Annotated in this window: 49 protein-coding genes and 1 pseudogene (2 of these 50 cut by a window edge); 24 read left to right on the forward strand and 26 right to left on the reverse strand. The window is 71.6% G+C overall.

What is annotated here, in order from left to right:
• Both OV090_RS44805 and OV090_RS44810 read left to right on the forward strand, forming a co-directional pair.
• Nucleotides 1-393: the final stretch of a hypothetical protein gene (locus OV090_RS44805; RefSeq protein ID WP_267711100.1), read on the forward strand. Its footprint begins 747 nt before the window's first position; only the last 393 of its 1,140 coding nucleotides appear in the window; its start codon lies off the left edge, out of view; its stop codon occupies nt 391-393.
• 90 nt (nt 394-483) lie between these two features.
• Nucleotides 484-1,539: a HEAT repeat domain-containing protein gene (locus OV090_RS44810; RefSeq protein ID WP_267711101.1), complete on the forward strand. Its 1,056-nt coding sequence runs from the start codon at nt 484-486 to the stop codon at nt 1,537-1,539.
• Between the two features lies 1 nt (nt 1,540).
• Here OV090_RS44810 and OV090_RS44815 read toward each other — a convergent pair whose 3' ends face one another.
• Together OV090_RS44815 and OV090_RS44820 are read right to left on the reverse strand one after the other, a co-directional pair.
• Nucleotides 1,541-2,155 (reverse strand): methyltransferase domain-containing protein, encoded by a 615-nt coding sequence (locus OV090_RS44815; protein WP_267711103.1) that lies wholly within the window; start codon nt 2,153-2,155, stop codon nt 1,541-1,543.
• Nucleotides 2,152-3,276, reverse strand: coding sequence for a DUF3419 family protein (locus OV090_RS44820; protein ID WP_267711104.1), 1,125 nt, complete (start codon nt 3,274-3,276; stop codon nt 2,152-2,154). The genes OV090_RS44815 and OV090_RS44820 overlap by 4 nt, the downstream gene beginning before the upstream one ends.
• 169 nt (nt 3,277-3,445) lie before the next feature.
• Between OV090_RS44820 and OV090_RS44825 the strand changes: the two genes are divergently transcribed.
• The 3 genes from OV090_RS44825 (at nt 3,446) to OV090_RS44835 (ending at nt 6,539) form a co-directional block, all read left to right on the forward strand.
• Entirely contained in the window at nt 3,446-4,663 is a 1,218-nt protein-coding gene (locus tag OV090_RS44825; RefSeq protein ID WP_267711105.1) for a glycosyltransferase, read from the forward strand.
• Nucleotides 4,660-5,976, forward strand: coding sequence for a hypothetical protein (locus OV090_RS44830; RefSeq protein WP_267711106.1), 1,317 nt, complete (start codon nt 4,660-4,662; stop codon nt 5,974-5,976). Before OV090_RS44825 ends, OV090_RS44830 begins: the two co-directional genes overlap by 4 nt.
• 74 nt (nt 5,977-6,050) lie before the next feature.
• Complete coding sequence (locus tag OV090_RS44835) at nt 6,051-6,539, forward strand: YbhB/YbcL family Raf kinase inhibitor-like protein (RefSeq protein WP_267711107.1); 489 nt, start codon at nt 6,051-6,053, stop codon at nt 6,537-6,539.
• A 7-nt stretch (nt 6,540-6,546) separates the two neighbouring features.
• On the opposite strand, the gene OV090_RS44840 is transcribed toward OV090_RS44835, so the two are convergent.
• The 3 genes from OV090_RS44840 to tssI all read right to left on the reverse strand — a co-directional run bounded on the left by OV090_RS44840 (nt 6,547) and on the right by tssI (nt 10,768).
• Nucleotides 6,547-8,124 carry a PQQ-binding-like beta-propeller repeat protein gene (locus OV090_RS44840; protein WP_267711108.1) on the reverse strand — a complete coding sequence of 526 codons (1,578 nt, stop codon included), beginning with the start codon at nt 8,122-8,124 and terminating at the stop codon, nt 6,547-6,549.
• 213 nt (nt 8,125-8,337) lie between these two features.
• Complete coding sequence (locus OV090_RS44845; RefSeq protein WP_267711109.1) at nt 8,338-8,613, reverse strand: PAAR domain-containing protein; 276 nt, start codon at nt 8,611-8,613, stop codon at nt 8,338-8,340.
• Between the two features lie 16 nt (nt 8,614-8,629).
• Nucleotides 8,630-10,768 carry a type VI secretion system tip protein VgrG gene (gene tssI / locus OV090_RS44850; RefSeq protein WP_267711110.1) on the reverse strand — a complete coding sequence of 713 codons (2,139 nt, stop codon included), beginning with the start codon at nt 10,766-10,768 and terminating at the stop codon, nt 8,630-8,632.
• Between the two features lie 317 nt (nt 10,769-11,085).
• Here tssI and OV090_RS44855 point away from each other — a divergent pair, with 317 nt between their 5' ends.
• On the forward strand, nt 11,086-12,417 hold the full coding sequence (locus tag OV090_RS44855) for an AAA family ATPase (RefSeq protein WP_267711112.1): 1,332 nt from the start codon (nt 11,086-11,088) through the stop codon (nt 12,415-12,417).
• A 128-nt stretch (nt 12,418-12,545) separates the two neighbouring features.
• Nucleotides 12,546-13,667, forward strand: a complete 1,122-nt coding sequence (locus OV090_RS44860) for a hypothetical protein (protein ID WP_267711114.1) — start codon at nt 12,546-12,548, stop codon at nt 13,665-13,667.
• 76 nt (nt 13,668-13,743) lie between these two features.
• Here the strand turns inward: OV090_RS44860 and OV090_RS44865 are convergent, their stop codons facing one another.
• Nucleotides 13,744-14,556 (reverse strand): AraC family transcriptional regulator, encoded by an 813-nt coding sequence (locus tag OV090_RS44865; protein ID WP_267711116.1) that lies wholly within the window; start codon nt 14,554-14,556, stop codon nt 13,744-13,746.
• A 107-nt stretch (nt 14,557-14,663) separates the two neighbouring features.
• Here OV090_RS44865 and OV090_RS44870 point away from each other — a divergent pair, with 107 nt between their 5' ends.
• The 7 genes from OV090_RS44870 to OV090_RS44900 all read left to right on the forward strand — a co-directional run bounded on the left by OV090_RS44870 (nt 14,664) and on the right by OV090_RS44900 (nt 22,920).
• Complete coding sequence (locus tag OV090_RS44870; protein WP_267711117.1) at nt 14,664-15,416, forward strand: SDR family oxidoreductase; 753 nt, start codon at nt 14,664-14,666, stop codon at nt 15,414-15,416.
• Nucleotides 15,417-15,665: 249 nt separating this feature from the next.
• Nucleotides 15,666-17,513 carry an ammonia-forming cytochrome c nitrite reductase subunit c552 gene (locus OV090_RS51315; RefSeq protein WP_267711118.1) on the forward strand — a complete coding sequence of 616 codons (1,848 nt, stop codon included), beginning with the start codon at nt 15,666-15,668 and terminating at the stop codon, nt 17,511-17,513.
• Between the two features lie 49 nt (nt 17,514-17,562).
• Nucleotides 17,563-18,003 (forward strand): hypothetical protein, encoded by a 441-nt coding sequence (locus OV090_RS44880; protein ID WP_267711119.1) that lies wholly within the window; start codon nt 17,563-17,565, stop codon nt 18,001-18,003.
• A gap of 26 nt (nt 18,004-18,029) precedes the next feature.
• Nucleotides 18,030-18,734: a Uma2 family endonuclease gene (locus OV090_RS44885; protein ID WP_267711120.1), complete on the forward strand. Its 705-nt coding sequence runs from the start codon at nt 18,030-18,032 to the stop codon at nt 18,732-18,734.
• Nucleotides 18,703-19,281, forward strand: a complete 579-nt coding sequence (locus tag OV090_RS44890) for a Uma2 family endonuclease (protein ID WP_267711121.1) — start codon at nt 18,703-18,705, stop codon at nt 19,279-19,281. The genes OV090_RS44885 and OV090_RS44890 overlap by 32 nt, the downstream gene beginning before the upstream one ends.
• A gap of 33 nt (nt 19,282-19,314) precedes the next feature.
• Nucleotides 19,315-20,526, forward strand: coding sequence for a cysteine desulfurase-like protein (locus OV090_RS44895; RefSeq protein ID WP_267711123.1), 1,212 nt, complete (start codon nt 19,315-19,317; stop codon nt 20,524-20,526).
• A 147-nt stretch (nt 20,527-20,673) separates the two neighbouring features.
• Nucleotides 20,674-22,920, forward strand: a complete 2,247-nt coding sequence (locus tag OV090_RS44900) for a polysaccharide biosynthesis tyrosine autokinase (RefSeq protein ID WP_267711124.1) — start codon at nt 20,674-20,676, stop codon at nt 22,918-22,920.
• A 139-nt stretch (nt 22,921-23,059) separates the two neighbouring features.
• Here OV090_RS44900 and OV090_RS44905 read toward each other — a convergent pair whose 3' ends face one another.
• Complete coding sequence (locus OV090_RS44905) at nt 23,060-23,728, reverse strand: DUF3592 domain-containing protein (RefSeq protein WP_267711125.1); 669 nt, start codon at nt 23,726-23,728, stop codon at nt 23,060-23,062.
• Nucleotides 23,729-24,043: 315 nt separating this feature from the next.
• On the opposite strand from OV090_RS44905, the gene OV090_RS44910 reads away from it, so the two are divergent.
• Nucleotides 24,044-25,081, forward strand: a complete 1,038-nt coding sequence (locus OV090_RS44910) for an endo alpha-1,4 polygalactosaminidase (RefSeq protein WP_267711126.1) — start codon at nt 24,044-24,046, stop codon at nt 25,079-25,081.
• 26 nt (nt 25,082-25,107) lie between these two features.
• On the opposite strand, the gene OV090_RS44915 is transcribed toward OV090_RS44910, so the two are convergent.
• Nucleotides 25,108-26,940, reverse strand: a complete 1,833-nt coding sequence (locus OV090_RS44915) for a hypothetical protein (protein ID WP_267711127.1) — start codon at nt 26,938-26,940, stop codon at nt 25,108-25,110.
• Nucleotides 26,941-27,523: 583 nt separating this feature from the next.
• On the opposite strand from OV090_RS44915, the gene OV090_RS44920 reads away from it, so the two are divergent.
• Nucleotides 27,524-29,911 (forward strand): hypothetical protein, encoded by a 2,388-nt coding sequence (locus OV090_RS44920; RefSeq protein WP_267711128.1) that lies wholly within the window; start codon nt 27,524-27,526, stop codon nt 29,909-29,911.
• A 154-nt stretch (nt 29,912-30,065) separates the two neighbouring features.
• Here OV090_RS44920 and fusA read toward each other — a convergent pair whose 3' ends face one another.
• The 11 genes from fusA to coaD form a co-directional block, all read right to left on the reverse strand.
• Nucleotides 30,066-32,165, reverse strand: a complete 2,100-nt coding sequence (gene fusA / locus OV090_RS44925) for an elongation factor G (protein ID WP_267711129.1) — start codon at nt 32,163-32,165, stop codon at nt 30,066-30,068.
• Between the two features lie 302 nt (nt 32,166-32,467).
• A complete protein-coding gene (tkt, locus tag OV090_RS44930; protein ID WP_267711130.1) occupies nt 32,468-34,486 on the reverse strand; it encodes a transketolase in 2,019 nt (672 codons plus the stop codon).
• Between the two features lie 255 nt (nt 34,487-34,741).
• On the reverse strand, nt 34,742-35,221 hold the full coding sequence (locus OV090_RS44935) for a hypothetical protein (RefSeq protein ID WP_267711131.1): 480 nt from the start codon (nt 35,219-35,221) through the stop codon (nt 34,742-34,744).
• 863 nt (nt 35,222-36,084) lie between these two features.
• Nucleotides 36,085-37,425: an adenosylhomocysteinase gene (gene ahcY / locus OV090_RS44940; protein WP_267711132.1), complete on the reverse strand. Its 1,341-nt coding sequence runs from the start codon at nt 37,423-37,425 to the stop codon at nt 36,085-36,087.
• 43 nt (nt 37,426-37,468) lie between these two features.
• Nucleotides 37,469-37,921 carry a cupin domain-containing protein gene (locus OV090_RS44945; RefSeq protein WP_267711133.1) on the reverse strand — a complete coding sequence of 151 codons (453 nt, stop codon included), beginning with the start codon at nt 37,919-37,921 and terminating at the stop codon, nt 37,469-37,471.
• A gap of 19 nt (nt 37,922-37,940) precedes the next feature.
• Nucleotides 37,941-38,621: a methylthioribulose 1-phosphate dehydratase gene (gene mtnB, locus OV090_RS44950; RefSeq protein WP_267711135.1), complete on the reverse strand. Its 681-nt coding sequence runs from the start codon at nt 38,619-38,621 to the stop codon at nt 37,941-37,943.
• Between the two features lie 874 nt (nt 38,622-39,495).
• Complete coding sequence (locus tag OV090_RS44955) at nt 39,496-40,683, reverse strand: hypothetical protein (protein WP_267711136.1); 1,188 nt, start codon at nt 40,681-40,683, stop codon at nt 39,496-39,498.
• A 52-nt stretch (nt 40,684-40,735) separates the two neighbouring features.
• The gene (locus OV090_RS44960; RefSeq protein WP_267711137.1) at nt 40,736-41,998 is read right to left on the reverse strand and encodes a hypothetical protein; all 1,263 of its coding nucleotides are present in this window, start codon (nt 41,996-41,998) and stop codon (nt 40,736-40,738) included.
• 10 nt (nt 41,999-42,008) lie between these two features.
• The gene (locus tag OV090_RS44965; RefSeq protein WP_267711138.1) at nt 42,009-42,209 is read right to left on the reverse strand and encodes a hypothetical protein; all 201 of its coding nucleotides are present in this window, start codon (nt 42,207-42,209) and stop codon (nt 42,009-42,011) included.
• Nucleotides 42,206-42,829 (reverse strand): hypothetical protein, encoded by a 624-nt coding sequence (locus OV090_RS44970; protein ID WP_267711139.1) that lies wholly within the window; start codon nt 42,827-42,829, stop codon nt 42,206-42,208. Before OV090_RS44970 ends, OV090_RS44965 begins: the two co-directional genes overlap by 4 nt.
• A 16-nt stretch (nt 42,830-42,845) precedes the next feature.
• Entirely contained in the window at nt 42,846-43,370 is a 525-nt protein-coding gene (coaD, locus tag OV090_RS44975) for a pantetheine-phosphate adenylyltransferase (protein ID WP_267711140.1), read from the reverse strand.
• A gap of 21 nt (nt 43,371-43,391) precedes the next feature.
• Between coaD and OV090_RS44980 the strand changes: the two genes are divergently transcribed.
• Nucleotides 43,392-44,246, forward strand: coding sequence for a hypothetical protein (locus OV090_RS44980; protein WP_267711141.1), 855 nt, complete (start codon nt 43,392-43,394; stop codon nt 44,244-44,246).
• 84 nt (nt 44,247-44,330) lie between these two features.
• Nucleotides 44,331-47,573, forward strand: coding sequence for a serine/threonine protein kinase (locus OV090_RS44985; RefSeq protein WP_267711142.1), 3,243 nt, complete (start codon nt 44,331-44,333; stop codon nt 47,571-47,573).
• Here the strand turns inward: OV090_RS44985 and OV090_RS44990 are convergent.
• From OV090_RS44990 to OV090_RS45020, 7 genes and pseudogenes are all read right to left on the reverse strand, one after another.
• Nucleotides 47,570-48,163 carry a nucleotidyl transferase AbiEii/AbiGii toxin family protein gene (locus tag OV090_RS44990; protein WP_346660442.1) on the reverse strand — a complete coding sequence of 198 codons (594 nt, stop codon included), beginning with the start codon at nt 48,161-48,163 and terminating at the stop codon, nt 47,570-47,572. The two genes, OV090_RS44985 and OV090_RS44990, sit on opposite strands and share 4 nt — an antisense overlap.
• Nucleotides 48,087-48,389, reverse strand: a complete 303-nt coding sequence (locus OV090_RS44995) for a nucleotidyl transferase AbiEii/AbiGii toxin family protein (RefSeq protein WP_267711143.1) — start codon at nt 48,387-48,389, stop codon at nt 48,087-48,089. Before OV090_RS44995 ends, OV090_RS44990 begins: the two co-directional genes overlap by 77 nt.
• Nucleotides 48,386-48,775, reverse strand: a complete 390-nt coding sequence (locus OV090_RS45000) for a hypothetical protein (RefSeq protein ID WP_267711144.1) — start codon at nt 48,773-48,775, stop codon at nt 48,386-48,388. Before OV090_RS45000 ends, OV090_RS44995 begins: the two co-directional genes overlap by 4 nt.
• 21 nt (nt 48,776-48,796) lie before the next feature.
• A pseudogene (locus OV090_RS51320) lies at nt 48,797-48,925 on the reverse strand (type IV toxin-antitoxin system AbiEi family antitoxin domain-containing protein); the annotation flags it as partial.
• Nucleotides 48,926-48,987: 62 nt separating this feature from the next.
• A complete protein-coding gene (locus tag OV090_RS45010; protein WP_267711145.1) occupies nt 48,988-50,040 on the reverse strand; it encodes an aminoglycoside phosphotransferase family protein in 1,053 nt (350 codons plus the stop codon).
• Nucleotides 50,037-51,770: a peptide MFS transporter gene (locus tag OV090_RS45015; RefSeq protein ID WP_267711146.1), complete on the reverse strand. Its 1,734-nt coding sequence runs from the start codon at nt 51,768-51,770 to the stop codon at nt 50,037-50,039. The genes OV090_RS45010 and OV090_RS45015 overlap by 4 nt, the downstream gene beginning before the upstream one ends.
• Nucleotides 51,771-52,206: 436 nt before the next feature.
• Nucleotides 52,207-52,977 (reverse strand): hypothetical protein, encoded by a 771-nt coding sequence (locus OV090_RS45020; RefSeq protein WP_267711147.1) that lies wholly within the window; start codon nt 52,975-52,977, stop codon nt 52,207-52,209.
• Between the two features lie 30 nt (nt 52,978-53,007).
• Between OV090_RS45020 and OV090_RS45025 the strand changes: the two genes are divergently transcribed.
• The 6 genes from OV090_RS45025 to OV090_RS45050 form a co-directional block, all read left to right on the forward strand.
• Nucleotides 53,008-53,748 (forward strand): hypothetical protein, encoded by a 741-nt coding sequence (locus tag OV090_RS45025; RefSeq protein WP_267711148.1) that lies wholly within the window; start codon nt 53,008-53,010, stop codon nt 53,746-53,748.
• A gap of 143 nt (nt 53,749-53,891) precedes the next feature.
• A complete protein-coding gene (locus tag OV090_RS45030) occupies nt 53,892-54,032 on the forward strand; it encodes a hypothetical protein (RefSeq protein WP_267711149.1) in 141 nt (46 codons plus the stop codon).
• A 36-nt stretch (nt 54,033-54,068) separates the two neighbouring features.
• Nucleotides 54,069-54,890, forward strand: a complete 822-nt coding sequence (locus OV090_RS45035) for a hypothetical protein (protein ID WP_267711150.1) — start codon at nt 54,069-54,071, stop codon at nt 54,888-54,890.
• Between the two features lie 215 nt (nt 54,891-55,105).
• Nucleotides 55,106-56,227 (forward strand): hypothetical protein, encoded by a 1,122-nt coding sequence (locus OV090_RS45040; protein WP_267711151.1) that lies wholly within the window; start codon nt 55,106-55,108, stop codon nt 56,225-56,227.
• 131 nt (nt 56,228-56,358) lie between these two features.
• Complete coding sequence (locus tag OV090_RS45045) at nt 56,359-57,018, forward strand: hypothetical protein (protein ID WP_267711153.1); 660 nt, start codon at nt 56,359-56,361, stop codon at nt 57,016-57,018.
• A gap of 144 nt (nt 57,019-57,162) precedes the next feature.
• Nucleotides 57,163-57,671, forward strand: the 5' portion of a protein-coding gene (locus OV090_RS45050) for a hypothetical protein (RefSeq protein WP_267711154.1). It continues 223 nt past the right edge of the window; the window shows 509 of its 732 coding nt (coding positions 1-509); it begins with the start codon at nt 57,163-57,165; the stop codon falls past the right edge of the window.

The following is a 57,671-nucleotide window of genomic DNA, read 5'->3' on the forward strand; positions in this document are numbered from 1 at the left end:
CGCCCGGCCCAGGCCCTGCTGACCGCCCTCGGCCCGCAGACCCAGGCCGGCGGCTGTCACCCCGGCTTCTTGCGCGACGACGCGGTCCTCGTGGTCACCATGATCTCCGACGAGCAGGAGAACGGCTCGCCCGGCACCCCGCAGAGCTGGTATAGCGATTTGCTGGCGCTGAAGGGCGGCAACGAGACCGCGATCGTCATGCTCTCGCTCAACGGCGACGCCGAGACGGCCGGCCAGGAGTGCATCCCCACCGCCAAGATGACCGAGTTCGTCGGCTACTTCGGCGACCGCGGCATCATCGACAGCATCTGCGCCCCCGACTACAGCCCGTTCTTCCAGGAGGCCGTCGGCGTGATCGACTACGCCTGCGACGAGTTCGTCCCGCCCGGCTGAGCCGCGAATTCACGGGATCAGGGCGACATGTCCCCGCGGACATGTCGCCCCGCGCTTTCGCGGCGGACCGCCGTGTGCTACGTCTGCCTGGTGCTGGAGCGCCTCGATACGATCGACTGGACCGCCGTACATCACGCCTACGGTCCGGCCACCGACACGCCCGACGCCCTGCGCGGGCTGCTCGACGACGACGTGGAGCAGCGCCAGCGCGCCGGTCGGCAGCTATGGGGGACCCTCCTCGACGACAGCCTGCGCAATTACGCGACCGCCGCGGCCGCGCCGTTTTTGGTCGAGCTCGTCGTCGACGACCGCACCCCCGACCGCGCGCAGGCGCTCGACCTCCTGACCTGCAGCGTCGCCGGCACCTTCAGCGTCGCCTCGCCGCCGATCCTCGACGACGGCGGCCCCGACGTCCACCCGATCCTCCGCGACATCTACCGCGCCGCCGAGGTCGCGGTCCCGACCTGCTTGCAGTTGGTCGAGTCGACCGACGAGCGGCTGTGCATCGCGGCGATCTACTTCCTCGCGACGATGTGGCGGCGCGCGGACGAGATCGTGCCGGCCCTTCACGCCCGCCTGTCGCACGCGCCGGCGCGGGCGGTGCGAGGCATCCTCGCCTTCGCCCTCGGCCACCTGCGACCCGCCGATCCCGGGCTCTCGCGGCTGCACGCGGACGACCCCGATCTCGCCGTCCGCGTGGTCGCGGCGATCGGCCTGCTCCGCGCCGGCGGCCCTTCGGAGCCGGCCCTGAGCACCCTCATCGCCGCGATCGCCGACCCCGACATCGAGCCCGCGCTTCAGGGGTTCCCGGGCTTCGAGCTGGGCGTCGCCGACCTCGGCCGCGTCCTCTGCGGCCTGCCGCCGAACCTCGGCGCGCGCGCAGTGCCGACGCTGTGCGCCGCCCTGCCCCGCACCGAGGGCTTCGACGTCCTCGGCCTGGTCGAGCCGCTGCTGCACATCACGTTCGCCGGCGAGGCCATGGCCGACGCGCACGTCCTCACGCCCGAGCAGCGGCAGGCGCTCACCGCCATGCTCGACCACCCGGGCCTGTGGCAGATCGGCGACCGCCACTTCCTCCTGCGCGACCATCGACTGCCGACCACGCGCAACGAGCTGGCCGCCCTGCTCGCCGCGCCGCAGTCCTGAGTCACTGCGGCCGGCGCAGCCGCGCGAGCACGTAATAGCGACCTGGCCCCAAGACCATGTCCGCTCCGAGCCCCGCCAGCCAGCCCGGCTCGAGCGGCGTCACGCGGTACAGCTCGAGCCACGCGCGCAGACCCGCGGCGAGCGGGCGCGGCAGACCGCGCAGGTCGGCGAAGTCGACCACGTGCACCTCGCCGCCGGGTGCCACCTGCGAGAGCGCGTGCTGCAACGCCTCCTCGCGCCGCTGCACCATCGACAGGCAATACGAGAAGAAGATCCGCTGCGGCGGCGCCCCGAGCACCGCCGCGTAGTCGGCGTCCTCCGCGAACGCGCGCTGGAAGTGGGCCCACGGGCAGCGCGCCGCGGCTCGCTCGAGCATCGCGTCCGCCGCCTCGATCCCCCCGTACAGCGCCCACGCCCGGCGGCGTTGCAAGATCTCGAGGTTGCGGCCCGTCCCCGGACCCACCTCCACCAGCGACGCCCACGGCGCCGCCAGCAATCCCTCGAGCGCGCGGTCGCGGCCGAACAGGTAGTACTTCCGCGTGACGTCGTAGATCGGCCGCGCCGCCCGGTAATAGCGGTTGAGGAACACGCGGTGTTCGGTCTGTTCCGGGGTCAATGGACGATCCTGTAGTAGTTGACGCCCTGGTACTGACGCGAGCGGTCGAGCCGCGCGGCCGCGGAGCTGCGGGCCGACAGCGGCTGCAGCCGGCGCTCGAGTCCATGGCGAGCGATCAGCGAGTGGGGCTCGACGCTGCGGTACATCACGATCCCGCCGTCGCGGCTGGTGCGGAGGATCTCCGCGAACAGCTTGTGCTGCGCCGGCGCCGGCATCCAGTCGGGCGCGTCGCACAGCGTATAATGCGACCACGTGTTCGTTCCGGCGTCGCGGAGCACGTCGAAGATGTTGCGCCGGTGGAAGCGCGACCGCGTCGGCGCGCCGAACGAGCGCGCGTGGCGATCGCGGCGCAGATACGGCGGCACCGCGTCGGGCTCGTCGTGATTGTAGTGACCGGCGATCGCGGTCCACGCGAACCAGTTGCGGGCCAGGTCGGTGGTCGCCACTCGCTTGACGTGATCGACCAGGAAGTCGACGATCCCGGTGCGCGAGGACTCGAGGATCCGGTCGCGCTGGGCGAAGTTGACGCCGATCGCCACCAGGTTGAGCGGGCTCTGCAGCACCGGCGCGACCAGCGGGTGGCGCAGCACCGGCGTCAGAGTGGCGTCGATCATCGCCCCCCGCTGCTCGACCGGCGTGGTGCACAGCCGCCGCAGCCACGCGCCGTCGATCCCGGCCAGCCGCGTCAGAGTCGTGAACATCCGCGCCGTCAGGCCCTCACGATAGAACGCCCGACGGAACAGCGAGTGCCGCCGCTGCCAGTAGCGCTGCACCCACTCGGGCAGCGTCCCGGTCAGCCAGCGGATCACCGACTCGTGCTCGGGGTGGGCGCCGCGACCGAGCAGGTCATAAAAGAGATCGTAGCTGCGCAGCCGCTGGGCCGCGGCGGTCTTGAGGGCCGCGAGCGCGAGGTGGTGCGGGTTGATGTCGACCGCGTCGATGCTCCGAGGGTGGGCGCTGAGGTGGCCGGCGATCCTGCAACCGGCGCCGGAGATCCCGAGCACCGTGCTGGTCTCGTCGAGCTCGAGGAATTGCTCGTCGACCTCGCTGTCCTCCCACAAGATGTTGTAGACGAACAGCCGCGAGAAGATGTGCTGAAAGGCCAGGTCGCGCAGGTGCATCCGCGGCGCAGGAGACCACCCCCGCGTCACCGCCGGGCCGCATCGCCGCAAAACTTCGGCCCGCGCCGCGTGACGTCCGGGCCACGTGCGCGAGATGTCGACGGCTCGCGACGACCTCGCCGCGCGGCTGTCGATCGCGCGTGACGCCCGTGCGCGAGCGTGCGTCCACGTGGATCTCTCACCTCTCCTTCACGCCTCGGCGCTGGGGTGCGGCGCGGCGCTCGTGTTCACCGCGGTCGCCCACGTCAGCACCCACGCGCTGCTCGGGAGGCGGCCGCGGCCGCCGGGCCCGCGGCCGCCGATCTCGATCCTGCGCCCCGTCCGGGGCCTCGACGACGGCCTGCGCGACAACCTCGCCGCGCTCGCGGCCCAGGACTACCCGCAATTCGAGATCCTCGTCGGCGCCGAGGACCCCGACGATCCGGCGCTGTCGGTCGCCGCGCAGGTCCGGCGCGACTTCCCGCGCACGCCGATCCGCATCGTCGCCGGCGGCCCCGCGATCGGCCACAACCCCAAGGTCAACAACCTCGCGCAGTTGCTGCCGCTGGCGAATCACCCGTACTTCCTCGTCAGCGACTCCAACGTGCGCCCCGACCCGGGCTACCTGGCCGCGCTCGCCGACGAGCTGGCCGACGCGCGCGTCGGCCTGGTCCACAACGTCCTCGTCGGCGCCGGCGAGCGCAGCGTCGGCGCGCTGCTCGAGAACCTGCACCTGGCCAGCTTCGTCGTCGCCGCGGTGTGCACCGCCGAGGCGATCGCCGGCATCCCCGTGGTGATCGGCAAGTCGATGCTGATGCACAGGGACGACCTCGCGCGCGCCGGCGGCCTCGCGGCGGTCAAGGACCTGCTCGCCGAGGACTATCAATTGGCGCGCCGGATCTCCGCGGCCGGCAGGGTCGTCCGCCTCTCCACCTTTCCGCTCACCACGGTCAACGTCCGCTGGGACCTGCGGCGCTTCCTCAGCCGTCACCTGCGGTGGGCGCAGATGCGGCGCCGGCAGCACCTCGGTTATTACGCGCTCGAGCTGCTCGGCCAGCCGACCCCGCTGCTGCTCCTCCTCTTGCTCCTCGCGCTGGCCCGCCCCGAGCTCGCGGTGTACGGCCAATCGCCGGCGGGCCTGGCCCTGGCCGGGCTCGCGCTCAAGTTCGTCGCCGACGCCGCGCTGTGGCAGCGCCTGCGCGGCGAATCGCTGCCCCTTTTCGCCTTCGTGCTCGCGCCGGTCAAGGACCTGCTGATCTTCGCGCTGTGGTGGGTCGGCCTGTGGCGGCGACGCGTCGAGTGGCGCGGCCACTGGATGCGGATCGGCGCCGAATCACGGCTCGAACCGCTGCCCGCTCACGCGACCCTGCCGGCCGCCTCGGCCGCCACTCAGGCGAGGTCGCAGTGACCTACGATCGCCGCCCCGCCGTCGTCGCCATCGACATGGGCTACGGCCACCTGCGGGCCGCCCACGCCCTCGCCGAGCCGCTCGGCGTGCAGGTGTTGCACGTCGACCGCGCCCCGCTGGCCGACCCGCGCGAGCAGGAGCGCTGGGCCCGCTCGCGCACCTTTTATGAGTTGATCTCGCGCGGCTCGCAGGTCCCGGTGGTCGGCCGGCCGCTGCGCACGGTGCTCGACGCATTGACCGCGATCCCGCACCTCTATCCATACCGCGACCTCAGCGCCCCGGACCTGTCGATCCGGGCCCTGCGGCGCATGATCGACCGCGGCCTCGGGGCCGGCCTCGTCGAGGAATTGAAGCGCAGCGGGCGGCCGCTGCTGACCACATTCTACGCCCCCGCCCTGATCGCCGACCACGCCGGCCTCGACCGCATCGATTGCGTCGTCACCGACACCGACATCCACCGGATCTGGGCCCCCATCCTCCCGCGGCGCAGCAAGATCCGCTACCTCGTCCCCAGCCAGCGCGCCATGCGGCGCCTGCGGGTCTACGGCGTGCCTCCGGCGCAGATCGTCGTCACCGGCTTCCCGCTGCCGCCCGGCCTGCTCGGCGGCCCCGACCTCGCCGGCCTGCGCGCCCGCCTGCGCGAGCGCCTGGTCCGCCTCGACCCGACCGGCAGCTTCCGCGCGATGTACCGCGACGAATTGCGGCTGTTCCTCGGAGCTGTCCCCGAGGGCAGGTCGAGCCCGCCGCTGCTAACCTTCGCCGTCGGCGGCGCCGGAGCCCAGGCCGAGATGGTCGAGCTGTTCCTGCCGCGCATGCGCCCGGCGATCGAGGCCGGCCGCCTGCGCCTCGCGCTGGTCGCCGGCGTGCGCAAATCAGTGGCCGAATTTTTTGAAGGGCAGCTCCACCGCGCGGGACTGGAGTCCCACGAAGGCGTACGCGTCGTGCAAGCCGACGATGTCCCGGCTTACTTCACCGCCTTCAACGCCCTGTTGGCCGAGACCGACATCCTCTATACAAAACCGTCGGAGCTGAGCTTCTTCGCGGCGCTGGGGATCCCTCTGGTCTGCGCGCGGCCGGTGGGCCACCACGAGCGGCTCAATCGCCGCTTCTTGCTCGAGGCCGGGGCCGGCTTCAAGCAGTGGGACCCGCTGCACACCGCGCAGTGGATCGACGAATGGCTGCTCGACGGCACGCTCGCGGCCGGGGCGTGGTCGGGCTTCATGCGCCTGCCCAAGACCGGCACTTACCGGATCCTCGAGCTGCTCGGTTACGGCGTCGACGGCGACGGCCGCGCCCGATCGACGAGCGCTTGACCCGCCCGGCCCGCGCACCGCCTGTGATGATTCGCAGTCGGCGCGTCCGCCGATCTGCGTACATTTGCGCCGCCATGCAGCTCCGTTCTCCCGCCTTCGAATCGATGGGACCGATCCCCCGCGCCCACACCTGCGAGGGCGACGACACCTCACCGCCGCTCGAATGGGTCGACGTCCCCGCGGGCACCCTCAGCTTCGCGCTGCTCGTGCAAGACCCCGACGCGCCCGATCCCGCGGCGCCGCGGCGCATTTGGGTCCACTGGATCGTGGTCGACCTGCCGCCCGACCTGCGCGGCTTGCCGGCCGGCGCGGCCACCCGACTGCCGCCCGGCGCGCGCCACGGCAAGAACGACTGGAACCGCGCCGCCTGGGGCGGCCCGTGCCCGCCGATCGGCCGCCATCGCTACTTCTTCGCCCTCTACGCCCTCGACACCCGGCTCGACGCCTTGCACGCGCCGACCCGCGCCGAGTTCGAGGCCGCGGTCGCCGGCCACATCCTCGCCCGCGCCGAGCTGGTCGGCACCTACGAGAAGCAGCTCGCCGCGCCGCGCCGCGTCGGCTGATCCGCGGTCACTCGCGCGCGACGTACTTGCGCAGGCCGCCGACCGGATCGCGCCCGGCCGGGTCGAGGGTGAGGATCTCGTACAGCCCGAGCGCCGTCAGGAACAGCTCGCCGCGCGGCGACAGCACCAGCTCCGTGAGCGACGAGTCCGACGTGCTCTCGCGGTGGAGGATGACCCCGGTCTCCTTGTCGATCACCACCGCCTCGTTGCTCACCGACTTCGGCAGCGTCAACACGCCGGTGGTGACGAGCGGGTCGACCTGGCTGAGCACCCCGTAGATCGCGTCGTCGGTCACGGTCAGCACCGTGGTCATCTGCGCGATCGGCCCGAAGTCGCTGGACCACTTGAGGTCGTAGGTGTCGCCGCGGTCGCGCAGCGCGTAGATCTCCTCGACCCGCTCGGGCCCGGCCGTGAACGCGTAGACCGTCCCGTCGCCGTCGAGCGCGACGGTCCCGAGCAGCCGCCCGCCCGGATGCTGGAACACCCACGCCGGCGCGCAGCCGTCAGGCTCGGGGTCGGCGTCGGTGTTGGCGTCGCAGGCCGGCACGTCGATCATGTGGATGTGGCCGTCGCCGTCGCCGAGCACCGCCCGCTCGCCGTCGCTGCTGGCCACCACCGAGCTCGCGCTGCCGGCCGGCAGCAGCATCGCCCACCTGAACTTCAGGCCAGGTGCGTCCGCGGTCCCGACGATGTCGAGCGCCACCGCGGCGCCGGTGAACTTGTCGGGCCCGCCGCCGACCGTCAGCACCTGCCGCCGCACGGTCGTACACACGGTGTTGTCGGCGAACCCGCCCGAGGCCCCGAGCAGCCCCCCGAGGCCGGCGATCGCCTCGTCGTAGTGCTTGTCGCCGACGAGCAGGCGCAGGCGCGCGAGCACGTAGGCGGGCGTCATCTCGGTCGGCAGCATGGTCGCCTCGGCCGGCACGAACCCGGTCTCGTCGGCGACGGGCAGCTCGGCGAGCAGCTTCCCGTCTGTCCTTCGGACCAGATAAACTGTCCCGTCGGACACCTGGGTCACGAGGTGGCCGTCGATCGTGAACTTGAGGCCGTAGGTCGCCCCGCTGGCGCTGGTGTTGGGCAGCTCGGTGACCCACCGGTCGGCGCCGGTGGCGGGGTCGAGCGCGCGCGCGGTGTTGCCGGCGGTGAGGAACAGATCGCCCTGCTCGTCGACGTCGATCGTCGACGCCAGCGTCCCGAACGGCAGGTCGCAGCGCTTCCACACCACCTCGCCGGTCGCAGTGTCGACCGCGAACGCGTTGCAGCCGTCGTCGCCCGGAGTGGTGGTGAGGTAGGTCGTCTTGCCGTCGGGCGAGAAGGTGTTGGGCTGCGCCGAGGCGTGGGTCTCCAGCACGTGCCACTCGAGGTCGAACGCCCGCGGGCCAGCGCACGGGATCGCGTTGCTGTTCTCGCGCCCGACGTGATTGCTCATGTACGTGCCGGTCGGCGGGTACGGCGCGGGGTTGGCGAGCGTGCAGTGCTCGTGGGCCCACAGCCGCTCCGCTTCGAGGTCGATCTGCGGCTGAGACTCGGCGGCGCAGCCGGCGAGCGCGGCGGCGAGGACGGACGATGACGCGGCGAGTCGCATGAGGCCTCCCGCCCCGCAATAGCGGATCGGCCGCGCGGTTGGAAGCGGACCGCAGACCTCAACGGGCCGCTGCCGGGGCCGCAAGCCCGGCCCGAGCCGACCCCGATCGGGCGCACTCGGCTTCACCGGCCTCGGCGCGGCGTCGCCGGGCCTGCATCGACGGCCTGTCCCCGAGGCCATGTCGCATGTCCTTTCGGACATGGCGCTTCGCCGCTAACCGCCGATGAGGATCTGCGGGTACCCGAGCACGATCGTGCCGCCGTGGGTGGTGAGGTCGCCCATGCGGGCCGCCGGCTTGCCACCGATCATCACTGTCGTCGAACCCGCGGCGATGCTGTCCTGGCCGATCACGCAGACGGCGGGGTCGCCGACCCGCGCGGCCGGCAGGAAGCCGATCAGCACTCTGGGCTCGCCGGCGAGGATCGGGCCGCCGACGTGGAGGGGGATCGGGCAAGTGTGTGGGTCCGTGACGCGGGCTGCCGGCGGCATGGCGTGACTCCTCGTTTCAACCGGTGGGGGCCTGTTCGGCGGGCGTTGGCGCCGTCGGCGAGGTGGGCGTGGTGATCGAGGGCGAGCTCGGCGAGGCCGGCGAGGGCCCGGCGCCGGCCAGCGCCGCACCCCCGCTGTTGAGCTTGACCATGACGCCCTCGATGCTCACGCCGCCGGCGTCGATGGTGACGAAGCCGCCCGGGCCCTGCAGGGTGATGCCGGCGGACGCCTTCAAGATCAGGGTCATGCCCTCGACCACCACGCTGCCCGTCGCAGTCAGACCGGCGCTGCCGCCGACGCTGACTGCGCTGTCGGCCGTGGTGGTGAGGTTATGAGTGCCGACGACCGAGACCCGCTGGGCGCCGATGATCTTGAGGTCGAGGCCGCCGGTGATGCCGACCGTCGCCTTGCCGGAGGTCTCGACGTCGACCGTCGTGGCGAAGGCGGCGCTCGCCGGCCCTGTGACCTTCGTGTGCGCCGCGCCCACGACGTCGGTGTGCGCCTCCCCGCCGATCTTCGTCATCGCGTTGCCGCCGACGGTGCGGTGCTCGTCCTTCACCACCTGCGCCTTGCGGTCGTTCATCACCTTGTGGTGCTCGTCGTGGCCGACGGTCTCGCGCCGGTCGTTGCGCACCGTCAGGTCCATGTCGCGCTGCGCGTGCACGAACACCTGCTCGGCCCCCTTGGCGTCCTCGAAGCGCAGCTCGTTGAAGCCGCCGCCGGTGTACGTCTCGGTCTTGATCGTGCTCTTGGTCTTCTCGTCGGGCAGGGTGTACGGCGTGGCGTTGAGGCCGTGGTACACGCGGCCGGTGATGATCGGGCGGTCGGGGTCGCCCTCGATGAAGTCGACGATCACCTCGTGGCCGACGCGCGGGATGAACATCGCCCCGTAGCCGTTGCCGGCCCACGCCTGGCTGACGCGGACCCAGCACGACGACTTGTCGTCGGACTGGCCGTCGCGGTCCCAGTGGAACTGCACCTTCACGCGGCCCTGCTCGTCGACGTGCACCTCCTCGCCGGCCGGGCCGACCACCGTCGCAGTCTGCACGCCGCGGACCTGCGGCCGCGGCGTCGCGCGCGGGGCCCGGTAGGGCACGTCGCTGGGGATGCACGTGAACTCGCTGCGGTACACCAGCGCCTGCTCGGCGGTGTGGTCGATCGTGCCGGGCTGCTCGCCGAAGTGATGCACGCGCAGCACCCGGTACTCGCCGTCGAGCTCGACGCGCGGGTGGTCGGCCAGCTTGAACCCGAACCCGGGCGTGAGCCGCGGCGAGTCGCTGGTGCCGCGGCCGACCCGTCTCAACGCCTGCGCCGCCTCGAGCTCCGCCTTCGCCAGCCGCTTGCCGAGCCCGACGTCCTGGAACTCGCCGGGGTAGTCGTAGAGCTCGAAGCTCGGCCTGGCCGCCGCGTGGTCGCCCTCGATCAGTTGGTCGGGCCGGTTCAGGTTGAAGTCGCGCAGCGTCACGTGGTCGGGCCGGATCTCCTCGCTCATGCGGAACACCCCGACGTGCTCCTTGTCGCGGATCATGTCGTCGACGCGGAACGGCAGCGTCGGCTCGCCGGAGATGAGCGGCGCTCCGGCGGCGCGGTCGCTGATCACCATCACGTGGCGCGTCGCCGCGTGGTCGAAGTAATAGACGATGCCCTCCTCCTCCATCAGCCGGCTGATGAACTGGAAGTCCGTCTCGCGGTACTGCACGCAGTAGTCGCGCGCGGCGTACGTCCCGGTCAGCTCGAACTGCTGGCGGCGGCGGGCGATCCCGGCCCCGTCGAGCACCTTGCGGATGATGTCGGGCGTCGACAGCTGCTGGAAGATCCGCGAGTTCGTGCGAAACAGCAGCGTGTAGTGCTGCGGCACCAGGGTGATGCGGTACATCGCCCGCGGCCGCATCTCGCCGGTGTACTCGGCCCGCAGCACGATCCCGTGGACCAGCCGCGGCTCGCCGACGCCGACCATCTTGAGCACCGCGTTGCGACCGACCAGCTCGCCGACCTCGATGTGGCGGGCGACGACGTCGAGGTGGAACTCGTACAGCGACGAGATGCCCTCGCTGCCGCTGAAGCGCACGACCCAGAAGTTGTCGGTGAGCCCCTCGATCTCGAACGTACACGAGCGATCTGCTTGACGTGCGACCAGCAGCAGCTCCGACTCCATCGCCGACCTCCAGCCCGCTCTTATCACGCGCGCGAGCGCCGGTGCAACGAGCCAGGGCCGCGCGGGCTGTTCCGCGCGCGCGGCTTGGGCGAGACCGCGCGAGCGCCGGTGCGCGGTCGCCTGAGGCGGCTCCGACATGTCTCTTGAGACATGCTCTTCGAGACATCCACCCGTCGCGCCCGCCGCGCTCGTCGGGCCCTGGCGCTCGCGGCCACGGGCGCCAAGGGCCGCGCGCCCGCGCCGGACCGGCGGTGCGCGGTTCTGGCACGTCCGCGCCCGGATGCGCTAACCTGTGGCGGTCGCCGGGATCCGCCGCCTTGCCCCTCGCGTTCAAAGACCGCAAGCACTACTACAACCGCTGCCAGCCCGACGAGTCGCTGGCCCCGGACGACGCGCGCAACATCGACTTCGACGCGCTGCCGCAGGAGGTCCGCGGCGCCAGCTGGGCGGGCGCCCTGGCCGCGGAGATCGAGCTGTCGAACACGCCGGTGTGCCTGCTGGTCGCCGGCCTGCCGGGCTCGGGCAAGTCGACCGAGCTGCGCCGCCTGGCCCGCCGCCTGGCCAGCGACGAGAGCGCGGGCCTGTTGCCGATCCACCTCGACGCCGAGCGCCTGCTCGACCTGACGAGCCGCATCGACGTCGCCGACGTGGTCGCGGCGATCCTCCACGACGCAGAGCTCGCGGTGCTCGCCGCCGAGGGCAAGGACGTCGCTGCGATGCCGGCCGACGGCTACCTGCAGCGGTTCTGGCGCTGGCTCACCACCACCGACGTCGAGCTCGGCAAGGGCAACTTCGCCGTCGCGCCCGGAGTGTCGCTGGCGGTCGAGCTCAAGACCCGCCCGTCGCTGCGCCAGCGCGTGCGCTCGGTGGTCAGCAACCACCTCAGCCAGTTCTTGGCCGACGCGCGCGCCGAGCTCAAACGCCTCGACGAGCGCGCCACTGCGGCCGGTCACGGCGGCCTGCTGGTGATCTTCGACTCTCTGGAAAAGCTGCGCGGCACCACCAGCGCCTGGTACGACGTCCTCGACAGCGCCGAGATCTTCTTCCGCACCAACGTGCCCAACCTCGAGTTGCCGGTCCACGTGATCTTCACGGTGCCGACGGCCCTGCTGACCCGCATCACGCGGATCCGCGTGCTGCCGATGGTCAAGCTGCACGCCCGCGACGGCAGCCCGCACGCGCCCGGGATCGCCGCGGCGCGCGAGCTGGTGACCCGCCGGGTCCCGCTCGAGGTCTTGGGAGAAGTGCTCGGCCCCGACGCCGAGGCGCGGCTGCGACAGATGATTTTATGGTCGGGCGGCTACCCGCGCGAGCTGGTCCGCCTGCTGCAATCGGCGATCCGCGACGCCTCCGCGGGCCCGCTGTCGGACGAGCAGTTCCAGCGGCTGTTCTCGCAATTGGTGTCGACGTTCCGCGTGCTCGTGACCCGCGACGTGATCCCCTGGCTGGCGCAGGTCGCCGCCCAGCGCTTCATGACGGTGGAGAACGAGCAGCACCGCCTCGACGCCGACCGCATGCTGCAGAACAACGCGATCCTGTACTACGCCAACGGCGAACAGTGGCACGACCTGCACCCGGCCGTGTACGAAAACCCCGACGTCCGCGCGGCCCTCGACGCGCTGCGCGAGGCCAGGGCCGCGGCGACATGATGCACGGCGAGCTGGAGCGCCTCAGCCAGGCCATCGCGCTCGCCGACGGCTTCCAGCTGCTGGTGCTCGAGTGCCACGAGCTCGATGCGTGGGACCTGCACCGCCTGTTCGACGCGGTCCAGACCCGCGTGGCCGAGCTGCGCGGAGTGCCGCCCCTGGTGCTGGTCTACGACCCGCACGTGACCACGCGCGAGTCCGGCAGCCTGCGCGACGAGGCGTGGGTCGAAGGCGTTTTGGGGGCCATCCTGCGCGCGCCGGCGGCCAACACCGAGGAAGCCGCGGTGGTGGCGGTGATCGACGGCACCGACTTCGACGAGACCGACCAGGACAGCCGCGAGCTGCTCAGCTGGGAATTTTTGTTTCATCGCATGAACGAGCAGCGCAACGCGATCGCCCGCACCCTGCACGGAACGCTGGCGCTCGCGCTGCCGCCTGCGCTGGTCCGCGTGTTTTTGGAGGAGGCGCCAGACGTGGCGTCGATCCGCAGCGACGTGCTCAGTTTCGATGCTGCGCAAATACCAAAACACCCCGACCGGCCGCACCTGAGGAGCAGCATGGGCTATTCGCCCGATCTGCTGCGCGAGGCGGCGCAGCGCCGCCTCGCCGCAGATCCACGGCTCGACAGCGAAGCCCGAGAGCACGCGCGACGTTCGCTCGCGGCGCCGCAGGCAATCTCCATCGAAGAGTCGCCGGCGCCATCGCACACAGCGGCAACGCATGCCCTCCGTTCGCTTCTGATGTCGCTGTTCACCGCCGACGAACTGCGGAGCTTCCTCGGCTACTCGTTGGAGCCGCGCGAGCTTACCTCCCTCTCGCACGACTCGTCATTTAACTTCATCGATAAGGCGATCGGGTCCCTGAAAGACCAAGGCCTCATCAACGAGTATTTTTTCTATCGACTCCGCGACGAACGGCCGCGCCGCAAGTCGGAGATCGATCACGTGGCAGCGCTCCACCTGGCGACCTCCACCTCCGCGCGTCCTCAGCTCAAAGCAACCGCGCACTGGACTCCCACGCCCGACGAGCTGATGGACGCATTATTAAAATTGTCGCGCGAGCAGATCGCCCAGGTCGTCCGCCTCGCCGACGACGAAGGCCTCGCCGCGCCGATCACCCGCAGCGGGGCTGCTCACACCAAGATGGTCCACCGCACTCGCATGCCCGTACGCGAGCTCGTGTCTCAGGGCCCGGAGGCAGTGCAGCGCCTCGCCGACGCGCTCGTCACTCTCGGCTACCACCGGCCGGTCTAGCAAAAAGGTCTGCGCTCGCATCATTCACTACGCGCTCGATCGCGTCCGCCGGCGAATCGATCCCCGTCACCGATCTTCAGCGTCTCGTCGCATGCCCCGCGAGCGGCATCGATTCGTCGCCCCGCTCGCCCTCGCCTCGCCCGTAGCGGGCCGGCGTCGTGCCGACGATGCGCCGGAAGTGGCGGGTCAGCTGCGCCTGATCGTAGAACCCGACCAGCGGCGCCACCTCCGAGGCACGTACCCCGCGCGAGAGCAGCTCCTTGGCCCGCGCGACGCGCAATTGAATCAGATACGTATGCGGCGGCATCCCGACCTGGGCGCGAAATGCCCGGCACAGGTGAAACTTGTCGAGCTCCGCGTGCCGGGCCAGGACATCGAGGCGGATCGGCTCGGTCATTCGCTCGCGCAGATACTCCATCGCGCGCCGCACCGGCCGCGTGTGGTCCGTCTTCGCCTTGCTGATCGTTGCGAAAGCGCTGATCGCCTCCGCCAGCACGACCTCGAGCACCAGCGGCTCCGCGCCCGCGCACACCGCATCGAGCAGGCGCCGGAACGGCTCCGCGCGCGCGTCGTCCGCCTCGAGCTGCGGGAACGCCACCGCCTTGCCCGCCTCTCGCGCCCGCGCGACCTCGTTCGCCGGCAGCGCGATCATCGTCCACGTCGTCGCCCCGTCGCGTGCGAGATCGCGGTGCACGTCGCCGGGCTGCTTGATCTGGATGCACCCCGGCGCGCTCCGCCACACCTTGCCGCGACCCCACCACTCGCAGCGCCCGCGCTCGACGCGCCCGACCGCGTAGTAATCCTTCACGCCCGCGTGGAGCGCGTCGCTCGTCCAGCGGACCGCGCGCAGCTCCGGCACCGAGACAGGGAGCTCGACAATCACCGCCATCGCCGCAGTGTAGGGCACGGGGCCGGCCGCGGCTTGTACGTTCTTGGCGGACCGATCGCGCCAAGGATCGACAAGTCCCGCCGACCGTCCGTCCCTACAACGGGCGCATGCATGACAAACGCGTCGCCCTGATCACCGGGGCCAACAAGGGAATCGGTCTTCAAATTGCGAAGGACCTCGCGACGCACGGCTTCACCGTGCTCGTCGGGGCTCGCAACCTCGAGCAGGGCATCGCGGCCGCGAAGACCATCGGGGCCGACGCCCACGCCGTCCAGCTCGACGTCACCAGCGCTTCCTCGATCGACACCGCAGCCGCACGGATCCGCGCCGAATTCGGCCGGCTCGACGTGCTGGTGAACAACGCCGGCATCGCGCACGTGGGCAAGCCCGGCCGCACCGTCGCGGAGGTCGTCCAGGCGAGCCGCCCCAGCGTCGCCTCGCTCGACGAGGTACGAGCCGTGTTCGAGACCAACGTGTTCGGCGTCATCGCCGTCACTCAGGCGATGTTGCCGCTGCTCCGCGAGGCCCCGGCCGGGCGCATCGTCAACGTATCGAGCGGTCTGGGCTCGCTGACCCTCAACGCCGACCCGTCGTTCCCGTACCGCGGGGCGATCAGCGCCGTGTACAGCCCCTCGAAGACCGCGCTCAACGCGATCACCCTCGCCTTCGCGGTGGAGCTCGAGTCGACGCGCATCAAGGTCAACGCCGTGTGCCCCGGCTTCACCGCGACGGACATCAACAACTTCGAGGGCACGCGCACCGTGCAGCAGGCCGCGCGCGAGCCGGTGCGCCTCGCGCTCCTCGACGCGAACGGTCCCACGGGCACCTTTTCGAATGAGGATGGTCCTCTGCCGTGGTGAGCTGCTGGTGAGCCCCTGTCTGAAAAGACATGTCGCAACCAGGCTCGCCGCCGCAGCCGACGGGCGATGAGGTCGAAGGCAAACGTCGCCGAGCGTCACCCGTGACACCCGGCGCGACAGCGAGCCGACCCCGCCGGCCCGGCGAAACCCGGGCCAGCGACTCGTCGCGCCCCTCTGCTGCGTCCGGCGCCGCCGACGCGCCTCCTGACGCTCGCGGCACACGGCGGCCGTTGTGCCATCATGGCCGGCGTGTCCTCCGCCCGGAGCCGCGCCCCGCTGCTCGCCGTGGCCGCGTTCGCGCTCGCGGCCGCGGCCGCGTCGATCGCCGGCCGCGTCGGCACCCAGGGCGAGCGGCGGCGCAGCCACGAAGACCTCGCGCGGCACACCCCCGCGCTCGGTCGCGCCGGCTACGTCGGCTCGGCCGCGTGCGCCCCGTGCCACCCGGCCGCGCACGCCAGCTGGGCGGCCACCTATCACCGCACCATGACCCAGCGCGCCGGCCCGGCCAGCGTCCTCGCCCCCTTCGACGGCCGCGCTCTGGGCGGCCCCGGCGGACCGCATCGCCCGCTGCGTCGCGGCGACGAGTTCTGGGCCGAGCTGCCCGACCCCGAGTACAAGCTCGCCCGCGCCGCCGCTGGCTTGCCTTTGGAACATGTCCCGACGGTCACCCGCCGCATCGTCATGACCACCGGCGCCCACCACATGCAGGTCTACTGGGTCGAGAGCCCGCGCGACCGCCGGCTGCACGCCTTCCCCTCCGCGTGGTTGACCGACGAGCAGAAGTGGGTCCCGGTCGAGAGCACCCTGCTGCGGCCGCCGCAGGGCGACGTCGTCTACACCTGGAACCGCGCCTGCGTCCCGTGCCACGCGGTCGCCGGCCAGCCGCGGATCGACGACGAGCGCGTCGACACCCGCGTCGCCGAGCTCGGGATCGCCTGCGAATCGTGCCACGGCCCCGGTCGCGCCCACGTCGACGCCCGCCGCAGCCCGCTCGCCCGCTACGCCCTGCACCTGTCTTCAGAGCCAGATCCATCGATCGTCCACCCGGCCCGCCTCGACCACCGCCGCAGCGCCGAGCTGTGCGGCCAGTGCCACGGCGTCGCCCGCTTCCCCGACGAGCACACCTGGCTCGCGCGCGGCGACGCCTACCGCCCCGGCGAGCCGCTCGCGCCCCACCGGCAGCTCGTGCGCCACCCCGTGCGCGAGGCCCAGCCGTGGCTCGACGCAGTGCTCGACGAGGACCCCGAGTACCTCGCCGGCCGCATGTGGTCCGACGGCCACGTGCGCGTGACCGGCCGCGAGTACACCGCCCTGCTCGAGACCCCGTGCTTCCAGCGCGGCGAGCTGTCGTGCCTGTCGTGCCACCAGCTCCACGGCGCCGACCCCGACGACCAGCTGGCCGAGTCGGCGCGCGGCGATGCAGCCTGTACTTCGTGCCATGTCCTTCCGGACATTCAGGCACACACCCGCCACCCGGCCGGCAGCGTCTCGTGTTACGACTGCCACATGCCGCGGACCACCTACGGCCTGCTCAAGGCGATCCGCAGCCACGTGGTCGACAGCCCCGACCTCGCGGTCACTCTCGCCACCGGCCGCCCCGACGCCTGCAGCCTGTGCCACGTCGATCGCCCGCTGGCGTGGACCGCGAATCATCTGCGGGCCTGGTACGACCAGCCCGAGCCCGAGCTCGACGGCGATCAGCGGACCGTCGCCGCGGCTGTCCTTTGGACCATCTCGGGCGACGCCGGCCAGCGGGCCCTGGCCGCCGACGCGCTCGGCCGCGGCGAAGTCGTCGGCCCCGACTGGCGGGCGCCGATCCTCGCGCACCTCCTCGCGGACCCGTACGATGCGGTGCGCCAGATCGCCGCTCGCGGCCTGCGGCGGCTGCCCAGCGCCGCCGGCCTCGAGATCGAGCCGCTCGCCCCCGCCGACGCGCGCACCGCTGCGGCGTCCGAGGTGCTGACGCGCTGGCGCGCCGCCCCGCGGCCCGCGCCCGATCCCGCGCGGCTCGTCGACGCCGCCGGCGACCACGACGGTGCAACCCTGCAGGCGCTGGCCGCCCGCCGCGACGATCGCCCCATCGACTTGAAAGAATAGCCACGATGCCGACCGCTCTCGCCGCGCCAGCGATCCCGAGGATCCCTCGATGACCCCCGCCGAGCGCTACTCCGCCCGCCACTTGCTTCGCGGCTGGTCGTGCCTGCTGGTCTTCATCGCTGTCGGCCTCGCGCTCGAGTCGCTGCACGGCCTCAAGGTCGCGGCCTACCTCGACCTCGACCAGGCGGTGCGGCGGCACATGTGGACCCTCGCCCACGCCCACGGCGCCCTGCTCGGCCTGGTCCACCTCGGGCTCGCGGCCACCGTTCGGGCCCACCCGTCCCTTGCGACATGCTCTCAAGGCCATGTCGCATCGGTCAGCCTCGACCTCGCCAGCCTGCTGCTCCCGCTCGGCTTCTTCCTCGGCGGCCTGTGGCACTACGCCGGCGACCCCGGCCTCGGCGTGCTGCTGGTCCCGGTGGGGGGCGCGCTGTTGGTGGTCGCCGCGCTGCTGGTGCTCCTGGGCCTGCGCGCCGCCCCGCAGGCGTGAGCGCGCGATCGTGCTATGGTGCATGGGTGTCGATCGCCCGCAAGCTCGCCACCTACGACGACCTGCTCGCCTACCCCAGCGAAGTCAAGGCCGAGATCTTCGCCGGCGAGATCCACGTGCAGCCGAGCGCCCTCCCCGGGCACAGCCGGGCGCAGCGCTCGCTCAGTCACTTCATCGGCGGCCCCTTCGACGACGACACCCAGGGTCCGGAGGGCTGGTGGATCTTGATCGAGATGGACGTCCGCTTCGGCGCGCACGACATCGTCCGCCCTGACTTGGTCGGCTGGCGGCGCACCCGTTTGCCGGAGCTCCCGGACATCCGGCCGATGGACCTCGTGCCCGACTGGATCTGCGAGGTCCTCTCGCCCTCCACCGAGCGGATCGACCGCGTGCGCAAGCAACAGCTCTACGCCCGCCACGGCGTCCCGCACTACTGGCTCGTCAATCCGATCGAGCGCGTGCTCGAGGCCTACGTCCTCGACGGCGCGCAGTGGCGCATCGCCGGCACCTACGACGACACCGCGCTCGCTCGCATCCCCCGTTCGAGGCGGTCGAGCTGCTCGTCGGCCGTCTGTTCCCGCCACTGCCCGCACGGCCCGCTTGATCCGCGCCGGCGGGCCGGCGCTCCCGCGTATGCCCCTCTCGATGGGCCTGCGCCGCCCCGCAGGCGTGAGCGCGCGATCGTGCTATGGTGCACGGGTGTCGATCGCCCGCAAGCTCGCCACTTATGACGACCTGCTCGCCTACCCCAGCGAGGTCAAGACCGAGATCTTCGCCGGCGAGATCCACGTGCAGCCGAGCGCCCTGCCAGGTCATGGTCGGGCGCAGCTCGCCCTCGGGCGCTTCATCGGCGGGCCGTTCGACGGCGACGCGGACGGCCCGGACGGTTGGTGGATCTTGCAAGAGATCGACGTCCGCCTCGATCCGCACAACGTCGTCCGGCCTGACGTCGTCGGCTGGCGACGCGCGCGTCTCCCAAATCCGTGGAACACGCGGCCGATCGACGTCGTGCCCGATTGGATCTGCGAGGTCCTCTCGCCCTCCACCGAGCGGATCGACCGCGTGCGCAAGCAACAGCTCTACGCCCGCCACGGCGTCCCGCACTACTGGCTCGTCAATCCGATCGAGCGCGTGCTCGAGGCCTACGTCCTCGACGGCGCGCAGTGGCGCATCGCCGGCACCTACGACGACACCGCGCTCGCCCGCATCCCCCCGTTCGAAGCGGTCGAGCTGCCCGTCGGCCGCCTGTTCCCGCCGCTGCCTGCGCCCCCCGCTTGACCCGCGCCGGCGCCCCTCGGCTATCCTCGGCGCGTGACCTTCCCGCTCGACTACGTCCGCTCGCGTTTTCCCGGCCTCACCCGCGACGAGGTCTTCCTCGACAACGCCGGCGGCTCGCAGATCCTCGGCAGCGTCATCGACGGCATCGGCGACTACCTGCGCGACTGCAACGTCCAGCACGGCGCCACCTACGGCGCCTCGCAGCGCGCCGTCGAGCGAGTGACGGCCGGCAAGCAAGCGCTCGCCTCGCTGTTCGGCGCCGGCCCGGGCACCGTCGTGTTCGGTCCCTCGACCACCCAGATCGTCTTCAATCTCGCCGCCGCCCTCGGCCCCTCGCTGCAGCCGGGTGACGAGATCGTCGTGACCGAGGCCGACCACGAGGCCAACGTCGGCGCCTGGCGGCGTGTCGCTGCCCAGCGCGGCGCCGAGGTCAAGCTGTGGAGGATCGACCGCGCGCGCCAGAGCCTCGAGCCGGGCGGCCTCGCGCCCTTGCTCGGCCCGCGTACGCGGCTCGTGTGCATGACCCACTGCTCCAACGTGCTCGGCACGATCTTCGACGTCGCCGCCGCCGCCGAGCTGGTACATCGCGCCGGCGCCAAGCTGTTCGTCGACGGCGTCGCCTACGCCCCGCACGGGCCTGTCGACGTCGCCGCGCTCGGCGTCGACGGCTACGTCTTCAGCATCTACAAGGTCTACGGCCCGCACCTCGCCGCCGCCTACCTCGGGCCCGAGCTGTTCGCCGAGCTCGCCAACATCAACCACGACTTCTACGACTGCGGGCCGTACCGCCTGCAGCCCGGCGGCGTCAACTACGAGCTCGTCGCCGGCGGCGCCGCAGTCGCCACCTACCTCGACGATCTCGGTGAGCACCTCGGCCCCGGCCCCGACCCGCGCGGGCGCGCCTGGGCGGCCATCGCCGCTTACGAGGCCGACCTCGCCGAGCACCTGCTCGGGTTCCTCGGGTCATGTCCCAAAGTACATGTCGTCGGGGATAGCCGGCCGAACCGGGCCGTGCGGGTGCCGACCATCAGCTTCGTGGTCGACGGCGTGCCCTCGCCGAGCATCCCGGCGCAGGTCGACCCGCACGGCGTCGGCATCCGCTTCGGCGACTTCTGCTCGCGTGCCCTGGTGGAAGCCCTCGGCCTGCGCCCGCACGGCGGGGTCGTCCGCGTCTCGCTGGTCCACTACAACAGCCACGCCGAGGTCGAGCGGCTGATCGCCGCCCTGCGCCCGATCGTCGCCTGAGCCACCGCCTCCTGGAGGCGGGCCGCGCCGCCGCACGCGCCGTGGGCGGTCGCCGGCACGCGGGCGATCCGTCACCGCCGGCGCGCGTCGTTCCCTCCGCGTCGCTCTCTTGGCGCTGCGGCGCGCTCGGCCTAAGCTGTCTCGACCGTGACGCCCCCGCCCGGAACCGCGCCCGCGCCCGACCCGACCGGCCCTGACGAGGCCGACCGGGCCATGGAGCAGCTCATGCGCTTCCTGGCCATCCTGCGCCGGCGCTGGCTGGTCGTCGCCGTCATGACAGTGCTCGCCCTGGCCGGGGCCGCGATCGCCATCACCGCCCTGCAGCCGCGCTGGCGGGCCAGCGCCACCGTCGTGCTCCACCTCGGCGGCCCGCAGGTGCTCGACAAGGTCAAGAACGTCACCGAGGACACCGAATCGCGGCTCCTGGCCTACAAGGAGTACTACCAGACCCAGCGCGAGATCATCGGCAGCCGCACCGTCGCCGAGCGGGCGCTCGCCGCACTCGGCCTCGCGCAGGACCCGGTGTTCCTCGGCATCGCCGACATCGGCTCCGAGGCCGAGCGCATGGCCCAGGCCGCCGAGGTCGACCCGATCGAGCGCCTGCGCGGCATGGTGTTCGTCGAGGAGGTCCGGGGCTCGCGGGTGCTGAAGATCTCCGCCGACTACCCCGACCCGCAGATCGCCGCCGACATCGCCAACGCGCTCGCCGAGGCCTACCTCGCCCACGTCGACGCCTCGCGCGCGCGCACCGGCGACGCCGCCAAGGCAGGCGTCGAGGCCGAGCGCGCCAAGGCCCTGCTCGCCCTCCAGCTGGCCGAGAAGGCCCTGTCCGACTTCAAGCAGGAGCACGGCATCAGCTCGATCTCCCTCGCCGATCGCCAGAACGTCATCACCGAGGCGATCATCAAGACCACCGCCAACCTCAAGGACGCCGAGGCCGAGTCGTTCGCCGCCAGCGCCGTCCACGAGGAGGCCGAGCGCCTGCACAAGGCCGGCAGCATCGCCGGCGCCAGCCTGCTCCCGCCGCTCGAGCGACGTGTCTTCGAGGACATGCGCGCCGAGGAGCTCGAGGCCGAACGCGAGGTCGAGCAGCTCGCCATCAAGTACGGCGACAAGATGCCCGAGCTCCAGCAGGCCAGGAAGCGCCTGCGCGTGATCCAGGGCCGGATCACCAACGAGGAGAAGGAGCTGCTCGCGGGCCTCAAGGCCCGCGCCAACGCGGCCCGCACGACCGAGAGCCGCCTGCGCGGCTCGCTCGACGGCGAGAAGGAGAAGGCCCTCGGCCTCACCCTGCTCGAGCGGCAGTACCGCGAGCTCGAGCGCGAGAGCAAGGCCGCCGCCGAGTCCTACGAGCTGGTGTCGAAGCGCGACACCGAGATCGAGATGCTCGGCCGCGTGCAGTCGGAGGACATCGAGATCCTCGACCGCGCGACCAAGGGCCGCAAGCCGGTGTTCCCGCCGAAGGCGCTGCTGGTCGCGGTGGCGCTGGTCAGCGGCCTCACTCTCGGCGCCCTGCTGGCCCTCGGCGTCGACGTGCGCGACAACCGGATCCGCGGCCTCCTCGACCTCGAGCGCGCCCTCGCCGGCCTCGGCCTGCCGGTGCTCGGCCAGCTGCCGCTCCTGCCCGCCGACGCGCGCATCGGCGTCAGCAATTTGCGGGCCCAAAGGCGCCAGCGCGACCTCCACACCCTGCTGTTCCCGCAGTCGCTCATGGCCGAGCGCGTCCGCGGCGTGCGGACCTCGCTCGGCTTCGCCGCCGGCAAGGACGGCCTGCGCACCCTCGTCGTCACCTCGCCCAACTCCGGCGAGGGCAAGAGCTCGACCGCGGTCAACCTGGCGATGAGCTTCGTCCAGGCCAAGAAGCGCGTGGTCCTCATCGACGCCGACATGCGCCGCCCGCGGCTGCACCAGGTGTTCGAGCCGCCGATCGGCCGCGAAGCCGACGGCCTCGCGCGCGTGCTGGCCGGCAAGTGCACGCTCGACGAGGCGCTGATCACCGGCGGCGACGTGCCGGAGGGCATGTCGGTGCTGCTGTGCGGGGAGATCCCGCAAAACCCGTCGGAGCTGCTGGAGAGCCCGCAGACGCGCAAGCTGCTGGCCGAGCTCGGCGAGCGCTTCGACCTCGTGGTCCTCGACACGCCGCCGGTGCTGCCGGTCAGCGACCCGCTGATCCTGGCCCGCATGGCCGACGGCGTGGTCGTCGTCGCTCGCTGCCAGGCCACCACCCGCGCCGGCCTGCAGCGCGCCCTCACCACCCTCCGCCGCAGCGAGGCCAACCTGCTCGGCGTGATCCTCAACGAGGTCGACTCCCGCCGCGAAGAGGCCGGCTACGGCGCCGGCTATTACTCTTATCATGCCGACCCCAACGCCGCCGCCCCCCACGGCTCGGCGTGATCGCCGAGCCGGCAAACGAATCCGCCTTTTGGACATGTTCTCGAGAGCATGTCCGAAAGGCCCGATCTCGCTCAGTGATACGTAGATTCGGACATGCCCTCGAGAGCATGTCTTTCAAAAATTTTCTGAAGATGAACGATCACGGGTCCGGCGGCAGCGCGCGGGTGTCGATCACCACGCGCTGTGGGTCGCGCGGGTCGTAGCAGATCGGCAGCGTCGGCCCATCGAGGTGCGGCCGCGGGTCGTACCAGAACCGCTGGCTCTTGACGATCCGCAGGCGGGGATCGCCGGGCAGCACGAACTGGCACAGGATCACCCACGGGTGGCTCTCGGCCTCGTCGTCCGACCGGTCCTGCTCGACCGAGACGATCGTGCCGTCGACGCGCGCCCCGTGGCGCAGCAGCGCCTCGATCGCCCGCTCGTGTCGGCGCGCGATCAGAAACCACACCAGCGCGGAGAACACCAGCTGACCGCCGCTGCCGATGAAGATCAGCGGCAACAGCCAGCGCGCGCCCCACGTGTCGATCTCGGCCCACTCGGCGTCGGCGAGGTCGTAGACGATCGGCACCTGGACCCCGATCGCGTACGGCGGCTGGGTCGCGGTGCCCGACTGGAACAGCCGCGACTCGCCCGCGCGGGTCACGTAGGCGATGTCCGGCGCGAGCATCTCGTCGACCGCGCGCAGCGAGACCACCTGCCCCTCGACCTGCTCGGTCGTGGCCAGCGCGCGCGAGCCGAGCACCGCGATGACGAGGCCGACCACCATGAGCACCAGGCCGAAGAAGCCGACGACGGTCGAGCCCCGCACTCTCCCAGAGTGACCCGCAAAACCCCCTCGCACAAGCGCGATCGCGGAATCGCGGCGAGCCGCGGCGGCCTCGCGCGACCTGGCGATGCGTCCTGCTCTTCGCAGTTCACTCCGGCCGGCGCGCCGGCGCCCGCGGGTCGGCGGCCGGGGTCGCGCGACCTCCATGCTGTAGTCATATGTCTCTTCGGACATATCACATCCACCGCGAAGGCCGGGAGATCCACGCGGTCGCCCGCCCCGCGCCGGAGCGTCTGCGCGGGGCGCGGGCCCTGCCGCGCGCGCTTTCGCCGGGCGCCCTCGTGCTACCGTCGCGCCATGACGAGACGTTCTCAGGTGTGGTCATTGTCGGCGCTGCTCTTCGGGGCCTGCACCGGCTCGGGCTCCGACGACAGCTCCGGCGCTCCTGCCACCGACACCGACGCCACCACCGAGCCGGGCACTGCCGCCGACGCCACCACCGAGGGCACCGACACCTCGACCGGCGTCCCTACCTCCGGCACCACCGACAACCCGACCGGGGCGACCGCGAGCACCACGGTCGACCCGACCGGCCAGACCGTCACCGGCACGACCGACGATCCCGGCACCAGCACGGGCCCGACCAGCGAGACCACCGACGGCACCACCGGCGTCGCCGAGGTCGAGCTCCCGCCGCCCGACGGCGAGTTCGACTACCAGCTCGGCGAATCCTACGACCCGCCGATGGGCGTCACGATCGTCTCGCGCGACCGCAACGCCGCGCCGGCGCCCGGCCTCTACAACATCTGCTACGTCAACGGCTTCCAGGTCCAGCCCGACGAGGAGGACTTCTGGCTCGACGACCACCCCGACCTGGTGCTGCGCGACGGCATGGGCAACCCGGTGATCGACCAGGACTGGGACGAGATGCTGCTCGACACCAGCACGCCGGAGAAGCGGGCCGCGCTGGCCGAGATCGTCGGCGGATGGATCGCCGCCTGCGGGGCCGACGGCTTCGACGCGATCGAGATCGACAACCTCGACTCCTACTCGCGCTCGAAGAAACTGCTGACCCAGGACGACGCAGTCGCCTACATGGCGCTGCTGTCGGCCGCAGCGCACGCGGAGAACCTGGCGATCGCGCAGAAGAACTCGACCGAGCTGCTCGATCGCAAGGAAGAGATGGGCACCGACTTCGCGGTCGCCGAGGAGTGCAACACCTACGAGGAGTGCGGCGATTACATGGGCGCCTACGGCGACGCGGTGCTGATGATCGAGTACGTCGAGGCCGACTTCACGACCGGCTGCGAGCAGTACCCGCAGATGTCGATCGTGCTGCGCGACCTCGACCTGGTCGCCCCGGGCTCGCCCGGGTACGTGCGCGAGGCCTGCTGAACGCGAATGTCCTGTGTGGCCGGGGCTCACCGCCCGCACAGGCGCTCGGCGAGCTGGCGCTCGTACAGCGACTCGGGCACCAGCCCCGCCTGATTGCTGCCCTCGATGTAGCCGGCGGGCTGGTCGAACGGCGCCGGCGGCTTTTCGCCCGAGAACGTGCCCGAGCCGCCGATCGCGTAGTTCTGGGCCGTGGGCGGGCGCTGGATGACCGCGACGCCGTCGCCGCTGGCGTAGTTCCAGGCCACCGAATGCACCGACGACCAGCCGTGGCCGGTGCCGTAGTCGCCGCGGTTGTACAGGCCCAGCACCACGAGCCCGTCCTTGGCCGGCGCCGCCTCGACCACGTTGTCGTAGAGCAGCCCCATGCTCCACCGGCGGTGGCCCTCGCTCGACGCGTTGGGCCCGGTCGACGTCGAGCGGTGGAACACCACGCCCGAGGTGTACGACGTCCCGTTGGACACGAAGTGATGGCGCCCGTTGGTCGCGTGACAGTCGGTGAACAGCACCTGCTGGGCGTTGCTGACGTCGAAGTTGTACATGCGCTCGCCCGTGATCTGCGCCACCGGGTCGAGCGCGTGTGCGTCGGCGACCGTGACCTGCACACCCGTCTGCACCGTGACCGCGGCGAAGCCGAAGTGCAGCGCGGTGAACCGGCGCACCCACGCGTCCTCGACCCCGCGCAGGGCGATCGCCGACCACGCGTGGTCTTCGTCGTCGCCGCCGAGCGTGTCGATGTCGATGCGCAGGTCCTCGACCCCGACCTCGGTCACCAGCCCCTCGCGGTCGGCCTTGTACACGTAGGACTGCGACAGCGCGCGGTCGAGGTGGTTGAACACCGGCGCGTCGATCGTCAGCGTCGCCCCGTCGATCGCCAGGATCTGCCGCTTGAACACCAGCGGCTGCGAATCGACCGTCCACGGCCCGTCGTCGCCGGTCCCGCCGTGGTCGACCGCCGCCAGCCACGCGTCGGTGCAGGGGTGCACGATCACCACGTGATCGCCGACGGCGTAGAGCGACGGATCTGCGACCTCCAAGGTCCGCCCGCCGACCGGCACCAGCTCGCTGACGATGTCGCTGCGCGTGCCCGCCAGCTCGGCCTGCCACTTGTCGTTGGCCCCGCTGCCCACCACCAGCACCGTCCGCTGGTGCGGCTCGTCGCCGATCGCCCGCAAGATCGTGCTGCTGGCCGGATCGTCGCCGTCGCCGGCGCCGCGCAGCACCACCCCGCTGTGCTGCAGCCGCACCGTGCCGTGGATCTCGTACTCCCCCGGGGCCAGCAGCACCGCGCCGCGCAGCCCGTCGACCCCGAACGGCAGCGCCCCGAGCTCGTCGATCGCCTGCTGCAAGTGCGCCGTGTTGTCCCCGGCGACCGGGCCGATGTCGAGCACCACCGGCACGTCGGGTATCGGCGCCTCGCCGCGGTGATAGCCGGCCCAGCTGAAGTCGGCGATCCGGTTGCCCTGGTCGTCGGCGACGTAGGTCAGCGCGTCGCCCTCGACCGGGACGATCTGCGACGTCCAGCTCCCCGGCGGCTGCTCCAGCGGCGGCGGGCACAGAGCCGCGCCGGTGGTGCTGTCGTCGCCGGTATTGCCGGTCTCCGAGGTCGCACCGCCGAGGTCGGGCGTCGGGCCGGTGGTGGTGACGACGCCGTCGGTCGGCTCGACGCTGGTGGTCGGCAGCGCCGTGGTCCCCGTCGTCGTCGTCGCGCCGTGGGTGGTCGTGTCGCCGGTGCCCGCGGTCTCGCTGCCGCTCGCCTCCGTGGTCGTGGTCCCGCTCGCAGGACAGGCCGCGCCACCGACGAGGATGAGGCCACACAGCACGAGGCCGCGACGCGGGCCGATCACGGGCGAGGATGTCATGCCGGCAAGCTATCAACCGCGTCCGGGGCGAACAAGGCGCGGTCCTGCTCGCGCCGCGGGGCTGCGGGGCCGCGAGCTGGGGCCGCGCGTCTGCCGAGGTCACCGCGCGACGGCTCGGGATGCGCCCCTCACTCGGCGGTCATGTCCATGGCTGCTCTTTTGTACATGCCTTCATGAACATGTCCTCATGGACATAATCATGAGATGCGCATCGATCGGGGTGACTGCTGCTCGCTGGCGACGTCGCCGACGGTACGTCGGTGTGCGACGAAGACGGCGAGGGTCGGGACCGCCCGTTGGCTCCCGGTGGCGGGGCCGCACGGGCCGATGCCGAGCGGGCGGGCCCCTCGCGGGCGAAATGCCGGCGAGGACTGTGGGGTAGATCTCTGCGGCGAGGACACGGCCACCGACCCGCGGGGGCCGTTCGTTCGACCCACAGCAGCAGGTCCCAAGCAGCCCGGCAGGCCGGGTGCCGCTCGGGCTAGTATCCTTGTCACGTGCGCCGGACCTCCGCCGACTCGACCTGACGCGCGTTCCTGCGAACCCCCCTATCGCGCCCGCTCCCCCGTCGCGGCCTTCGCCGATGTCCCCTCCCAAGATCCCGACCGTGGTGGTTCGCGGCCTCGAGCCCGAGGCCGCGGTCAGCTCGATCGCGCGCGACCGGCCGTCCCAGCCGCCGTGGTCGCGGATCTTGCTCGGCCTGGCGATCGCGGGCCCGGCCCTGTGGCTCGGCGGGGTGCCGTCGATCGTGGTGCCCGGCTTCTGCGCGGTGGTGCTGGCGCTGTGGATCCGCCTGTGTACGCGCAGCGAGCAGCCGCTGCGCGTGCCCTCCGGCGCGTTCATCGGCCTGTTCGCCGCCGGCCTGACGCTGCTGCAGTGGATGCCGCTGCCGCTGTTCGTGCGCGAGCTGGTGGCGCCCGGCCTCACTGCGCGGGTGGCCGCGGCGCTGACCGGCAGCGGCGCGACGGCGTGGCCGGGCCTCTCACCTGTCCCCGGGGACAGCGCGCTGGAGGCCGCGCGCCTGCTCGCGCTGACCGGCCTGTTCGTCGGCGCCGCGCAGCTGTCGTGGCGCGTCAGCGCCGGCCTGGTCGCGCTGGCCGGCTCGCTGGTGGCGCTGATCGGCCTCGCCCAGGCGGCCTTCGGCGTCGAGGCGATCTACGGCCTCTATCAGCCGCTGCAGGTCGACCCGACGATCACCCCGGCGCTGCTGACGACTTTCGTCAACGCCAACCACCAGGCCGGCCTGTTCCTGCTCGGGATCTTCAGCGCCGGCGCGCTGGCGGTCCACATGCGGCTGCAGGGCCGCACGACCACCGACGCGGTCCTGGTCGGCCGCCTGCGCGAGCGCCGGCTGGCGGCCCTCGGGGCCCTGGCGATCCAGGGCGCGGCGCTGCTGCTGTCGCTGTCGCGGGCGGCGATCGTCGCCCTCGCGGTGGTCGCCCCCGTGGCGCTGATGCTCGCCTGGCGCAACGGACCTGTCCCTGCGGGCAGGTCCAAGTCGCGCGACCCGCAGGGCCGGCTGTGGCTGCAGCGCGGGGCCCTGGCGGCCGGGCTCGGGCTGCTCGCGCTGGTGGTCGCGCGCCAGGGCGCGTGGGCCGAGCTGTCGACGCTGTGGCGCGTCAACGAGGCCGAGACCAAGTTCCGCATCGCCTCCGACGCGGTGGCGCTGATCGACCTGTCGCCGGCGCTCGGCGTGGGCCGCGGCGCCTTCCTCGACCTGTTCCCCGCCGTCGATTCGCGCCCGCTCGGCGTGGTCCACACCCACCTCGAGTCGGCCCCGGCGGCGATGCTGATCGAGTGGGGCCCGCTCGGCGGCGGCCTGGTCGCGCTGGGCCTCCTGTGGTGGTGGATCGCCGCCGTCTACAGCACCGGCAGCGGCCGCCACGTCAGCGCCCGCCGCGTCGCCCTGTGCGGCCCGCTGGCCCTGGCGATCCACAACCTCGCCGACTTCAACCTCGAGTTCCTCGGCGTCGCCGCGCCGCTGTGCGCCCTGGCCGGCGCGCTGTCGGAGCGCCGCGGCTTCTTCCGCGCCCCGGCCCGCCCGGCCATCCTCGTCGGCGGCCTCAGCCTGGCCGGCGCCGCCGCCCTGGCGCTGTGGGCCCAGCCCTACACCTGGCAGAACCGCACCGCCGGCGACGCCGCGGTTGTCTCCGGGGACATGTCCCCCGAGGCAGCTCAGAGGATGCGCCCGCTCGACGCCTCGTTGCACATCCTGCTGGCCCAGCGCGCGCTCGAGATCGAGGACTGGGCGCAGGCGCGGGCGCGGGCGACCGTGGCCAGCGAGCTGCAGCCGGCCAACTCCGACGCGTGGCTGCGGCGGGCCCACGCCGCGCGCGAGCTGGGCGACGCGGCCGAGTCTGCGAGCTCGCTGGCGCGGACTCTGGCGACCATGCGCCACCCGCCCGACCTCGACCTGACGCGCTACCTGCTGGGCCGCTACCCCAACGCCGAGGAGCTGGCGCCGCTGATGCCGAAGGAGCTGGCGCCGTGGACGGTGGTGATGGAGTCGCTGATCGCCGAGGCCCCGGCGTACGCGGCGATCCTCGCGGCCGCGCGCAGCCAGGTCGACGGCCGCGAGCCGCCGGTGTTGCACATGCAAGTCCGCCTGGCCCTCGCGCTCGACAACCCCTCGCTGGCGCTCCACTATGCCCGCCTGCTCCGCATGCTCGCGCCGCACGAGGTCCACAGCCACCTGCTGCTGGCCCGCGCGCTCGAGAGCCAGCGGGTCCCGCGGGAGCGCGAGCTGCAGGGCGACCTCGAGGAGGCGCTGGCCCAGAACCTCGTCACCGAGCCGGCCCAGATCGCCCTGCTCGAGGAGAAGCTGCTCGGCTCGTACCTCCGCGACGGCCAGCCCGACGCCCTCGCCCGCGCCCGCGACCTGCTGCCCCGCCTGCTCGCCCGCCCCGGCGACCGCGCCGCCCTCCAGCGCCGCCACGCGCTCGAGCGAGCCCTGGTCCAGGCTGGTCGTTAGGACAGGTCACGCGTTCGACCGGGGCGGCCAATCGCAGCCCGGGGTGACTCGCACCGAGCTGCGTGGCGGTCTTTGATGGCACCGCAGAAAGCGCCGAGGGCGGCGCGATCGCTCGCACCGCCCTCGAATGTGCGGACTTCTGGTCCGCCCGGGCTCAGCCCTTCTTGTTGCCGGCGTACTTCTTGATGAGGTCGTCCTGCACCTGGCGGGGGACCGCCTCGTAGCGCTCGAACTCCATCGTGTACTCGGCCTTGCCCTGCGACATGCTGCGCAGCTCGGTCGAGTAGCCGAACATCGTCGCCAGCGGGACGTGGGCCTCGATGACGCTGATGCCCATGCTCGACTCCGAGTTGATGATGTTGCCGCGGCGACGGACCAGGCCGCCCTGGATGCCGCCCTGGAACTCCTCGGGCGTCTCGACGGCGACCTTCATGATCGGCTCGAGCACCTGCGGACCGGCCTTGGGCATGGTCTCCTTGAAGGCCGCGCGGGCGGCGATCTGGAACGCCATGTCGCTCGAGTCGACCGCGTGGGCCGCACCGTCGTTGACCTCCATCTCGACGCCGACGACGGGGAAGCCGATGAGCACGCCGCGGTCGAGCGACTGCTTGAAGCCGTTGTCGCACGACGGGATGTACTCACGCGGGATCTTGCCGCCGACGACGTTGTCGACGAAGCGGTAGGTCTTGTCCGGCGCGTCCTCGGGCAGCGGGCGCATCACGCCGCCGATCTTCGCGTACTGACCGGAGCCGCCGGTCTGCTTCTTGTGGATGTACGTGAAGGGCACCTCGGACGTGATGGTCTCGCGGTAGGCGACCTGCGGCTCGCCGACGGTGGTCTCGACCTGGTACTCGCGCTTCATGCGCTCGATGTAGATGTCGAGGTGCAGCTCACCCATGCCCTGGATGATGGTCTCGCCCGACTCCTCGTCGCGGTGGACGCGGAAGGTCGGGTCCTCCTTCGAGAAGCGGTTGAGCGCCTTCGAGAAGTTGGCGAGCCCGTCCTTCTTGGTCGGGGTGACGGCGTAGCTGATGACCGGCGCCGGCACGAACATCGAGCGCATCGAGTAGACGACGTCGGAGCCGGTGAAGGTGTCGCCCGAGGCGCAGTCGATGCCGAAGAACGCCGCGATGTGACCCGCGCCGACCTCCTCGATGTCGACCATCTCGTCGGCGTGCATGCGCACGAGGCGACCGACCTTGTTCTTCTTGCCCGTGCGGGTGTTGAAGATCGTGTCGCCCTTCTTGACGTGGCCCTGGTAGATGCGGATGTAGGTCAGCTGACCGTACTTGCCCTCTTCGAGCTTGAACGCGAGGGCGCACAGCGGCGAGGCCTCGTCGCTCTTGAGGATGACCTCGGTCTCCTTGCCGTCGTTGGCGATCTGGTAGGCGACGTTCTTCACCTCGTCGGGCGCCGGCAGGTACTTGACCACGCCGTCGAGCAGGTGCTGCACGGCCTTGTTCTTGTAGGCCGAGCCGCAGAACACCGCGGTGAAGTTGAGCGACAGGGTCGCCTTGCGCAGCACCGGCACGATCTCCTCGGCGGTGACGTTGGCGCCGTCGCCCTCGAGGAAGCGCTCCATGATCGAGTCGTCGAAGTCGCCGAGCGCCTCGACCAGCTTGAGGCGGTACTCCTCGACCGCCTCCTTGAGGTGCTCGGGGCACGGCTCGCGGCGGATGTTCTCGCCGTTGTCGCCGTCGAAGTACAGCGCGTCACGGGTGAGCAGGTCGACGACGCCCTCGAACTGGTCCTCGGCGCCGATCGGGTAGGTGACGAGGTGGGCGTTGTGACGCAGCTTCTCGCGGAGCTGACGGGTGACCTTGAACGGGTCGGCGCCGGAGCGGTCCATCTTGTTGATGAACGCCAGCCGCGGCACGTTGTAGCGCTTCATCTGCCGGTCGACGGTGATCGACTGCGACTGCACGCCGGCGACCGAGCACAGCACGAGGATCGCGCCGTCGAGGACGCTGAGGGCGCGCTCGACCTCGATCGTGAAGTCGACGTGTCCGGGGGTGTCGATCAGGTTGAGGAAGTGGTCCTTCCACTCGAGGAAGGTGGCAGCCGACTGGATCGTGATGCCCTTCTCGCGCTCGAGGTCCATCGAGTCCATCGTCGCGCCGACGCCTGACTTGCCCTTGACCTCCTCGATCTTGTGGATCTTCCCCGAGTAGAACAGGATGCGCTCCGAGAGCGTCGTCTTGCCGGAGTCGATGTGCGCGGAGATCCCGATGTTTCGGACCTTTGCGAGTTCCATGGTAGTGCTCTGCTGACCTTGCCGATGACGAGTGCAGGTGTCGGGGGTCCGGGCGTCCCGGCAAATGGGATGCGGAGCGAGTCCGCCGCCGGCCCTCCGAGCCTGTTGTGCTGCTCAACCCCTCGATCCTCGGACCTGGATGGCCCTCGGCGGGGGGGTTGAAGTTTTGCCCTGGAGCCCGAAAGACAACCCCTGTGGGTGCTTTTGAGCGCGCGGAGCATGCCACAAGGTGCCCCGCTTGGCCGCTTGAGGCTGCCCGGCGGGGCGTGATCGTCCGCACCCGCCCTGCGCGCCGCGAGCGCCTAGGGGAGCTCCAGCCAGTGCTTCACCACCGCCCCGGGCGTGAAGCCGAACCGCTCGGCGAGCAGCTTGCCCGGGGCGCTGGCGCCGTAGTGGTCGAGGCCGTGCTGGTGGGCCGCGAACCGGTCCCACCCGAACGTGGTGCCCGCCTCCACCGACAGGCGGCGCGAGATCTCGGGCGGTAGGACGCTGTCCTGATAGGCCTTCGGCTGGGCGAGGAAGGCCTCCCAGCACGGCATCGAGACCACCCGCACGCGCTTTCCGTGGTCCGCGTGGAGCGTCTTGGCCGCGGCCAGCGCAGTCGCGACCTCGGAGCCGGTCGCCACCAGGATGCCGTCGAGCGGGCCCTCGGGCTGCCACAGCACGTAGGCGCCTTCGCCGATCTGCTCGCGCGTCTCGGCCATGATCGGCAGGTCCTGGCGCGTCAGCAGGATCACCGTGGCGCCGTCGGCGTGCCCGCGCTGCAGCGCCAGCCGCCACGCCGCCGCCGTCTCGCGCGCGTCCGCCGGCCGCACGACGTACAGGTCGGGGATCAGCCGCAGGCTCATCAGCTGCTCGATGGGCTGGTGGGTCGGGCCGTCCTCGCCGACCCAGAAGCTGTCGTGGCTGAAGATGTAGACCACCGGCGCCTTCATCAGCGACGACAGCCGCAGCGCCCCGCGCATGAAGTCGGAGAACACCAGGAAGGTCGCGCCGTAGGCCCGCACGCCGCCGTGCAGCGCGAGGCCGTTGCAGACGCCGGCCATGCCGTGCTCGCGCACGCCGAAGTGCAGCACGCGCCCGTCGGGGCGGGTCTTGCTCTGCGCCGGCAGCTTGAGCTCGACGCCGTTCGAGCCGGCGAGGTCGGCGGAGCCGCCGATCAGGGTCGGGTGGGCCTTCACCAGCGCCTCGAGGATCTTCTGCCCGGCCTTGCGGGTGGCCACCGCCGAGCCCGGCTCGAAGCTCGGGATCGCACTCAGGACCTCCTCGGGGACCGCGTCGCTCTGCAGCGCCTCGAACTGCTTGGCCAGCTCGGGGTGGGCCTTGCGGTAGGCGGCGAACTTGGCCTCCCAGGCCTTGCGCTGCTCGCCGAGCCCGCGCCGCTGCTCGGCCAGCGCCGCACGGACCTCGTCGGGCACGCGGAACGACTGGTCTTCGGGCCAGCCCATCGCCTTCTTGGTCGCCACGATCTCGGCGTCGCCCAGCGGCGCGCCGTGGGCCCCGTGGGTGCCAGCCTTGTTGGGGCTGCCGGCGGCGATCACGGTGCGGCAGGCGACAAGGCTCGGCCGCGTGGTCTCGGCGCGGGCGAGCACCAGCGCCGCCTCGACCTGGGCCGCGTCGGCGCCGTCGACTCGCTGCACGTGCCAGCCGTAAGCGGCGAAGCGGGCCAGGACGTCCTCGGTGAACGCGAGGTCGGTCGAACCGTCGATCGAGATCTTGTTATCGTCATACAGGAACACGAGCTTGCCGAGACCGAGGTGTCCGGCCAGGCTCGCGGCCTCCGAGGCGATCCCCTCCATCAGGTCGCCGTCGCTGCAGATCCCGTAGGTGAAGTGATCGACGATGTCGTGCCCCGGCCGGTTGTACGTGGCGGCGAGGAAGCGCTCCGCCAGCGCCATGCCGACAGCGGCCGCGAATCCAGTGCCGAGAGGACCGGTGGTCACCTCGACCCCGACGGTATGTCCGTACTCGGGATGGCCCGGGGTCTTGCTGCCCCACTGACGAAACTGTTTCAGCTCGTCGAGCGGTAGATCATAGCCGGTGAGGTGCAACAACGCGTACAGCAGCATCGACCCGTGGCCGGCGCTCAGCACGAAACGATCGCGGTCGGGCCAACGCGGGTGCTCGGGGTCGTGGACGAGGAATCGCGTCCATAGCACCGAGGCCATCACGGCCGCGCCCATCGGCATCCCCGGGTGGCCCGAGTTCGCCTTCTGCACGGCGTCGATGGCGAGGGTCTTGATCGTGTCGACGAGGAGGCCCGAAACGCGGGGATCGGGGCTCGAGGTCGCAGGGAACTCGCGAGGCGGCACGGCAGGCATGGCCGGGTGCCTATCACGATTGTGACGGCGAGGGCCGACCGGGCCGTGGGGCAGCGGCGTGACCGAACGCGGGACAGTCAGACATCGCCGGCGAATCTACCGCATGGTCCGCGAAGTTGGATTCGCGCGGACAAACACGGGACCCGCCGGACGACCGATGGCCCGGACGACTTACGGAACAGCAATGGCGGACCCGGCGCAGCCCCGGCGACCTCGCGGATGACGAGGCGAGGGCTGGCGCCGGCCGGCCATTCCTCAGACGGCAGTGTAACGAGTGCCGCGCGCCTGGCCGGTCCACGACACGAGGCCGCGCTCGATGAGGCGAGCGAGGGCAGTGCGGACCTGCAGCGGGGTGCCGCCGACCACGGCCGACAGGTCCGGCGCGGCCTGCGGCCCCGGGGCGGTCTTGAGGGCGCTCAGCATGCCCTGGTCGTAGGCGTCACGGCCCGCGGGGGTGCGGGTGTCGACGACCGACTTGGAGCCGCCGCCACGCTTGGCAGCCGGCGCGGGCGCCTCCTTGGCGGGCGCGGCAGCGCCACGGCCCTTGCGGCCGGCCTTCTCGGGGGCCTTGGCCAGCGCCTGCGGGACCTTGACCGGCTTCCCGGCGCCACGGCCGCGCGGGCTGGCGGGGGCCGCTGCGCCGCCACCCTGACCCAGGAGCTCACCGATCGTGATCCCCTTGAGCAGCGAGCCGAGCTCGCCAGTCGCGAGCTTGCCGAGCTCAGCGAGGCTCATCTGGGGATTAGAACGGATCTGTTCGATCATCACGTCGCGCTCGGCATTCGCGACGGCATTGCGGAAGGTCGTCTCGAACCTAGACATCGTCTTAGCTTTTTGCATGACCCGAGATCCAAGGTCAATCCATATTCGGCGGGCGCCGCCAAAAATCTTCAGTCCCCGCACTTTCAGTCCCCCCACTTTCCCCGCTTCCCCCTGTCCCGACTCCCTTTCCCCCGGTCCCCCGCGTCCTTCCGGTCGGATCAGTTCCCCCCCACTCCTCAGTTCCCCCCACTCCTCAGTTCCCCCCGCGCCCAGTTCCCCCAACCGTTGGGGTCCCCCCAACCGTCGGGGTCCTCCCATCGGGTGCCCGCAACCGATCGGCCCATGCGGAGCTATTGGATGTCCCGCGTTTACACGGCCGTTTCGTTGGCCCGCTTGCATCGCCTGAAACCGCGTCTTTGCGCCCCCGCCTGCAGCGGGCGCTCCGCGGCCGTGGGAGCGCTTTGGGGCGCTCGCCCGCCCGGCCTGCGAAATCGGTAGCGGTCGTCCGCCCGCGACACTGTTCATATCGGCGGCACTGCCGACTTCCGACTCGTCGGCATCGGGCGGCTACCTGCGCGGCAACCCGCGCGCCCCCTGTGCAGTATCCCGCGAACGCGCGTCAGTCCGATGTTAGGTGCGCCGGTACTCCGTTTCGGCGGACGCTCGTCCGCCGGCCCGCAGCGTATGCGCGGGCGCGCGCAGACATTCTCTTGATGCCGACACGCTGCTGACTACCTTTTAAGGGCCGTAGAAAAGCGAAGAGGGGGACGGTCGCGGCCGCCCCCCTCTCAGTCGGGACATCGGCGCACCAGGCGAGCCCGGCGCGCCCGTCCGGGTCAGTAGCGGTAGTGCTCGGGCTTGAACGGACCCTCCTGCGACACGCCGAGGTATTCGGCCTGCTTGTCGCTGAGGCGGGTGAGCTTGACGCCGAGCTTTCCGAGGTGCAGGCGGGCGACCTCCTCATCGAGGCGCTTCGGCAGCACGTACACCTTGCCCCGCGCATAACGGCTGCGCTCGGTGTAGAGCGACAGCTGGGCGAGGACCTGATTCGTGAAGCTATTGCTCATCACGAAGCTGGGGTGGCCGGTGGCGCAGCCGAGGTTCACCAGGCGGCCGCGGGCCAGCAGGAGGATCGCGTGGCCGTCGGGGAACACGAAGCGGTCGACCTGCGGCTTGATGTTGATCTCGCGGACGCCCTTGTCGGCGACGAGGCCGGCGACGTCGATCTCGCTGTCGAAGTGGCCGATGTTGCAGACGATCGCCTCGTCCTTCATCTTCCGCATGTGCTCGAGCGTGACGACATCGCAGCACCCGGTGGCAGTGACGAAGATGTCGGCGACGCTGGCCGCCTCGTCCATCGTCGTCACCTGGAAGCCCTCCATCGCCGCCTGCAGCGCGCAGATCGGGTCGACCTCGGTGACGAGGACGCGGGCCCCGAAGCCGCGCATCGACTGGGCGCAGCCCTTGCCGACGTCGCCGTAACCGGCCACGACCACGACCTTGCCCGCGACCATGATGTCGGTCGCGCGCTTGATGCCGTCGGCCAGGCTCTCGCGGCAACCGTACAGGTTGTCGAACTTGCTCTTGGTCACCGAGTCATTGACGTTGATCGCAGCGATCTTCAGCTCGCCGCGCTCGGCCATCTGATACAGGCGATGGACGCCGGTGGTGGTCTCCTCGCTGACGCCGAGGCACTGCTCGAGCGAGCCGAGGTGCTCCGGACGGTGCAGCACCAGCGTCAGGTCGCCGCCGTCGTCGAGCAGGATGTTCGGCGGGCTGCCGTCGGGCCAGCGGATCGTCTGCTCGACGCACCACCAGTACTCCTCCTCGGTCTCGCCCTTCCACGCGAACACCGGCACGCCGGTGGCCGCGATCGCGGCCGCAGCGTGGTCCTGCGTCGAGAAGATATTGCACGACGACCACCGCACCTCGGCCCCGAGGTGCGTCAGCGTCTCGATCAACACCGCCGTCTGAATCGTCATGTGGAGGCAGCCGGCGATCTTGGCCCCCTTCAGCGGCTTCTCCGCCCCGTACTTGGCGCGCAGCGCCATCAGCCCGGGCATCTCCTTCTCGGCCAGGGCGATCTCCTTGCGACCCCAATCGGCCAGGCCCATGTCGGCGACCTTGTAGTCGGGCGTGGTGGGCGGCTTTTCCTTCGACACAGTGCTTGCAGTCATCGTCTACCTTGATCCTCTCGCGAACAATGCGAATCCAGCGTCATCAAGCGCGGTACTCCGGCACCCAGCCCGCGGCGTCCTTGAACAGACGCACGCAGCGGATCTGCCGCCGCTCGGTCAAAAAGAAGCGGTGATACAGGTCGGCCGGGACGACGATCAGGTCGCCTCGCTCGACCTGGACCCGGATCCACCGCTCGTCCGCGCCGCGGATGTCGAAGATGCCCTCGCCATCGAGCACGAAGCGGACCTCGTCGTCGCGGTGCAGGTGCTCGTCCTTGAACTTGGCCAGCAGCCCGTCGAGGTTCGGCGTGTCGGGCCGCAGCTCGATCACGTCCTGCGCGACGTAGCCGCGGGCCGCCTTCAGGCGGTCCAGCGCGCCCTGGAAATCGTCGTCGGGCAGGCGCTCGTAGAGCACCCCGACCGCCGCGAGGTCGGCCAGCGTCGGCCCCTCGCCCCGCGCATCCAGGCCCGAATCCTCGATCCAAGCGAGCTGCATGGTCCCCTCCGCCTCCGCGTCACGCCCCGCCGACCGGCAGGCCGAGCCGATGCGACTCGACCACCGCGCGGAACAAATAGTCGTAGCTCTCGGCCTGCGTCTTGGCCTGCACCCAGTCGCGGCCCCACACGTACACCCCGTGCCCCGCCACCAGCACCGCGTCGACGTCGGGGTAGGCCTGCATCGCCTCGCCCATGCTCGCCGTCAGCTGCGACTCGCGCGGGGTGTTGGCGATGATCGGCACCCGCAGGGTGTCGAAGCAGCCCATGCCGCGCAGGCCCTTCTGCATCTCCAGGCCCTGGCACACGAACTCGCCCGGCCCGCCCTGCGGCGCGAACAACCGCGCCGCCAGCACCGCCCACACCGAGTGCGAGTGCATCACCGCGCCGGCGTCCCGCAGGCGATAGGCGTTGAAGAACAGCGGCCGACACTCGCTGACCTTGAGCCCCGTGGTCGGCCCCTGCACCACCTGGCAGTCGTGCTCGCCCGTGGCCTGGTCGCTCAGCAGGAAGATGTCCTCCGGCCGCAGGCGCTCCTTCTGCACCCCCGAAGGCGCCATATAAATGCCCTCGGGCCCGCGGATCGAGATGCCGCCGCCGGTGCCGCTGACCCAACCGAGCTGATAAAACAAGCGGCAGAGCTCGCAGATGAGCTCGGGAATCGGCTGGTTCGACGTGTTGTCGCGGGGCGCTGCGGACATCGAGGCGCGCGGAGTCTACCCCGCGACCCCAGGCCCGTCACAGCCGGCCGAGTGTGGATCCTCGCTTCCCGCGCCGTCCGCCGCGAACCCCTCGCGCCGCCCGCCGCGCGACCCGTGACGCCCCGCCCGCCGCCGCAGCCCCACCCATTGCCCCGCGGCGAATGTCACGCCCGCGCGCCCGGACGTCCGACCGGCGCCCGCGCTCGCGCCCGGGGACCCATTCGTCCCGCTGGCAGATCGATCACCGCCTTGGTCGTACGAGCTGTCTCTCGGGACATCTTATCGCAGCACCGCCGGCCAATCCTCGCAGCGCCGCCGCCGTCGCCGCATGGGCGCGAACAGCCGCGAGTTCGCCGTCGCGGTCGGCGCGCGGTCGCCCGACGACCGCGGAGGCCCGCCCGAGCTGCGGCGCGCCCGATCGTCACCGGTCCGTCGCCCGCCTGGTGTCTCTGTCGCGAACGCGACGCAGCGAACCCTGCCCCGGGAGGATCACCCGCGGCCGCGAATGTGATGTGCGTTGCAGACAGATCGCCGTGACGCGCCGCACCGATCTCGCAGGCCAATTGCAGCAGCCGTCCCACGCCGACCCCGCTCGCACCAAACCGCGATCGTGGGCGCTGTCACGAGCGGCGGCGCCGGCCCGTCGAACTCACGAGTGTCAGCAGTCCGAACGCCGCTCCCGGAGCTTCCACGAGCTCCCACCGACACCCCCGTGAGCGGAGTCCGGAATCCTCGCTCGGCGACCCTCGGCGAGCCGGACGACGGGTCGTCGGTCACGCGACGCACGAATGACCGCGAACGAGAGGATGTCATCGAAGTGACCACCGTCCCGCGACTGCGTGCCGTCCGCACCGCCTGCATCACTCGCGGGCGATCAAGCGACCGCGCGCGTCACCCGCCGACGCCGCCGCAGCTGCAACAGCAGCAGCAGCGCCCCCGCGCCGCCCGGCCCGCCGCTGCGGCAGCCGCACCCCGCGGGCTCGGTGCCGGTCCCGGGCGAGGTCGTCGCCTCGTCGCCGGTGCTCGAGCTGCTGGTGCTCGCGTCGCTGCCGGTGCTCGCCCCGGTCGTCGGCGCGTCCCCGCTCGAGCTGTCGCTGTCCCCGCAGGTCTCGTCGCCGTGCAGGAACGACCCGCTGTCGCTGCAACCACCGGTCGACGTGTCGGCCGGCGCGAGCACCGACAACAGCGACACCGGGTACGCCGAATAGGTGCGCTGCATCGGGTCGGTGATGTCGACGCGCAGGACCACGATGTCGGACGCGATCTCCGGCGGCGGCGAAAATGCCAGGGAGATCGCCTCGCCCGTCAGCGGCTCGCTGGCGAACTTCTGCCACTCGAGCGTGTCTGCCAGCGCCCAGTAACCGGTGAGCGTCGAGCCGGGCATCGCCCGCGCGCACCCCTCGAGCACGTACGATTCGCCGGGGAACACGAACGCGCCCTCCGGGTTGGTCAGCGCCGCCGCGGGCGGGGCCGAGGCCGGGTCGGCGTCGTCGACCACGTGCACCACCCCCGGGCGCCGCGACCAGCGGTTGAGCTCCGGCTCCCACGTATAGCCGTCGATGCGCCAGGCGCCCGCGGGCAGCCCCGTCGTGTCCCACACGACAGGCTTCATCGCCTCGACCTCGGTGATCGGCCGCCGCTCGTCGTCCGCGGTGATGCGGACAAAGCAATCCGCGTAGAGCGGGTTGGTCTCGAGGACATCGTCGTCCTCGATCAGCGCGGCGTCGATCATCTTCTGGGCCGCCCAATCGAGCCAGACATTGGCGTCGGTCCACGACAGCCACACCGGCGGCGGCGTCTGCGGGCTGTCGTCGCGGCAGAACGCGACGAATTGGTGGCGCCGGCTGGTCGGCAATTCGTCGGGGGTCAGCTCGGTGTCCGGGTAGGGGATCGCGTACTCGAATTGCAGCGTGCTCGACTGGCTGCGATCGATCACGGTCATGCACGCCACGCCGTCGGGCCAGACCACCGGCGTGCGCGGGTGACCGCCGTTGCCCGCGTGCGCGCGCCCCGGGAGCGCGAGGCCGGCGAACACGAGCGCGACACGTACGAGAGCTCGCACGCCGGGAGTGTACTCCGACCTCGCCCGCGGCGCCGCGCGCGGCCGGGCCCGCTCACGCGCGCGAGGGTGCGAAAACCCCGCGTCGGCGCCGACGCAGCCCGAGCAGCACCAGCCCCGTCCACGCCCACGAGCCTGCCAGGCCGCCGCTGTGACAGCCGCAGCTGTCGCGCGTCGGCAGCTCCTCCGAGGTCGTCGACGCCGACTCGCCGGCGCCGTCGCTCGCGGCCTCGCCCCCCGTGGACGTCGCGTCCGGCCCCGTCGTGCTCGTCGGCGCCTGGCCGGTGGTGGTGCCCACGCCGGTGACGTCGCCGCTGCTGCTGGCCTCGCCGCAGCTCTCGTTGCCGATGAAGGCGTTGGTGTCGCTGCAGTCGTCGCCGGTGGTGGTCGTCTCGCCGCTGCCCGGCAGCACGACCACCAGCGCCTGCGGATAGGCCGAGAAGGTCCGCTGCATCGGGTCGGTGACGTCGACGCGCAGCGCCACGGTCTCGACCAGCGCCTCCGGCGGCGGCTTGAACGGCAGCTCGAGCGTCTCGCCGTCGATCGGTACGCCCTCGGCGAACGGCTTCCAGTCGAGCGTGTCGGCGCCGGTCACCGCCCAGTACCCGCTCATCGTCGAGCCCGGCATCGCCCGCACGCAGCCCTGCAGCACCAGAGTGTCCTCGCCGAACAGGAAGTCCTCGGTGTTCGTCAGCGCGGCCGCGGGCGCGATCGCGGACAGGTCGGGCCCGTCGACCACGTGGATCACGCCGGGCCGCTTGCTCCAAATGTTGAACGCCGGCTCCCAGGTGTAGCCCTGCAGGATGTAGGGCCCGGGCGCCAGCTCGGTGGTGTCCCAGTCGAAGCCCTTGGCCGCCTCGTCGAAGGTGATCGGCCGCCGCTCGTCGTCGCCGGTGACGCGGAAGAAGCAATCCTTGTAGATGGAATGCGTCTCGAGCACGTCCTGGTCGGTCGCGTCCGCCTTGTCGGAGATCCCCGCGGCGTCGGCGATGTCGACGTCCTGCCACGACAGCCACACCGGCAGCGGCTCCTGCGGCGTGTGATTGCGACAGAACGCGACGAATTGGTGGCGACGGCTGTCGGCCACCTCGTCGGCGGTGACCATCGTGTCTTCCAGCGGGATCTCGTAGTCGAAGTGGACGATCGGACTCTGGCTGCGATCGATCACCGTCATGCACGCCGTGCCGTCCGGCCACTTCACCGGGGTGCGCTCGTGGATCCCGTTGCCCGCCCAGGCGAGCGCCGGCGTGAGCAGCACCGCCAGCACCGGCGACAGGAGCGACGGCAGGCCGGGGGTGCGGGGACGGACCGGGCGCATCACCGACAATCTACTCCGGCGCCGGGCCCGCCGGAACCTCGCCGGCGACGAATCGACTGCAGCGCAGCACCGGCAGGCGCGGATACTTCGGCCAGCTCGGATCGCGGTCGTGCTCGGCGCAGCGCCAGAACGTCGACCCCTTGGCCGAATCGATGCGCCGCCCCGACACGCAGCGCGCGCACAGGCCCGGCGCCGGTGAGACGGCCGTCACGACCCGCCTCGCTCGGCGGGCGGCAGGATGAGCTGCTCTTCATGGGCGAGGATCCCGAGCCCCACCGCGAGGCGGGCCGCCAGCATCGTGCGCCCGCTGACTTGCCCGCGCCGCAGCGCCGACGCGCCGACGAGCAGGCCCACGCCCCAGGTCAGCAGCGCCGCCATCTGCGAGCCGCCCTGGAGCAGGGCGAAGCCGATGAGCCCGCTGGCGATCCAGATCAGCAGCACCATGCGGACCGCGCCCTGCACCGGCTCGCTGGCGTCCGCCGCCTGGCCGCCGACGCGCAGTTCGAACTCGCCCTCGACCACGCGCAGGCCGATCGCGTCGGGCCCGATCCGCAGGAACCGCAGCATCGGCTTGAGGCTGCGCATCATCTCCTCCGCCCGCAGCACCGTGCGCCCGCGCAGCACGATCGCCCCGTCGGCCGGGTCGCGCTCCTGCAGCCCGCGGCGGAACCCCTCGGTGTAGAGGTCGATCGCCGTCTGCCCCGCCGGCAGCCCGGCCTCGCGCGCGGCCGCCACCTGCAGCGCGTGCTCGTCGCCGCGCCACGGCCGGTCCGCCCGCGCGAGCTGGCCTTTGGAACCTGCCTCATCGGACATGTCGTTCGATTCAGTCATGATCGGACATGTCCTCTCATTCACCTCGCATGCGCCGCTGCATCGCCGCGGCCACCGGGCCGGGCACGTAGCGGGCGAAGTCGCCGCCGTGGCCGGCGATCTCGCGGACCAGCGAGCTCGAGACGAACTGGTGGGCCGGGCCGGGGATGAGGAACACGGTCTCGACGGCCGGCTGGAGGTCGCGGTTGGCGGAGGCGATCTGGAACTCGGGCTCGAAGTCGCCGTGGGCGCGGAGGCCGCGGACGATCACGCGCGCGCCCTGCTGCATACAGAAGTCGATCATCAGGCCGTCGAACTTGGCGGGCCGGGCGCGCGGCAGGTGGGCGATGCACTCGCCGATCAGGGCCACGCGCTCGTCGACGCTGAAGTAGCCGGTCTTGGTCGGGTGGCGCCCGACCGCGACGATCACCTGGTCGAACAGTCGCAGCGCGCGCTCGACGATCTCGACGTGTCCGCTGGTGATCGGGTCGAACGAGCCGGGGTACACGGCCGTGAGCGGGCGCGAGAGTTCGGTCGACGAGCCGGGTTCGGTGGCAGACACCGGCGCAGTATACTCCGCCGCATGCTCCGCCCCGCCGTCCTCGTCGCCGCCGCCCTGTTCGCCGCTTGCGGCGGCACGCCGACCCCGCCGCCGCCGACCCGGGTCGAGGTTTCGTCGCACCCGGCGGAGCACCAGCCGCCCGCCCGCGACGCCCACAACCCGTTCCGCCGGGCCGATCGCGACCCGCCGCCGCCGCGCTCCGAGCCGCAGCTCCCGCCCGCCGAGCTCGACAAGGCCCTCGCCGCCGCCGCCGCCGCCCGCGCCGCCGGCAACGACGTCGAGGTCACCCAGGCCCTGCTCCCCTGCGCCAACAAGATCCCCAAGAGCACCCGCTGCGAGGGCGAGCTGGCGCTGGTGCTCGCCAAGTCGCCCGGGCACAAGGCCGAGTCCGACTACTACCTCAAGCACGCGATCGCCGACGACGACCCGGGCGCCGACGCCGACTTCTACGGCCGGCTGGCCGAGGCCCTGCGGATCGCGCCGATGCTGCCCGAGGCGGCCGTCGCGCTGCAGCGGCGCATCGCTCGCCTGCCCGAGCCGACCGCCGCCGACTGGGCCGCCCTGTCGGAGGTGCTGCAGGGCGTGCCGCGGCGCGAGGCCGAGGCGGCCGAAGCGCTGCAGCGGGCCTTCGAGCGCGACCCGAGCCAGCTCAAGTACCTGCGCGACGCCGGCGAGCTGCTGTCGCAGGTCCCGGGGCGAGGTGCGGAAGCGCTCGTCATCCTCGAGCGCTACCGCGAGTCGATCCGCACCACCGAGCCCGAGGCCTTGCCGGCGCTGGACCGCCGGATCGCGCAAGTGCGCGCGGAGACCGGGCAGCCCGCGGCGAGTACGGCGCCTGCGCAGGGCAAGAGTGCGAAGCCAGGCACCCCGAAGTAATCGCCGCCAATCGCGGCAGCGGCCCCGCGGGAAGGCGCCTAGTTTGACCAGTCACCGCGCGATGTGCGACCCTTGAGCGCCCCCGTGGACAATAAGCGCAACGGTTCCGGTCCTCCTCCGCCGCCGCGGAACGGGGGTCATCAGCCTCCGCCTCCGGGCCGACCGGCGACGTTTCAGTTCACCGACGACGACGACGAGCCGCCGCCCCGTCCGCAAGAGCCGGGGGAGAACTTCCCCGAGCTCGCGGCCGACCTCGTCGACGACAGCGCGCCCGAGGACGGCGACAGCCTCGATTCCGGCCTGATCGAGGACGAGCGCCCCGCTCCGCCGCCGCCCTCGCCGATGCGTGAACGCCGCGGCGCGTTCCTCGACGACGGCGAGCTCGCGCTCCCGCCCGGCCTCTCGCAGGTCGTCCGCAGCCAGGCCAGCCGCTTCCCGTTCCGCGACGTCGTCGACGACGACGACGCCGAGCTCGGGGCCGCCTTGACCCCCGCCGACGACGAGCCCGCGCCGCCGTGGGCCGACGACGACGACGACGACGCGCCCACCACCGCCATGCCGGTGCGCGGGACGGCCAGCACCAGCTGGCCCCAAGCACATGGCCCCAAGGCCAGCCCCGTGCGCGACGACGCCGACGACGACTTCGACGCTCCGTCGCGGCGGGTCGTCGACAGCATGGTCGCGGCCCAGCGCCGGTCCGCGGCCGAAGAAGAGGACGACTTCGGCGATCTCAACGAGCCGTCGCGGGCCTTCCCGGCCCGGCACAGGCAGGCCACGCCGCCGGTCGAGCCCGACGCGCCGACGATCAAGCGCCGGGTCGACTCCGCGGCCGTGGGCGCCGCGATCGACCGCTCCGGCCTCGCGCCGGTCCTCGAGGTCACGCTCCACCACGTCGACGACGAGCCCTTGCCGCCGCCGCCGATGGCCGCGCTGGGCGGCAGGGACCTGCCGCCGCTGATCGCCACCGGCTCGGCCCAGAGCGGCGTCGGCTTCGCCCGCGCCGAGGTCGCCGCGGGCCTCTCCGACGAGCCGGCCCCGCCGCCGGAGGAGACCGAAGTCGACCAGCCGCTGTCCGCCCTGGCTGTCTCTCAGGACAGGCCGCGCACCACGCCGATCCGCGTCAGCGACATCGACGACGACGACGACCTGGGCGACCCCGGCGACAGCATGTTGGCCGCCCCGGTCAAGCTGGCGCCGCCGCCCAGCGAGCCGCTCGGCGAGCCGTTCCCGCTCGACCTGTGGAGCGACTCCGACGAGCTGATCGGCCGCGACATCGAGCGCTGGCGCCTGATAAGGCCGCTGACCCGCGGCATCACCACCCGCGTCTACGCGGCCGTCGACGAGCAGAGCGGCCGCCACGTGGCGATCCGCGTGCTCGGCCCGGACCACTCGCCGGCCGGTCGCCGCGGCCGCCAGTTCCTCTACGAGGCGCAGCAGCTGATCAAGCTGCGCCACGAGTCGCTGGTCGAGGTCATCGACGCCGGCATCACCACCGACCACCTCACCTACTACGTGATGGAGCAGGTCGAGGGCGACTCGCTGAGCGCCGTGCTGCGGGCCGAGGGCCCGTTGCCGTGGCAGCAGGTGGCGATCCTGGTCACCCAGATCTGCGAGGCCCTGATCGTCGCCGCCGACCGCGGCATCGTCGCCACCGATCTCAACCTCGGCACCGTGATCCGCCTGCACGCCGGCGACGACGAGGCCCGCCGGCGCCAGCCGATCAAGGTGCTCGGCGTCGGCATCGCCCCGGTCGCCAGCATCTACCGCTCGCTCGACGGCAACCTCGTCGAGTCCAAGGGCACCCCGCCGGGCCAGGCCGAGTACATGGCCCCCGAGCTGGCCAGCGGCGGCTTCCCGGGCGAGAGCACCTCGGTCTACGCCCTCGGCGTGATGATGTACGAGCTGCTGACCGGTCGGACCCCGTTCCGCGGCGACAGCTTCCTCTCGATCATCAAGAAGCAGATGTACGACGAGCCGAACGCGCCGCGGCTGCTCGTCCCGCAGCAGGAGATCGCCGAGCCGTTCGAGGAGGTGGTCCTGCAGGCCCTGGCCAAGGACCCGTCGAAGCGCTTCGGCACCGTCCGCGAGCTGCACGAGGCCGTGCTGGCCGCGCGCGCCCGCGAGGGCGAGCTGCGCCGCGCCACCGCGATCCTCGCCCTCGACCCGACCTTCTGGGACGAGGAGGCCGCGCGCAACGCCGAGCCGCAGGCCCAGGCCGAGCCGCAGCCGCTGGCGACCTTCACCGCCGACCTGCGCCAGCGCAACCCGGCGCTCGCCCACGCCGTGCTCGACACCCCCCCGCCGCCCGCAGCGCGGCCGGTCCGCAGCACCCCCGTGCCGCAGCCGCGGGTCTCCGCGCCCTCCGAGCCGCGCGCCATCCCGATCGCCCCCCAGGTGCGCAACGCCGTCCCGTCCGGGAGCATCGGCTCGTCGTCGCGGCCCGAGCCGAGCATGATCCTCTCGCACCTGGCGCCGCCGATCCGCGCGCCCGAGCCGGTCCTGCCGCGGCCCAAGACGGCCCCCTTGCCGGTCATCGTCGTCGCCCCGCCGACGGCCGCCGTGCCGGCCACCAACTTCGTCCGCAACGTCAGCATCGCCGTCATCCTCGGCGCCGCGCTGCTGTTCCTGGTCATCCTCGTCTCGCGGCGTCAGGGCCCCGCGCCCGCGCGCAAGGACGACCCGGTGGCCGAGGCCCCGCGGCGCGCCAAGGAGAAGGACGCCCCGCGCCCGAAGAAGCCGACGCGAGAGTCCCGCAAGCAGACCGCCGACGAGCCCGAGCCGATCGTCGTCGGCGCCAACGACGTGGCGCCTCAACCTGTCCCCGAGGCCATCCCGCCGCAACCTGTCCCCGAGGCCATCCCGCAGCCGCCTCAACCGACAGTGGTCGCGCCCCAGCCCGAGCCCCCGCCCGCCAAGGTCGAGCCGGTGCCCGAGCCCCCGCCCGCCAAGGTCGAGCCGCCTCCGCCCGCCAAGGCCGAGCCGCCCCCGCCCGCCAAGGCCGAGCCCGTCAAGGCCGAGCCCAAGGCCAAGCCCAAGCCCAAGGCGCCCGACAGCGACCTGCCCCTGCGCATCGAACCGATCCGCCTGAAGTCCTACTTCACGGCGATGGAGCCGCGCCTGGTCAAGGCCTGCGCGAGCAGCCCCGGCTCGGCCGGCGCCCGCGTGTCCGTCAAGATCACCGTCGACGTCCACGGCAACGTCAAGGCCGCCGCCCAGGACAGGTTCAAGGGCACCCCGCTCGGCAACTGCGCCGAGAACTTCGTCGAGACCAGCCGCTTCAACGAGTCCCAACAAGGCGGCTCGCGCCTCCACATCTTCGCGTTCTAACGGGTCGCAGCCAGCCACGCCCACGCGGCCGGGTCCCACTCGGCCGCCGCGTCGTCACCCAGCGCCGGCTCGACGAACGCTCTCGCGGCGCTCGTCACCTCGGCGAGCGTCGCCCACGGCAGGTCGTGCTCGCGCGCCATTCGGGCGTACGGCCCTTCCCACGCGCCCGGCGGATCGGGAAACTCCGCGGGCAGCGGGTGCGTGCGCCGAAACGAGAACGTCAGCTCGAATGCTGCGCGCACGCGGGCGCCGGCGAGAGCTCGCACGCTCGCCAGGTCGGAGAGGTCCTTGACCCGCGAGTTCATGCGCGCGCGGGGCAACGAATACACGTGGAGCTTCTCGGCAATGTGCGTCTCGAGCGGATAGACCCGGACGCTCGCCGGCGGCACACCGATGAAGTCGAGTGCATTCGACCCCACGATCACCTCGGGCTCGCCGAAGATCGGCTCACCGAAGCCGACATCGAGCCCGAAGGGATCTCCGAACCGTTGGCCCGCCAGGCTGCATTCGACTTTAAACCGTCTGCCACCATGAATCGCGCCGTCGTTGTCGATCCAGCAAGTCTTCGGGGCTCCCCATCCACCGCAGATCGACGTCCCTCGTCGCCCGCGCTCGCGTGATTCGCAGCTCCAGCGACACGCCGCCCTTCACCGTCACGGCGGTCGGAAACGCGGCGAAGACACGCGCCAGGAACCGCTCGAACACCAGCCGTTGGCGCCGTCTCGTCAGCGGATTCCTCGCTGTCGCCGCTGCCCGCAGCCGCATGTCCAGCGCCTGCTTGAACGCCAGAGGGGAATCGTACTGCTTGACGTTCATGGCCCGAGCCCGCCGTAGGGGAGCAGAGCCTGTTCGACCTCGTAGATCTCGCTGCGGACGACGCGTCCTCGCCGGAGTGCCTGCATCGCAGCCTGCTTTAGCAGCTCCGGCGACAGGAAGCTCGCCGCACAATCTCGCAGAGTACGGCGCACCGACGTCACGGGCACGGCCCCGAACCAATCGCGGTCCTCCGGCGGCACCTCGGCGTAGTGCACGACTGCTCCGTCAGGTCGCCGTCGCCGACGCCAGCTCGTCGGCAGCGTGATGTGAATCTTCGCGGGCAGGACGTCGGAGAGGTCGTAGAGCGCCAGCGCGGTCTCATGAGAGAACACGCCCTCGCGATCCGACTGCAGCCAGATCTCCGCCAGATCCTCGTGTTCGCCCACGGGATAGCGGACGAGGCGATACACGCCCCGGCGAGGCCGCAGCACATGGCCGCGGTGTAGATGCGCCTGAAGATTCGGCCGCGAAATCCCGACCGACTGCGCCTGGTCGACCGAAAAATAGCCGTCCTGCGCGGACGCGATCTCGAACAGCCGGTCCCAGTCGGGTCCTCAGGGACCTGCAAGCGCGCGAGCATTGCCCGCCCGCGCCAGACTCAGCGCACCAGCAGCTCAGCCCGCAGCTCGCGAGAATCCAGCGTCGCCTTGTGCAGCGCCCACTGCCCCTTCGCGCGGTGCAGGTGGTGTTCACCTGCTCCTGGAAAGCGCTGGGCATCCCAGCCGAAGTAGCGCTCGTTGAGCGCGTCGGCGGCGAAGCGGGCCGTCAGCTCGAGCGCGATCCACTCGACCCCGTGGACCAGGTTGCGGCGCTCGACCGGCTCGAGCGGGAACGTCAGCGCCCCCAGCCAGCCGTCGAGCGCCGCCACGAAAATCTCCGCGTCGAAGCTCGGCGCACCGCGCTCCTCGCCGGCCGGGTTGCACCACGAGCGCCACGCGTCGCCGAGCTCGTGGTGGAGCGGCATCGGGGCCACCGAATCGAGGTCGATCAGGCAGCGTGCCACCTGTCCTTCGGGCCCTGTCCCATCGAACAGCAGATTATTGAACTTCAGATCCCCGTGGCCGACGCGCAGCGGCGCCGGAGCCAGCGGCGGCAGCGTCTCGACCGCGGCGAACACCGCCGCCGCCAGCGGCTCCACCTCTGCGAACAGCCGGTGCTCGCGGTGTTGCGCCACCGCCTCGGCCAGCGTGCGCAGGTGGGCCGGCGTGTCGTGAAGCGTGCGGCGGATCGTGAACGGGTGCTCGAGGTCGGCCAGCGTCGCGTGGAAGCGGCCGACCAGCGCTCCGGCCGAGCGGGCCTGCTCGGGGCTCTGCACCGCCTCGAAGCTGACCCCTGGCACCCGCGTCATCGCGCGCCAGATCCCAAGGTCGCCGAGGTCGGCCCAGCGCTCGCCCCTCGCAGTCGTCAGCAGGCGCGGGCTCGTCTCGCCGCGGCGGCGCAGGTGCTCCGTCACCGCGGCGATGTTGTCGTGGATCTGCGGGGCGAAGATCGGGTTCAGCCGCTGCAGCACGAACTCGCCGGCGGGGGCGCTGACCGCGAAGGTCGCGTTGATGAGCCCGCCGGTCAGCGGGCTGACCGCGCCGCCGGCGAGCTCGGGGAACTGCGCGAGCGCGCCGGCGATCGCGGCCGCGTCGGGGGGCGGCCGCGTCATTTGAGGTACTTGTTCATGACCCGGCGCAGGCGCGGGAGCATCAGCACGATCAGCAGCGCCGCGACCAGGGCCCCGCCGAAGTTGATCAGGAACACCGCCGACTTGTGCTCGAACAGGGTGAACAGGCCGGACAGGATGCCGGACAGCTTGTTGCCGATCGACGTCGAAAGGAACCAGCCGCCCATCATCAGCGCGGTGAGGCGGGCCGGGCTGAGCTTCGACACCAGCGACAGGCCCATCGGCGACAGGCACAGCTCGCCGACGGTGATCACGCCGTACGTGCCGACGAGCCACAGGGCCGAGCCCTTGTCGGCGCCGTTATGGGTGACGAAGGTGGCGGCGACCATCACCAGGGTCGACAGCGCCGTGATCGCCAGGCCGATCGAGATCTTCGCCGGCGTCGACGGCTCCTTGTTCTTGCGCCGCATCCACGCGAAGAAGCCGACCACGAACGGGGTCAGGAACACGACGAAGAACGCGTTGACCGACTGGAACAGCTCGGTCGACACCAGCTTGGTCTGGGCCGCCTTGCAGCTGGCCTCGGTCTCGGGCGTCAGCACCTCGGCCTTGCAGGCCGGGGCCGGCGGCGGCGGCCACTCGCTCTTCGGCACGTTGTTGAAGTACGGGTCGGGGCCGAGCTCCTTGGCCGGCTTGCCGTCGGGCCCCAGGACGGGGTTGCCGTGGTCGTCGGTGATGGTGATCTCGCGCAGGCCGGTGTCGACGCGCTGGACCCCGCCGACGCCCTCGAGCAGCGGCGCGGCGGCCTCGGGGATCTCGCGCCGGGTATAGCGATCGGCCCAGGTGGTGAGGGCGTCGCCGTTCTGGTGGAAGATGGCCCAGAACGCGATGACCGCGGCGAACAGCGGCAGCAGGGCGCCGATGCGCTCCTTGTCCTCGCCGTCGGAGCCCTTCCACAGGCGGTAGTAGAACCAGGTCACCGGCAGACAGGCGAACAGGAACGCGTCGTTGGACTTCGAGCCGAACACGGTCCAGCCCTCGCCGCCGATCAGCGACGGGATGAACCACCCGACCGCGGCGAACACCGCCGCCGGCCCGAACACCGCCGCGAGGATCTGCCCGACCGGCTGGTCGCCCGGCTTGGTCGGCTTCAGCACGTCGGCCTCGGCCGTGTGCTTCATGCCGGTGAGGAACCAGCCGACGCCGAAGAACATGCCGATGCCGGCCGCCAGGAAGGCGTAGCCCCAGCCGTAGGTGTTGCGCAGGTACGCGGCGACGAAGTTGCAGACGAAGGCACCGATGTTGATGCCCATGTAAAAGATGTTGAAGCCGGCGTCCTTGTGCTCTTTGTACTGCTCGTTGTTGTACAGGTTGCCGACCAGCGTCGAGATGTTGGGCTTGAAGAAGCCGTTGCCGATGATGATCAGCAGCAGCGACAGGAAGAACCACGGACCGTAGCCCGGGATCGCCAGGCCCGAATAGCCGAGGCCCATCAGCACGCCGCCGATCACGATGGCGCGGCGATAGCCGAGGATCCGGTCGGCCAAAAGCCCGCCGATGAACGGCGTCAGATACACCAGCGCGATGTAGGTCCCGTAGATGTCGCTGGCGTGCTGCGGCGTCAGGCCCAGGCCCGACTTCGCCGGCATCGCCGCGTCCGCACCCGCCTTCATGTACAGGGTGAAGATCCCGAGCATCAGGTAAAAGCCGAAGCGCTCCCACATCTCGGTGAAGAACAGGACCGGCAGACCGCGCGGGTGGTTCTTGAACATCGGGGCCAACGATAGGGCCCGACAAGCCCGCGCGACAAGTGCGAATCCGTTGCCCGGCGCCGGCCCGCGGCGCGCCCGCAGCGGCCTCGCCGCGAGAGCACGCCCGCCGCCCGCAGCGCCCACGCCGACTCACGCCCGCAGGCCCCCGCGAACGACGTGCGACCCTCGGTTCGGGCCCGGCGAGGGGCCGCGCAGACGTATGCGCCGCGCCGCAGCCGGCCGCTGCGAACGTGCATTCACCGTCGAGCGCACGCGCAGCGACTTGCGCCCCCGACAGAACACCGAACCTCTGCCGACGACCCGCCGCGAACGATGCGAGGCTCCGCCGGTCCGGGGTGATTCTTGTCGTGAACAAGTCACCGGTGCGAATCGGCGATCGAACCGGGTCGACGCCGTGCCAGGGCTGCGCTCGTGCCGCGAGCCGCGGCCGGTCGAATCACTTCTGCGGCCCGAGGCGGGCCTCGAGGGCACGGATCCGGGCCAGCACGTCGGCGTGCTCCGACGACTTGGCCCAGCCCGCCTGGATCGACGCCATTTGCTCGTCGTACTGGCGGTACATCACCCGCGCGCGCCGCAGCCGCTCCGGGTCGGGCGTGACCTCGTAGCTGCGCTCGTAGACCACCGCGAGGTTGAAGATCACCGCCCCGAGCACCTCCGGCGCGGCCGGGTCGTTGCTGCTGCGGATCAGCTCGTAGGCCGCGCGGAACTTCTCGATCGCCACGTCGAAGTCGGTCAGCTCGTAGGCCTTCTGGCCCTCGTCGTAGAGCTTGCGCGCCTTGGCCATCGGGTCGCCGGGGCCGGGCGTGACCGTCGACGGCGGCGGCGGCAGCGGCCCGCCGAGCTGGCCGTCCGGCGGCGCCGCGGCCGGGTCCGACGGCGCCTGCCCCGGCAGGCTCGGAGCCATGCCGACCACGCGGGCCCCGACCACCTGGCCCGGCTCCCCGTCGCGGCGCAGCGTGATCTTCGCGTCGTGCTCGATGTAGACCTGCGCGCTGACCTGCTTCCCGTCGGGCCACTTGGCCAGCACCGTGGTCGGGTCGTCGTCGGACACCGACCAGCGCTGCTCGCGGCTGGTCTCGCCGTCGACCGTGACCTCGGCCCCGGCCGGCACGGTCTCGACGCGGAGCACCGGGCGCGCACAGCCGAGCGCCGCCACCAGCGTGAGGCACCCGAGGGTCGAGGCGATCGCAGAGCGTGGGCCTGGCATGCGCGGGGTCAGGATACACTCTCGCCGGCGATGGAGAAACCCGGCCAGTGGCCGCCCCGGCCCCAGCTCGACGCCCTCCACGCGCGCTACGTGGTCGAGGTCGTCGAGGAGCTCAGCCTGTGCCCGTTCGCTCGCAAGTGCCGCGAGCTCGGGCGCCTGCACCGACCGACCTTCGACGGCCCGCCGAGCCCGCACGAGGCCGCGCGCCGGCTCGCCGACCTCGTGACCGCGCACCCCGACGCCGAGGTCGTCCTGCTCACCTTCGTCACGCGCGGCGCCCTGCCCGGCACGCCGCCGGCCCCGAGCCCGGAGGAGCGCGCCTTCGCCGACACCGAGCTCTTCGAAGAATTCGTCCGCGAGGTCCGCGACGTCTACGCCGGCCTGCCGCGCGTCCCCGCGCGCTTCTACATGGTCGCCTTCCACCCGGCCTACACGCGCGTCGACACCCGCCGCCCGCTGACCCAGGACTCGCTGGTCCCGCTGCTGCGCCGCACCCCCGACCCGGTGATCCAGTGCATCCGCGCCGATCTGCTCGACCAGATCCGCCGCCAGGCCCAGGTCGCCGCGGAGGCCCGCTTCCGCGAGGAGATGGCCCGCCTCGGCCCCGAGTTCCTGATCCTCGCCGAGCGCGCGATCAAGGCCGACCCCGAGCTCAGCCAGGACATCGCCCGCCACAACTTCGACAGCGTCGGCGCGGGCCCCGGCCGCGAGCACCTCGAGGCGACGATCGCCGACATCCTCGCCAGCCGCCGCGCGCTCGAGCTCGAGTAATCCCGTCTCGTTTTTAAAAAAGAACATGTCTCGATCGACATGTTCCATCGGGCATGTCCTTGCAGACATTTCCCTTCAGACACGTATGACGATCCGCCGCGCTCGCGCCCGAGGGGACCATGGTCTCACCTCGGAGATCGACCATGAGCCTTCGGCCACCGCCTCGTCCTCCAGCTCACCGCCCCGCGGCCGAGGACCCCAGCGCCCGCCTGTCCCTCCGCCTCGACGGGGCGGACGCGTGCGTCGAGTACTCGGGCACCACCGGCTTCTCCTGGCGCGGCTGAGGCCACTGTCGCGCGGACGCGCTATCCTTCGCGCGCATGACCGAGCGTCACGTGCAATGCAGCACCTGCGGGGTTTTGCGCCCCGACAGCGAGTCGCACGACATCCCGACCCTCGCCGGCGAGCAATACGTCGACGGCTACTACTGCAGCGCCCACGCCGGCGCCGCCCTCGACGCCGCGCAGGCCCACCTCGCCGCGCTCGACTTCGAGGACGACACGCGCGACGACATGATGCCGCTCGTCAGTTTGCACGCGCTGGTGCGCGCGCGCGGCCTGATGAGCGAGACGCTCGACCCGCCCGCGCCCGGCGTCGGCATGGAGCGCGTGCGCAACGAGGCGCTCGCGCTGCTCGAATTGCTGAGGCACACGCGCCTGCCGATCGTCGAGCCCTCGGCGCTGTGCTCCGGCTGTTATCGCCCCGTCCCCGCCTCGCAGGTCCGCGTGATCCCGTGGTTCAACGACGACCTCTGCGACTTCGTCACCACCTTCCGCTGCGGCGACTGCGTCACCGACTCCCTCGCCGACACCCGGGCCCGCCTGACGGCCGGCGGCCCCCACGAGATCGGCCGGCTGGCCGAGTTCTTCCAGCGCCACGCGATCACCATCCACGAGCACCGCCGCGGCGACCCGCCCGAGGCCGTCCGCCCGCTGCTGGAGCTCACCCTCGATCACCTGGTCCGCGGCACCCTGAAGCTGCAGCTCGGCGAGACAGTGCCGCTGAATGACGTTCTGTCCGCGCCGCCTCCCACGACCTCGCCTGAGCCCGCTGCGCCGCCTCCGCCCGCGGCCGCCGAGCCGCGCCCGGCCCCTTCACTATGGCAGCGGATCCGCCGGGCCTTCGGCCGCACGGGTGATTGACCCAAGAGACATGTCTTTCAGGACATTTTCATAAAGGCATGTCCTGTGAGACATGCACTGACCTGCGCGCCTCGGGCCTGAGGGTTTCCGGCGACACACCTCACGCGTCAGGCGACACGAGGTCGCACTGGCGGGAGCTCGCGGCCGCTGTCGACGGCGTCGCCGCTGGCGTACACTGCGACCCGGTCATGGCGGCGCCGGATGATTTCGAACCGATGGTCGACGCTCCGCTGCTCGAGGCCGTGCGCGTCGGTAGCCTCGACGACGTCCGCCGGCAGCTCGCCGCGACCGCCGACCTCGACACGCGCAGCCACGCCTACGAATACACCGCGCTCGAGCTGGCGCTCGCGCTGGGCCGGGTCGACGTGGCCCGCCTGTTGCTCGACGCCGGCGCCGACCCGAACGCGCCCTCGGCCAACGACACCGACGCCTTGACCGTGGCGATCGAGGAGTTCGGCGAGGCCTCGCATCCGCTGATCGAGCTGCTGCTGGACCACGGCGCGCGCCCGAGCGACGCCGCGCTGTGGGCCGCGGCGCAGGCCGGCGATTTATGGGCCGTCGATTGCCTGCTCGCGGCGCTGTCCGCCGAGTCGGCCTCGAGCCACGACCTCGAGGCGCTCGAGGGCGCCCTGCTGGCGGCCGCGGTCCGGCGCGGCGACGCGGCCCTGTTCGAGCGCGTGCGCGCCCGCAGCGACGAGATGTCCGCGAGCTCGCTGCAGTGGGCGTTCGACGCCGCGGCCGACAGCGGCCAGTCGGGCATGTGGGGCCGCCTGCGGCAGCTCGGCGAGCCCGACCTGCCGCGCGCCCTGCAGTCGGCCGTGCTCGCCTTCCTGCGCAACGGCACCCCTGCCCAGTACGACCTGCTGCGCCGGATCACCCGCGAGGCCGGACCCGCCGCCGCCAGCCAGCTGTTCGCGTTCGCCGTCACCTGCGGCCTCGACGTCTCCGACCGCACCGAGGCCCTGCTGTCCCTCGCCCGCGAGTGCCGCGGCGACCTCGAGGCCCGCGACGCCCGCGGCGTGACCGCCCTGCTGATGGCCGCCGACCGCCATCACATCCAGCACATGCGCCGATTGATCGCCCTCGGCGCCGACCGCCACGTCCGCGACCCCGACGGCCAGGGCCTCAGCGCCTACGTCGAGCGCTGGCCGCAGAGCGTGCGCCTGGCCGAGGCCCGCGCCTTCCTGGCCGAGCTCGGCCTGCCGACCGAACGCCCCGCCGCGTCGCAGCCCGCCGACCCGCGCGACCCCGTCGGGCTCGCCTTTGTGCTCGGCCTGGCCATCGCGGTCGGCATCCTCGCGGTCGTGCTCCTGCTGCACGCGCTCGGGCTGCTCTAGCGCGAATAGGCATGTCTTCATGGACATGCCCCAGGAGACATTCTCTTTAGAACATGTCCTATCGTTATCGCACCGCTCCGCGCGGTCGCGCGATCACCTCGACCCTCCCTGGCCGTAGCCGGACCCGAGCGATGATGCACGAACGCCGAATCTCCTCCGAGCTGGCCGCGCTGCTGTGTATCGCCATTGTCTCGCCGTCCTGCAGCCCCGAGGCGGGCAGCTGCGAGGTCGTCGAGGACGAGACGCTCGCCGACGACGAGGCCTCGCCGCAGGGCATGAGCGCCCTCGACGTCCTCGCAATGGCCCAGCCCCACCAGGCCGCCTTTCTCTGGGACCTGACGCCTGACGGCGAGAACCCGACCAACGCCGATACGCACGTCGCCACCAGCGTCGACGTCACGGTCGAGCGCGGCGCCGGCGACGTCCGCTACGTCGTCACCGAGCAGCAAGGCGACACCGAGGAGGACGCCCAATGCGGTCCGAACTTGTACGTCCCGATCCGCCTGAAGATCGTCACCGGCGACGGCGCGCTGAACGACACCTTCACCGGCGACCTCGTGTACGGCGCGGAGCGGCCCGGGCTCCCGTGGATCACCGTCGACTTCGCCTTCGATGACCTCGCGGGCACGCTGCGTCCGACCGTCTCCGGCGCCGAGGGCGAGGTCTACGTCGAGTTCGGCGCCGAGCCACGCGGCTGGATCGCAGTGCGGCACGAGTCGAAGGACGCAGTCGCCGCGAGCGAGACGTGGGCCATGGCCGGCCACTGGGGCGACGTCCCGCCGCCCGAGTGAAGCCGTCGCGGGCTCCCTCGCAGGCGCGCCGAGCCGCGCGTTCGCGCCTCCGCATGCAAGGGTCGCCCGGTTCCGCGGATGCGGGGCCTGCGAGCAATTGTGCCCGCGCGGCGGCGGCCGGCCGCGCGGGCTATGCTGCGGGCCATGCAAGGCTCCGCGATCGCGCTGCTCATCCTCGCTTACCTCGCCGCGCTGGGCGTCGCGGTGTGGAGCGACGTCTCCGCCGGCACGCTGCTGACCTGGGGGGCCGGCGGGGCGGCGCTGATCTGGCTGGTCGTCCTGGTCACCTTGCCGTGGAACCTGCACTTCCGGGCCCGCGAGGTGCTGGCGGAGATGCGGCGCTCGCGGGAGGCCGGCATCAAGGTCACCGACGATCAGATCGCGTTCGCCGAGCGGGTCAAGCGCTGGACCCTGATCACCAGCTTGACGATCCACTTCGTCTCCGCCGGCGTCGCCCTCGCCGTCGCGCTGCTCACCGGCTCCGACCTCGGCTATCCGTTCGCCGGCTTCTACCTGCTGTCGTGCCTGGTGCGCCCGGCCATCGCCTCGATGCAGCAGGTCCGCCGCCGCCTCGAGGCGCTGGCCGAGGACACCCGCTTCCCGCGCGACGACGTCATGAAGCTGCGCGGCCAGGTCGGGCGCCACGAGACGGT

It is taken from the genome of Nannocystis sp. RBIL2 (genome assembly GCF_026626745.1).
Taxonomy (GTDB): Bacteria; Myxococcota_A; Polyangia; order Nannocystales; family Nannocystaceae; genus Nannocystis.

Excerpts from the sequence above, each read along its gene's own strand:
- OV090_RS45045 (WP_267711153.1), top strand. The coding sequence starts at position 56,359 with ATGATGCACGAACGCCGAATCTCCTCCGAGCTGGCCGCGCTGCTGTGT.
- OV090_RS45040 (WP_267711151.1), top strand. The coding sequence starts at position 55,106 with ATGGTCGACGCTCCGCTGCTCGAGGCCGTGCGCGTCGGTAGCCTCGAC.
- tssI (WP_267711110.1), bottom strand. The coding sequence starts at position 10,768 with ATGGAGTCGGAGCTGCTGCTGGTCGCACGTCAAGCAGATCGCTCGTGT.
- OV090_RS45025 (WP_267711148.1), top strand. The coding sequence starts at position 53,008 with ATGGAGAAACCCGGCCAGTGGCCGCCCCGGCCCCAGCTCGACGCCCTC.
- OV090_RS45035 (WP_267711150.1), top strand. The coding sequence starts at position 54,069 with ATGACCGAGCGTCACGTGCAATGCAGCACCTGCGGGGTTTTGCGCCCC.
- OV090_RS44970 (WP_267711139.1), bottom strand. The coding sequence starts at position 42,829 with ATGACTGAATCGAACGACATGTCCGATGAGGCAGGTTCCAAAGGCCAG.
- tkt (WP_267711130.1), bottom strand. The coding sequence starts at position 34,486 with ATGCCTGCCGTGCCGCCTCGCGAGTTCCCTGCGACCTCGAGCCCCGAT.
- OV090_RS44865 (WP_267711116.1), bottom strand. The coding sequence starts at position 14,556 with ATGGCGGTGATTGTCGAGCTCCCTGTCTCGGTGCCGGAGCTGCGCGCG.
- OV090_RS45020 (WP_267711147.1), bottom strand. The coding sequence starts at position 52,977 with ATGCCAGGCCCACGCTCTGCGATCGCCTCGACCCTCGGGTGCCTCACG.
- OV090_RS45030 (WP_267711149.1), top strand. The coding sequence starts at position 53,892 with ATGAGCCTTCGGCCACCGCCTCGTCCTCCAGCTCACCGCCCCGCGGCC.
- fusA (WP_267711129.1), bottom strand. The coding sequence starts at position 32,165 with ATGGAACTCGCAAAGGTCCGAAACATCGGGATCTCCGCGCACATCGAC.
- OV090_RS44960 (WP_267711137.1), bottom strand. The coding sequence starts at position 41,998 with ATGCGCCCGGTCCGTCCCCGCACCCCCGGCCTGCCGTCGCTCCTGTCG.
- OV090_RS44835 (WP_267711107.1), top strand. The coding sequence starts at position 6,051 with ATGCAGCTCCGTTCTCCCGCCTTCGAATCGATGGGACCGATCCCCCGC.
- OV090_RS44920 (WP_267711128.1), top strand. The coding sequence starts at position 27,524 with ATGTCCCCTCCCAAGATCCCGACCGTGGTGGTTCGCGGCCTCGAGCCC.
- OV090_RS44980 (WP_267711141.1), top strand. The coding sequence starts at position 43,392 with ATGCTCCGCCCCGCCGTCCTCGTCGCCGCCGCCCTGTTCGCCGCTTGC.
- OV090_RS44935 (WP_267711131.1), bottom strand. The coding sequence starts at position 35,221 with ATGAGCCTCGCTGAGCTCGGCAAGCTCGCGACTGGCGAGCTCGGCTCG.
- OV090_RS44910 (WP_267711126.1), top strand. The coding sequence starts at position 24,044 with ATGACGAGACGTTCTCAGGTGTGGTCATTGTCGGCGCTGCTCTTCGGG.
- OV090_RS44820 (WP_267711104.1), bottom strand. The coding sequence starts at position 3,276 with ATGCACCTGCGCGACCTGGCCTTTCAGCACATCTTCTCGCGGCTGTTC.
- mtnB (WP_267711135.1), bottom strand. The coding sequence starts at position 38,621 with ATGTCCGCAGCGCCCCGCGACAACACGTCGAACCAGCCGATTCCCGAG.
- OV090_RS44945 (WP_267711133.1), bottom strand. The coding sequence starts at position 37,921 with ATGCAGCTCGCTTGGATCGAGGATTCGGGCCTGGATGCGCGGGGCGAG.
- OV090_RS44870 (WP_267711117.1), top strand. The coding sequence starts at position 14,664 with ATGCATGACAAACGCGTCGCCCTGATCACCGGGGCCAACAAGGGAATC.
- OV090_RS44995 (WP_267711143.1), bottom strand. The coding sequence starts at position 48,389 with ATGAACGTCAAGCAGTACGATTCCCCTCTGGCGTTCAAGCAGGCGCTG.
- OV090_RS44845 (WP_267711109.1), bottom strand. The coding sequence starts at position 8,613 with ATGCCGCCGGCAGCCCGCGTCACGGACCCACACACTTGCCCGATCCCC.
- OV090_RS45015 (WP_267711146.1), bottom strand. The coding sequence starts at position 51,770 with ATGTTCAAGAACCACCCGCGCGGTCTGCCGGTCCTGTTCTTCACCGAG.
- OV090_RS44915 (WP_267711127.1), bottom strand. The coding sequence starts at position 26,940 with ATGACATCCTCGCCCGTGATCGGCCCGCGTCGCGGCCTCGTGCTGTGT.
- ahcY (WP_267711132.1), bottom strand. The coding sequence starts at position 37,425 with ATGACTGCAAGCACTGTGTCGAAGGAAAAGCCGCCCACCACGCCCGAC.
- OV090_RS44880 (WP_267711119.1), top strand. The coding sequence starts at position 17,563 with ATGACCCCCGCCGAGCGCTACTCCGCCCGCCACTTGCTTCGCGGCTGG.
- OV090_RS44840 (WP_267711108.1), bottom strand. The coding sequence starts at position 8,124 with ATGCGACTCGCCGCGTCATCGTCCGTCCTCGCCGCCGCGCTCGCCGGC.
- OV090_RS45010 (WP_267711145.1), bottom strand. The coding sequence starts at position 50,040 with ATGACGCGGCCGCCCCCCGACGCGGCCGCGATCGCCGGCGCGCTCGCG.